Source organism: Variovorax nitratireducens, from assembly GCF_051216545.1.
Lineage (GTDB): Bacteria > Pseudomonadota > Gammaproteobacteria > Burkholderiales > Burkholderiaceae_C > Variovorax.
In genome coordinates, this window is the sequence record NZ_JBPJZO010000003.1 from 281,651 (window position 1) to 338,613 (window position 56,963).

General features: G+C 67.7%; 48 protein-coding genes (2 of these 48 running past the window's edge). 21 read left to right on the forward strand and 27 right to left on the reverse strand.

What is annotated here, in order from left to right; translation table 11 throughout:
• Positions 1 to 298, forward strand: the 3' portion of a protein-coding gene (locus tag ACSFA8_RS10540; RefSeq protein ID WP_435479462.1) for a hypothetical protein. The gene continues 215 nt to the left of window position 1, outside the view; the window shows 298 of its 513 coding nt (coding positions 216-513); its start codon lies beyond the left edge, outside the window; it ends in the stop codon at positions 296 to 298.
• A 134-nt stretch (positions 299 to 432) separates the two neighbouring features.
• Here ACSFA8_RS10540 and ACSFA8_RS10545 read toward each other — a convergent pair whose 3' ends face one another.
• From ACSFA8_RS10545 to ACSFA8_RS10555, 3 genes are all read right to left on the reverse strand, one after another.
• Positions 433 to 597, reverse strand: a complete 165-nt coding sequence (locus ACSFA8_RS10545; protein WP_435479463.1) for a hypothetical protein — start codon at positions 595 to 597, stop codon at positions 433 to 435.
• Between the two features lie 113 nt (positions 598 to 710).
• Positions 711 to 1,859, reverse strand: a complete 1,149-nt coding sequence (locus ACSFA8_RS10550) for a zinc-binding dehydrogenase (protein WP_435479464.1) — start codon at positions 1,857 to 1,859, stop codon at positions 711 to 713.
• Positions 1,856 to 2,866 carry an aldo/keto reductase gene (locus ACSFA8_RS10555; protein ID WP_435479465.1) on the reverse strand — a complete coding sequence of 337 codons (1,011 nt, stop codon included), beginning with the start codon at positions 2,864 to 2,866 and terminating at the stop codon, positions 1,856 to 1,858. The genes ACSFA8_RS10550 and ACSFA8_RS10555 overlap by 4 nt, the downstream gene beginning before the upstream one ends.
• Positions 2,867 to 3,011: 145 nt before the next feature.
• On the opposite strand from ACSFA8_RS10555, the gene ACSFA8_RS10560 reads away from it, so the two are divergent.
• A complete protein-coding gene (locus ACSFA8_RS10560) occupies positions 3,012 to 4,463 on the forward strand; it encodes an MFS transporter (protein ID WP_435479466.1) in 1,452 nt (483 codons plus the stop codon).
• Here the strand turns inward: ACSFA8_RS10560 and ACSFA8_RS10565 are convergent.
• The 5 genes from ACSFA8_RS10565 to ACSFA8_RS10585 form a co-directional block, all read right to left on the reverse strand.
• Positions 4,441 to 5,127 (reverse strand): GntR family transcriptional regulator, encoded by a 687-nt coding sequence (locus ACSFA8_RS10565; protein WP_435479467.1) that lies wholly within the window; start codon positions 5,125 to 5,127, stop codon positions 4,441 to 4,443. The genes ACSFA8_RS10560 and ACSFA8_RS10565 overlap by 23 nt on opposite strands.
• 64 nt (positions 5,128 to 5,191) lie before the next feature.
• Positions 5,192 to 6,646 carry a dihydropyrimidinase gene (gene hydA / locus ACSFA8_RS10570; RefSeq protein WP_435479468.1) on the reverse strand — a complete coding sequence of 485 codons (1,455 nt, stop codon included), beginning with the start codon at positions 6,644 to 6,646 and terminating at the stop codon, positions 5,192 to 5,194.
• Positions 6,647 to 6,659: 13 nt separating this feature from the next.
• The gene (locus ACSFA8_RS10575; RefSeq protein ID WP_435479469.1) at positions 6,660 to 7,373 is read right to left on the reverse strand and encodes an amino acid ABC transporter permease; all 714 of its coding nucleotides are present in this window, start codon (positions 7,371 to 7,373) and stop codon (positions 6,660 to 6,662) included.
• Positions 7,374 to 7,382: 9 nt separating this feature from the next.
• Entirely contained in the window at positions 7,383 to 8,213 is an 831-nt protein-coding gene (locus ACSFA8_RS10580) for an ABC transporter substrate-binding protein (protein WP_435479470.1), read from the reverse strand.
• A gap of 63 nt (positions 8,214 to 8,276) precedes the next feature.
• Complete coding sequence (locus ACSFA8_RS10585; protein ID WP_435479471.1) at positions 8,277 to 9,173, reverse strand: dihydrodipicolinate synthase family protein; 897 nt, start codon at positions 9,171 to 9,173, stop codon at positions 8,277 to 8,279.
• A gap of 64 nt (positions 9,174 to 9,237) precedes the next feature.
• Between ACSFA8_RS10585 and ACSFA8_RS10590 the strand changes: the two genes are divergently transcribed.
• Together ACSFA8_RS10590 and ACSFA8_RS10595 are read left to right on the forward strand one after the other, a co-directional pair.
• Positions 9,238 to 12,201, forward strand: a complete 2,964-nt coding sequence (locus tag ACSFA8_RS10590; RefSeq protein ID WP_435479472.1) for an FAD-dependent oxidoreductase — start codon at positions 9,238 to 9,240, stop codon at positions 12,199 to 12,201.
• A 13-nt stretch (positions 12,202 to 12,214) separates the two neighbouring features.
• Positions 12,215 to 12,949: an amino acid ABC transporter ATP-binding protein gene (locus ACSFA8_RS10595; RefSeq protein ID WP_435479473.1), complete on the forward strand. Its 735-nt coding sequence runs from the start codon at positions 12,215 to 12,217 to the stop codon at positions 12,947 to 12,949.
• Here ACSFA8_RS10595 and ACSFA8_RS10600 read toward each other — a convergent pair.
• Positions 12,946 to 14,151: an MFS transporter gene (locus tag ACSFA8_RS10600; protein ID WP_435479754.1), complete on the reverse strand. Its 1,206-nt coding sequence runs from the start codon at positions 14,149 to 14,151 to the stop codon at positions 12,946 to 12,948. The genes ACSFA8_RS10595 and ACSFA8_RS10600 overlap by 4 nt on opposite strands.
• Positions 14,152 to 14,345: 194 nt before the next feature.
• Here ACSFA8_RS10600 and ACSFA8_RS10605 point away from each other — a divergent pair, with 194 nt between their 5' ends.
• Together ACSFA8_RS10605 and ACSFA8_RS10610 are read left to right on the forward strand one after the other, a co-directional pair.
• Positions 14,346 to 16,190, forward strand: coding sequence for a putative nucleotidyltransferase substrate binding domain-containing protein (locus tag ACSFA8_RS10605; RefSeq protein ID WP_435479474.1), 1,845 nt, complete (start codon positions 14,346 to 14,348; stop codon positions 16,188 to 16,190).
• Entirely contained in the window at positions 16,187 to 16,831 is a 645-nt protein-coding gene (locus ACSFA8_RS10610; protein WP_435479475.1) for a 3'-5' exonuclease, read from the forward strand. Before ACSFA8_RS10605 ends, ACSFA8_RS10610 begins: the two co-directional genes overlap by 4 nt.
• A 3-nt stretch (positions 16,832 to 16,834) precedes the next feature.
• Here the strand turns inward: ACSFA8_RS10610 and ACSFA8_RS10615 are convergent, their stop codons facing one another.
• The 4 genes from ACSFA8_RS10615 to ACSFA8_RS10630 form a co-directional block, all read right to left on the reverse strand.
• Complete coding sequence (locus ACSFA8_RS10615; protein WP_435479476.1) at positions 16,835 to 18,565, reverse strand: cation acetate symporter; 1,731 nt, start codon at positions 18,563 to 18,565, stop codon at positions 16,835 to 16,837.
• On the reverse strand, positions 18,562 to 18,870 hold the full coding sequence (locus ACSFA8_RS10620; protein ID WP_435479477.1) for a DUF485 domain-containing protein: 309 nt from the start codon (positions 18,868 to 18,870) through the stop codon (positions 18,562 to 18,564). The genes ACSFA8_RS10615 and ACSFA8_RS10620 overlap by 4 nt, the downstream gene beginning before the upstream one ends.
• Before the next feature lie 91 nt (positions 18,871 to 18,961).
• Positions 18,962 to 19,708 carry a response regulator transcription factor gene (locus ACSFA8_RS10625; RefSeq protein ID WP_435479478.1) on the reverse strand — a complete coding sequence of 249 codons (747 nt, stop codon included), beginning with the start codon at positions 19,706 to 19,708 and terminating at the stop codon, positions 18,962 to 18,964.
• On the reverse strand, positions 19,705 to 21,651 hold the full coding sequence (locus tag ACSFA8_RS10630; RefSeq protein WP_435479479.1) for a hybrid sensor histidine kinase/response regulator: 1,947 nt from the start codon (positions 21,649 to 21,651) through the stop codon (positions 19,705 to 19,707). Before ACSFA8_RS10630 ends, ACSFA8_RS10625 begins: the two co-directional genes overlap by 4 nt.
• A gap of 132 nt (positions 21,652 to 21,783) precedes the next feature.
• Here ACSFA8_RS10630 and ACSFA8_RS10635 point away from each other — a divergent pair, with 132 nt between their 5' ends.
• Together ACSFA8_RS10635 and acs are read left to right on the forward strand one after the other, a co-directional pair.
• Positions 21,784 to 23,427 (forward strand): acyl-CoA synthetase, encoded by a 1,644-nt coding sequence (locus tag ACSFA8_RS10635; RefSeq protein ID WP_435479480.1) that lies wholly within the window; start codon positions 21,784 to 21,786, stop codon positions 23,425 to 23,427.
• A 23-nt stretch (positions 23,428 to 23,450) separates the two neighbouring features.
• The gene (gene acs, locus ACSFA8_RS10640; RefSeq protein ID WP_435479481.1) at positions 23,451 to 25,433 is read left to right on the forward strand and encodes an acetate--CoA ligase; all 1,983 of its coding nucleotides are present in this window, start codon (positions 23,451 to 23,453) and stop codon (positions 25,431 to 25,433) included.
• A gap of 330 nt (positions 25,434 to 25,763) precedes the next feature.
• On the opposite strand, the gene urtE is transcribed toward acs, so the two are convergent.
• The 7 genes from urtE to ppk2 all read right to left on the reverse strand — a co-directional run bounded on the left by urtE (position 25,764) and on the right by ppk2 (position 33,968).
• Complete coding sequence (urtE, locus tag ACSFA8_RS10645) at positions 25,764 to 26,456, reverse strand: urea ABC transporter ATP-binding subunit UrtE (protein ID WP_435479482.1); 693 nt, start codon at positions 26,454 to 26,456, stop codon at positions 25,764 to 25,766.
• Positions 26,457 to 26,555: 99 nt separating this feature from the next.
• Positions 26,556 to 27,431: an urea ABC transporter ATP-binding protein UrtD gene (gene urtD / locus ACSFA8_RS10650; protein ID WP_286542058.1), complete on the reverse strand. Its 876-nt coding sequence runs from the start codon at positions 27,429 to 27,431 to the stop codon at positions 26,556 to 26,558.
• Positions 27,428 to 28,651, reverse strand: coding sequence for an urea ABC transporter permease subunit UrtC (gene urtC, locus ACSFA8_RS10655; RefSeq protein ID WP_435479483.1), 1,224 nt, complete (start codon positions 28,649 to 28,651; stop codon positions 27,428 to 27,430). Before urtC ends, urtD begins: the two co-directional genes overlap by 4 nt.
• A gap of 121 nt (positions 28,652 to 28,772) precedes the next feature.
• Positions 28,773 to 30,323 carry an urea ABC transporter permease subunit UrtB gene (gene urtB / locus ACSFA8_RS10660; RefSeq protein ID WP_435479755.1) on the reverse strand — a complete coding sequence of 517 codons (1,551 nt, stop codon included), beginning with the start codon at positions 30,321 to 30,323 and terminating at the stop codon, positions 28,773 to 28,775.
• Between the two features lie 224 nt (positions 30,324 to 30,547).
• Positions 30,548 to 31,816, reverse strand: coding sequence for an urea ABC transporter substrate-binding protein (gene urtA, locus ACSFA8_RS10665; protein WP_435479484.1), 1,269 nt, complete (start codon positions 31,814 to 31,816; stop codon positions 30,548 to 30,550).
• 112 nt (positions 31,817 to 31,928) lie between these two features.
• Positions 31,929 to 32,984: an extracellular catalytic domain type 1 short-chain-length polyhydroxyalkanoate depolymerase gene (locus ACSFA8_RS10670; protein WP_435479485.1), complete on the reverse strand. Its 1,056-nt coding sequence runs from the start codon at positions 32,982 to 32,984 to the stop codon at positions 31,929 to 31,931.
• A gap of 69 nt (positions 32,985 to 33,053) precedes the next feature.
• Complete coding sequence (gene ppk2 / locus ACSFA8_RS10675) at positions 33,054 to 33,968, reverse strand: polyphosphate kinase 2 (protein ID WP_435479756.1); 915 nt, start codon at positions 33,966 to 33,968, stop codon at positions 33,054 to 33,056.
• Between the two features lie 209 nt (positions 33,969 to 34,177).
• Here ppk2 and ACSFA8_RS10680 point away from each other — a divergent pair, with 209 nt between their 5' ends.
• From ACSFA8_RS10680 to ACSFA8_RS10710, 7 genes are all read left to right on the forward strand, one after another.
• Positions 34,178 to 35,191 (forward strand): transporter, encoded by a 1,014-nt coding sequence (locus tag ACSFA8_RS10680; RefSeq protein WP_435479757.1) that lies wholly within the window; start codon positions 34,178 to 34,180, stop codon positions 35,189 to 35,191.
• A 99-nt stretch (positions 35,192 to 35,290) separates the two neighbouring features.
• A complete protein-coding gene (locus ACSFA8_RS10685; RefSeq protein WP_435479486.1) occupies positions 35,291 to 36,145 on the forward strand; it encodes a 3',5'-nucleoside bisphosphate phosphatase in 855 nt (284 codons plus the stop codon).
• Positions 36,142 to 37,071: a DMT family transporter gene (locus ACSFA8_RS10690; protein ID WP_435479487.1), complete on the forward strand. Its 930-nt coding sequence runs from the start codon at positions 36,142 to 36,144 to the stop codon at positions 37,069 to 37,071. The genes ACSFA8_RS10685 and ACSFA8_RS10690 overlap by 4 nt, the downstream gene beginning before the upstream one ends.
• A 149-nt stretch (positions 37,072 to 37,220) precedes the next feature.
• Positions 37,221 to 37,856, forward strand: coding sequence for an L-threonylcarbamoyladenylate synthase (locus ACSFA8_RS10695; protein ID WP_435479488.1), 636 nt, complete (start codon positions 37,221 to 37,223; stop codon positions 37,854 to 37,856).
• A gap of 22 nt (positions 37,857 to 37,878) precedes the next feature.
• Positions 37,879 to 38,553 (forward strand): site-2 protease family protein, encoded by a 675-nt coding sequence (locus tag ACSFA8_RS10700; RefSeq protein ID WP_435479489.1) that lies wholly within the window; start codon positions 37,879 to 37,881, stop codon positions 38,551 to 38,553.
• Between the two features lie 9 nt (positions 38,554 to 38,562).
• Positions 38,563 to 39,879, forward strand: coding sequence for a tryptophan--tRNA ligase (locus ACSFA8_RS10705; RefSeq protein WP_435479490.1), 1,317 nt, complete (start codon positions 38,563 to 38,565; stop codon positions 39,877 to 39,879).
• An 83-nt stretch (positions 39,880 to 39,962) separates the two neighbouring features.
• On the forward strand, positions 39,963 to 40,568 hold the full coding sequence (locus ACSFA8_RS10710; RefSeq protein ID WP_435479491.1) for a response regulator transcription factor: 606 nt from the start codon (positions 39,963 to 39,965) through the stop codon (positions 40,566 to 40,568).
• 50 nt (positions 40,569 to 40,618) lie between these two features.
• Here ACSFA8_RS10710 and shkS read toward each other — a convergent pair whose 3' ends face one another.
• The 3 genes from shkS to ACSFA8_RS10725 form a co-directional block, all read right to left on the reverse strand.
• Entirely contained in the window at positions 40,619 to 42,055 is a 1,437-nt protein-coding gene (gene shkS, locus ACSFA8_RS10715) for a surface-behavior sensor histidine kinase ShkS (RefSeq protein ID WP_435479492.1), read from the reverse strand.
• A gap of 167 nt (positions 42,056 to 42,222) precedes the next feature.
• The gene (locus tag ACSFA8_RS10720; RefSeq protein ID WP_435479493.1) at positions 42,223 to 43,407 is read right to left on the reverse strand and encodes a cytochrome c biogenesis protein DipZ; all 1,185 of its coding nucleotides are present in this window, start codon (positions 43,405 to 43,407) and stop codon (positions 42,223 to 42,225) included.
• 16 nt (positions 43,408 to 43,423) lie between these two features.
• Positions 43,424 to 43,942 carry a DUF2147 domain-containing protein gene (locus ACSFA8_RS10725; RefSeq protein WP_435479494.1) on the reverse strand — a complete coding sequence of 173 codons (519 nt, stop codon included), beginning with the start codon at positions 43,940 to 43,942 and terminating at the stop codon, positions 43,424 to 43,426.
• 180 nt (positions 43,943 to 44,122) lie between these two features.
• On the opposite strand from ACSFA8_RS10725, the gene ACSFA8_RS10730 reads away from it, so the two are divergent.
• Both ACSFA8_RS10730 and ACSFA8_RS10735 read left to right on the forward strand, forming a co-directional pair.
• A complete protein-coding gene (locus ACSFA8_RS10730) occupies positions 44,123 to 44,860 on the forward strand; it encodes a response regulator (protein ID WP_435479495.1) in 738 nt (245 codons plus the stop codon).
• Complete coding sequence (locus tag ACSFA8_RS10735; protein ID WP_435479496.1) at positions 44,857 to 46,149, forward strand: ATP-binding protein; 1,293 nt, start codon at positions 44,857 to 44,859, stop codon at positions 46,147 to 46,149. The genes ACSFA8_RS10730 and ACSFA8_RS10735 overlap by 4 nt, the downstream gene beginning before the upstream one ends.
• 28 nt (positions 46,150 to 46,177) lie before the next feature.
• Here the strand turns inward: ACSFA8_RS10735 and ACSFA8_RS10740 are convergent, their stop codons facing one another.
• The 4 genes from ACSFA8_RS10740 to ACSFA8_RS10755 form a co-directional block, all read right to left on the reverse strand.
• Positions 46,178 to 47,374, reverse strand: coding sequence for an acetyl-CoA C-acetyltransferase (locus ACSFA8_RS10740; RefSeq protein WP_435479497.1), 1,197 nt, complete (start codon positions 47,372 to 47,374; stop codon positions 46,178 to 46,180).
• Between the two features lie 41 nt (positions 47,375 to 47,415).
• Positions 47,416 to 48,732, reverse strand: coding sequence for an acetyl-CoA hydrolase/transferase family protein (locus ACSFA8_RS10745; protein WP_435479498.1), 1,317 nt, complete (start codon positions 48,730 to 48,732; stop codon positions 47,416 to 47,418).
• A complete protein-coding gene (locus ACSFA8_RS10750) occupies positions 48,717 to 49,592 on the reverse strand; it encodes an SDR family NAD(P)-dependent oxidoreductase (RefSeq protein ID WP_435479758.1) in 876 nt (291 codons plus the stop codon). Before ACSFA8_RS10750 ends, ACSFA8_RS10745 begins: the two co-directional genes overlap by 16 nt.
• 63 nt (positions 49,593 to 49,655) lie before the next feature.
• Positions 49,656 to 50,819, reverse strand: a complete 1,164-nt coding sequence (locus ACSFA8_RS10755) for an acyl-CoA dehydrogenase family protein (RefSeq protein ID WP_435479499.1) — start codon at positions 50,817 to 50,819, stop codon at positions 49,656 to 49,658.
• 229 nt (positions 50,820 to 51,048) lie between these two features.
• Between ACSFA8_RS10755 and ACSFA8_RS10760 the strand changes: the two genes are divergently transcribed.
• The 4 genes in view from ACSFA8_RS10760 to ACSFA8_RS10775 are tightly spaced (at most 31 nt apart) and all read left to right on the forward strand, a layout consistent with a single transcriptional unit that may run on beyond the window.
• A complete protein-coding gene (locus ACSFA8_RS10760; protein WP_435479500.1) occupies positions 51,049 to 52,041 on the forward strand; it encodes a Bug family tripartite tricarboxylate transporter substrate binding protein in 993 nt (330 codons plus the stop codon).
• Positions 52,042 to 52,072: 31 nt separating this feature from the next.
• Positions 52,073 to 52,999, forward strand: a complete 927-nt coding sequence (locus tag ACSFA8_RS10765; protein ID WP_435479501.1) for an SDR family oxidoreductase — start codon at positions 52,073 to 52,075, stop codon at positions 52,997 to 52,999.
• On the forward strand, positions 52,996 to 53,985 hold the full coding sequence (locus tag ACSFA8_RS10770) for a Bug family tripartite tricarboxylate transporter substrate binding protein (RefSeq protein WP_435479502.1): 990 nt from the start codon (positions 52,996 to 52,998) through the stop codon (positions 53,983 to 53,985). The genes ACSFA8_RS10765 and ACSFA8_RS10770 overlap by 4 nt, the downstream gene beginning before the upstream one ends.
• Positions 53,986 to 53,992: 7 nt before the next feature.
• Positions 53,993 to 56,963 carry the 5' portion of an AMP-binding protein gene (locus tag ACSFA8_RS10775; RefSeq protein WP_435479503.1) on the forward strand. 14 nt of this gene lie beyond the right edge of the window, so 2,971 of the gene's 2,985 nt are visible here — the first part of the coding sequence; it begins with the start codon at positions 53,993 to 53,995; its stop codon lies beyond the right edge, outside the window.

Genomic DNA, 56,963 nt, shown 5'->3' on the forward strand with positions numbered 1-56,963 from the left:
GCTGGTCGTGCTGGCACTGGCGGCCGTCGCTGGCCGCACCGCGCTGTTGGGCCGTGCCTCGAAGTATGTGGAGACCGTGAGCTACTCGCTGACCTTCTTCTTCCACATGATCCCAGGCGTGACCGAAACCTTCACGCGCCTGCCGGCCGGTGCACCGTTGTTCGCGAGCCCCGAGGATCCCGCGCTGCAGAAGGTCGTCGGCGTGCTCTTCGTCGTGTTCCTGATCGGCGCGACACTGCAGGTGCGACGGCTGCGCGCCGGTGGCGCAGGCGCATCGGTTCGCGGCACCACCGCCTGAACTTCGCCGCTTGAAGTTCGCCGCCTGAGGTTCAGCTCACCGGCAGTTGCTCCGGCATCGGCTCGGGCGGCGGCTCCGGTGGCGGGCTCAGCGGTTCGACGGGTTCGGGCGGCGGGCCGGGTTGGGTGGCCATGTCAGTCTTCCGACGGGATGGCCTTGCCCTGTCGGCTGCGCTCGCGCCCCAGGTCTTCCATCATCTTCTCGCCGACCTCGTCCGTGCCATCGGAGGGCACGGATTCTTCCTGCGTGATTTCGGGTTCGTCATCCTGCGACGGCTTGGGCTTGCTTTGGGTGTTCATGGCATCGATGCTCCTTGATTCCTTGATCGCGGCTCAAGCCTGAACCCGGGCGCGACGCGCCCCGCCCGGCCGAGCGCCCGACGCGTTGTCAGCCGATGCCGATGCGCAACCTGCTAACCCAAGCCCTTGTTCGGATTGATCAGGTACTTGGTGCCAGTTGCGCGCTGGTTGTAGACCGCAATGGTGCCGAGGTCGAGCACCTCGGCCAGCGAGATCTCCTTCGAGTAGTGGCTCGCGAAAGTGGTCTTGAGTTCGGCGGCGACGCGCTGCTTGAGCGCCTGCGCGGCCGCCGGGCCGATTTTCTGCAGGAACGGAAACAGCAGCCAGCCGCCCATGCCCCAGGCCATGCCGAAGTTGCGCACGAACTCGGTCGGGCGCGTGTCCAGGCCGCCGTAAAGGTACACCTGCTTGTGCGTGGTCGAGCCGTAGCGGCTGTATTCCTTCGCGGTCTTGTTGAGTGCCGCTTCCATGCAGCCGAGGATCTGGCCGCCGAGCCTGCCGCCGCCGGTGGCGTCGAAGGCGATGGTCGCGCCGGTCGCGACCAGCGCGTCGGTCAGATCCTGCAGGAAGGTGGGCGCGCTCGCGTCGCACACGTACTTCGCGCCCATGGCCTTGAGCAGGTCGACCTGCTCCTGCTTGCGAACGATGTTCACGAGCGCAATGCCGTCCTGCATGCAGATGCGGTTGAGCATCTGGCCGAGGTTCGACGCCGCGGCCGTGTGCACCAGCGCGGTGTGGCCCTCGCGCCGCATGGTCTCGACCATGCCGAGCGCGGTGAGGGGGTTGACGAACGACGACGCGCCATCGGCCGGCGTCGCGCCCTCGGGCAGCACCAGGCACTGCGCCGCCGGCATCGCACGGTACTGCGCGTACATCGCGCCGCCGAGCACGGCCACCGTCTTGCCGCGCAGGGCCTGCGCCGCGGCCGATGATCCAGCCTCGACCACCACACCCGCGCCCTCGTTGCCGACTGGCATCGATTCATCGAGCCGGCCGGCCATGGCTTTCATCGCGCCTTCAGGCACGCGTGCGGTGACCACCGGCCGGTCGGGCGTGCCTGACGCGGCGGCCGTGCCCATGTCGGCCGCACCGAACAGCAGGCCGAGATCGGACGGGTTGAGCGGCGAAGCCTCGACGCGGACGAGCACGTCGTCGGCGCCAAGTTCGGGCAGCGGGACGCTCGCCAGCGACAGCTCCAGCTCGCCGCTCTTTTTGATCAGCGAGCGCAGCTGCAGGCCGGTGCGGGGGTTCGGTGTGTTCATCGCGGTGCGTCTCCCTTGCGGTATTCGGTGGTCAGCTCGTCGAGGCGTTGCTTGAGGTCGGCCGGCAACTGGTAGTCGGCGGCGGCGAGCGTGGCATCGAGCTGTTCGGGCCGGCTGGCGCCGAGCAGTGGCGCGGTGATGAGCGGATTGGCCATCACCCATGCGACAGCCAGTGTCGCGAGCGGCACGCCGGCTTCGCCGGCCAGCTTGTGCAACTGCGACACGGTGGCGAAGCTGCGCTCGTTCCAGTAGCGATCCTGGTACATGCCACCGGCCGTGCCGAGCGTGAAGCGCGTGTTGTCTTCTGGCTTGGCGCCGGGCACGTACTTGCCGGTGAGCAGGCCGCCGGCCAGCGGGTTGTACGGAATCACGCCGAGGCCCTCTTCGCCGGCCAGCGGCAGCAACTCGCGTTCGATCTCGCGGAACAGCAGGCTGTAGCGCGGCTGCACCGACACGAACTGCGTGAGCTTGTGCAGCGCCGCGATGCCGATCGCGCGCGCGAGCCGGTACGACAGGAAGTTGGACACGCCGATGTAGCGCGCACGGCCCGAGCGCACGATCAGGTCGAGCGCCTCGAGGCTTTCGTCGAGCGGCGTGTGCGGGTCGTCGTGGTGCAGTTGGTACAGATCGACATGGTCGGTCTGCAGCCGCTTGAGCGAGGCGTCGATCGCGTCGAGCAAATGCTTGCGCGAGTTGCCCTGATCCCACGGGTTCGGGCCCACCTTGTTGGCCGCCTTGGTGGCGAGGATGAACTGGCTGCGCCGGCTCGGGCCCTGGGCATGCAGCCAGTTGCCGACGATCTCCTCGGTGCGGCCGGTGGTTTCGACCGTGCCGCCCAGCGGATACACGTCCGCCGTGTCGAGGAAATTGATGCCGCCATCGGTCGCGCGGTCGAGGATGCGGAACGACGTGGCCTCGTCGGTCTGCAGCCCGAAGGTCATGGTGCCGAGCGCGAGCCGCGACACTTTGAGGCCGGTGCGGCCGAGGCGGGTGACGGGGATGCTCATGGAATGTCTCGCTCCGTGCGCGATGGTGAGCGGGCCATCATAGTCAGCGCGGGCTGATCGTGCTGGCCGACGCCTCGGCCGGCATTCGGGACTTTGGCCGACAGCGCAGCCGGGCGCTTCGTCCCTACAGTGCAAGGCCCGGCCCATGACCCTGCTCCACACCGACATCCCCGCCCGCCTCGACCGCCTGCCGTGGTCACGCTGGCACTGGCGCGTGGTGATCGCGCTGGGCGTGGCCTGGGTGCTCGACGGCCTGGAGGTCACGCTGGTCGGCTCCATCGGTAGCGTGCTCGAGCGGCCCGACACGCTGGGGCTCTCGGCAACGCAGATCGGCGGCGCGGGCTCGCTCTACATCGGGGGTGCGGTGATCGGCGCGTTGCTGTTCGGCCGCCTGGCCGACCGGCTCGGGCGCAAGAAGCTGTTTCTCGTCACGCTTGCGGTGTACACCGCCGCCACGCTGGCCACGGCGTTCTCGCCCAACTTCGCATTCTTCGCGGTCTGCCGCTTCGTCACGGGGCTGGGCATCGGCGGCGAGTACGCGGCCATCAATTCCGCCATCGACGAACTGGTTCCGGCGCGGGTGCGTGGCCGCGTGAACCTGGCGATCAATGGCAGTTTCTGGATCGGTGCGGCGCTCGGCGCGGGCCTGAGCCTGGTGCTGCTCGATGCGCGCGTGCTCGGCCCGGTGTGGGGCTGGCGCGCGGGCTTCGCACTGGGCGCGGTGTTGGCCATCGCGATCCTGCTGGTGCGGCGCGACGTGCCCGAGAGCCCGCGCTGGCTCATGGCGCACGGCCGCGCCGACGAGGCCAACGCGATCATCGAACGGATCGAAGCCGAGGTGGCTGCGCAGCATGGTCCGCTGGCACCGGTCACTTCACGGTTGAGCTTCGTGCGCCAGGCCGCGCCGACCATGCGCCAGGTGGCGCACGTGCTGCTGCACCAGTACCGCCGCCGCAGCGTCGTGGCCATGGCGCTGATGATCTCGCAGGCCTTCTTCTACAACGCGATCTTCTTCACCTACGCGCTGGTGCTGACACGTTTTCACGGCGTGGCCGAAGGCCGCGTGGCGCTCTACATCTTTCCGTTCGCGCTGGGCAATGTGCTCGGGCCGTTGCTGCTCGGGCCCCTGTTCGACCGGGTCGGCCGGCGCCGCATGATCGGCATCACGTACGTGCTCTCGGGTGTCGGGCTCGCGCTGACCGGCGCGGCCTTCATGGCCGGCTGGCTCGATGCGCTGAGCCAGGCGTTGTGCTGGTCGGCGGTGTTCTTCCTGGCCTCGGCCGCGGCGAGTTCGGCCTATCTCACGGTGAGCGAGGTGTTTCCGCTGGAGATGCGGGCCCTCGCGATTTCGGTGTTCTATGCGGTCGGCACCGGTGCCGGGGGTTTCGCCGCGCCGCTGCTGTTCGGCATGCTGATCGAAACCGGCAGCCGCGGCGCGGTCACGATCGGTTACGCGATCGGCGCCGTGCTGGTGATCGTCGCCGGGCTCATCGCATGGCGCTACGCCATCGACGCCGAGCGCCGCTCGCTGGAAGACATCGCGCCGCCGATGGGCGCGCACCCGGCAGAGCCCGTCAGTCGATCAACGCGCGCTTGACGTCTTCCTGCAGGCTGCGCAAGTGCTCGCGCATGGCCTGCCGCGCGCGTTCCGGATCCCTCGCGCGCAAGGCGGCGATGATGTCGCCGTGCTCGTCGTGGTTCTCGCGCTGCCGATGCAGCGGGCTGTGCAGGCGAAACAGCCGAGCGTTCACGCGCAGTTCCTCCACCAGGCGCGGAAACACCACGTTGCCGCTGGCCGTGGCAATGAACACATGGAACTTGTCGTCGAAATGCCAGTGCTCGGTTTCGTCGTGCTCGCCGGCATTGAGTGCCTCGATCTCGGCCTGCAGCCGGTCGAGATCCGCGGCATCGATGCGGGTTGCGGCCAGCGCGATGGCCTCGCCTTCGATCACCTCGCGCGCGCGCATGCAGTCGAAGTATTCCTTGGTGCCCAGCGCGCGCACGGCGTAGGAGCGCGCGTCGCGCCGCACCAGCAGGCCTTCGCCGGCCAGCCGCACCAGCGCCTCGCGCATCGGCGTGCGCGAGATGCCCAGGTCGACGGCCAGCCGCCCTTCCTGCAACGGACTGCCGGGAAAGATCTTCCGGTCGAGGATGAGCGTGCGCAGCCGCTCGTAGGCCTGCTCGGCCAGGCTGGCCGAGCGCACCTCGAGCGGCGTGATGGTGATGGTGGCGGGTTGCGCCGGGCTGGGAAGGCTTGGCATGCGATGGAGCAAGTGCACGGAAGCGGAAAAGCTTAGCAGCCCGGGAACCGGTAACGGCGCCGCGTCACAACCATTGGTCGAGCGGATTCGAATCGCGCGGCGCACGGGGCCGCAGGCACGGCTGGAACTGGCCGGAGCCGGCCTCGGCCTGGAAGCGCCCTTTATGCCACACCAGGCGCCCGCGCGAGACCGTGGTGGCGGGCCAGGCGCGCAGCTTCATGCCCTCGTAGGGCGTGTAGTCGACCGCGTGGTGCAGCATCTGGTTGGTCAACGTGCGCTCCTCGCCTTCGGCGAACCGGTCCCAGACCACGAAGTCGGCGTCGCCGCCCACCGCGATCGTCCCCTTCTTCGGGTACAGCCCGTAGAGGCGTGCCGGATTGGTGGACGTGAGTTCAACGAAACGGTGGATGTCGATGCGCCCGCCCAGCACGCCTTCGCTCATGAGCAGCGGCAGCCGCGTCTCGACACCCGGGATGCCATTGGGAATGCGGTCGAACGAAGCCTCTTCGCCGGCCACGCGCTTGCCGTGCGGGCCTTCCATGTTGAAGGGCGCGTGGTCGGACGACACGATGGTGAACAGCCCGCTCGACAGGCCGTTCCAGATGAACTGCTGGTTGGCCTTGTCACGCGGCGGCGGACTGCAGACGCAGCGGGCGCCGTGCATCGGATCGTCGGGGTCAATGCCGAGGTCTTCGGCGCTGAGGAACAGGTATTGCGGGCAGGTTTCCGCGTAGACCGGCAGGCCGCGCCCGCGCGCCCAGTGGATCTGCTCCACCGCCTCGCGGCCCGAGACGTGGACGATCAGGATCGGCGTGTCGATCAGCTCGGCCAGCGCGATAGCGCGGTGCGTGGCCTCACGCTCGACCGCCATCGGCCGCGAGCTGCTGTGGTAGCGCGGCGCGGTGAGCCCCGCCTCGAGCAGCTGTTCGGTCAGCCAGGCGATGCAGTCGCTGTTTTCGGCGTGGATCATGGTCATCGCGCCGTGGCGGCGCGCGACCGCCAGCACCTCGATGATCTGCCGATCGCCGAGCTTCAGGTCGTCGTAGGTCATGTAGATCTTGAAGGACGTGTAGCCCTTGTCGATCAGCATTGGCAGCTCGCGCTGGGTGACGTCCTTGGTGGCGTCGGCCACGATCAGGTGGAAGGCGTAGTCGATCACCGCCTTGCCGTCGGCGCGGCGGTGGTAGTCGTCGACCGCCGCCTGGATCGAGGCGCCGCGCTGCTGCACCGCGAACGGCAGCACCGTGGTGGTGCCGCCGCAGGCCGCCGAGCGGGTGCCGGTGAAGAAGTCGTCTGCGTACTTCGAGCCGTCGTTGGTGGGCTGGTCGAAGTGGCAGTGCCCGTCGACGCCGCCCGGCGTCACGAGCCGGCCGGCAGCGTCGAGCGTTTGCGCGGCCTCGCCTTCGAGGCCCTGGGCGATGGCGACGATGCGGCCGTCGCGCACGCCGATGTCGGCGCTGTAGCGGTCGCCGACGGTCGCGATGTCGGCGTTGCGCAGGATCAGGTCGTAGCGGGGCATGGAAATCGTCCTTCTAGCGTTGCTCGAGCGCGAGGTCTTTGGCTGGCGTCACCGTGCTGCTGTAGGCACGGCCGTAGTGGCGTTCGATGCGCCGCTGCACGAAGTCCCAGGCGGTGGTCATCAGCAGGTAGTAGATCGCCGCGACGATGAACAGCTCGAGCACCATGAACTTCTCCTGGATCAGCACCTGGGTGCGGCGCAGCAGTTCCTCCATCGAGATCACCGACGTGATCGAGGTCGTCTTGAGCAGCCCGTTGATGCTGTTGCCTAGCGTGGGAATGATGAGCCGCATGGCCTGCGGCATCACGACGTAGCGCATGGCCTGCGCGCCGCTGAAGCCCACGGCGCGCGCCGCGTTGGTCTGCCCGACCGAAATGCCCTGGATGCCGCCGCGCACGATTTCCGCGAGGTACGCGGCTTCGTTGAGGATCAGCCCGAGCAGCGCCGACTCGACCACCGACAGCTTCAACCCGAGCTGCGGCAGCCCGGTGTAGATGATGATGAGCTGCACCAGCAGCGGCGTGCCGCGGAACACCCAGATGTAGAAGTGCGCAGGCGTCGAGAGCCAGGAGTGCTTCGACAGCCGGGCCAGCGCCAGCGCGCAGCCCAGCACCAGCCCACCGGCGATCGACGCGAGCGTGAGCCAGAGCGTGGTGACCGCCCCCGCCAGGATGTACGGGTTGAACAGATAGTCGGTAAAGCCCGACCAGCTCCAGCCTTGTCCCATGGCAGGCGATCAGCTCGCCGGGCCCTTGACCGTCACGGCGCCGTCGATCGCCTTCACGCCGTACTGGTCGAACAGCTTCTGGAAGCTGCCGTCGGCCTTCATGTCGTTCAGCACCTTGGCCATCGCGGTGGCGAGTTCCTTGTTCTTGGTGGCCAGCGCCACCGGGGTCGGGAAAAGGCCGCTGAGCACGCGGTCGAAGTCGCCGCGCTTCTGGTATTCGGCCGCGGTGGAGTCGATCGACAGCGCCACCTCGACCTGGCCGGCGCGCAGCGACTGGAACGACATCGCGAAGTTCTCGAAGGTGCGGATGTTCATGCCCTTCATGCCCTTGTCGGTGAGCTGCTTGTCGAGCTCGCGCGTCTTGCGCTCCTCAAAGCCGCCGATTTCCACGCCGATGGCCTTGCCCGAGAGGTCTTCGGGCTTGGCGATCTTGAGCGGGTTGCCCTTTGCGGTGCTGATGCTGATGGCCTGGTCTTCGTACTGCAGCATCTGCATGAGCTTGGCGCGCTCTTCGGTGTAGAAGATGCCGGTGTTGATGACGTCCCAGCGGCCGGCCTGCAGGCCCGGGATCATGGCCGAGAACTCGATGCGCACGTACTCGGGCGTGAGGCACAGGCGCTTGGCGATCATCTCGCCGAGCTCCACGCGCATGCCCTTGAGCGCGCCGGTCTGGTCGACGAACTGCATCGGCGGCAGGGTCGGGTTGACCGACATGGTGAGCGTGCCCTTCTTGACCAGTGCCGAATCGGGCACCGGCGACTTGCAGGCCTGGGCGTGGGCGCCGCCGATGCAGATAACAAAGAACGCTGCGGCCGAGGCGATGGCGGGAAGCAATTTCATGGGGAATCCTTCAGAAGGTTGAACGGACGAGGCAAGGGAGAGAACAAAACGGGGGCTGGCGCTTCAGGCCGCGATCGAGTCGAGCAGGCCGAGCTTGTCGAGCGCAACGCGCAGGTCGCGTGCATCGGCTTCGGGCAGCGGCAGCCGCGGGGCACGGGGCTGGCCGACCGGCAGGCCCATCATCCCGAGGCCGTCTTTCGAGGCCGCCACGTAGCGGTGTCCGCCGACCCAGCGCACGATCGGCAGCATCTGCTTGTAGAGCGCCAGCGCAGCGGGCATGTCCTGCTCGTCGGCCACCAGTTCGAACAGGCGCGCCGACATCTTCGGAATCAGGTTGGAGCACACCGCGACCCAGCCTTGCGCGCCGAGCCAGAACGACTCGTAGCCCAGGATGCCGGCGAACACCGTCATGCGGTCGCCGCACAGCTCGATGATGTCGCGCACGCGCGTGACCTCGAGCGTCGACTCCTTGATGTAGCGGCAGTTGTCGATGCGCGACAGGCGCGCCACCAGTTCCGGCTTCAGGTCGACGTTGGCGGTGGCCGGGTTGTTGTAGACCATGATCGGAATGCCGATGGCCTCGCCCACCTTGCGGTAGTGCGCGAACAGTTCGTCGTCGGTGGGCGAGCTGTAGAACGGCGGAATGATCATCACGCCGTCGGCGCCCATGGTCTCGGCCTCGCGGCTCAGGCGCACGCATTCGTCGGTCCATTCGGCGCCGGTGCCGATCAGCACGGGCACGCGTTTTGCAGCAGTGCTGATGCAGGTTTCGATGACCAGTTGCCGTTCTTCCGGCGTCAGCGACAGGAACTCCCCGGTGCTGCCCAGCGGAATCAGGCCGTGGATCCCCTCCTCGATCTGCCAGTCGACCAGCTTCCGGAGCGCCGGCACATCGACGTTCTTGCCGTCTGCCGTCATGGGGGTGATGAGCACCGTGTAGGTGCCGCGAAACGCTGTCATGTCCGTCCTTGGTTCACAAATCGAATGACGATATGAATGTATACGTGTAGTATACGTATACCGAATGCGAAGTCAACGACTTACCCACCCTTCCATCCACGTCGCCGGCCAGCCGATCCGCTTCTGGTACGACAGCCGCCCGATCGACGCTGTCGCCGGTGAAACCATTGCTGCCGCGCTGTCTGCCGCCGGCATCGCCGAGTTGCGGCACACGCGCGGCGGCGCGCGGCGCGGCCTGTACTGCGGCATGGGCGCCTGCTTCGACTGCCTGGTCACCGTCGACGGGCAGGCCAGCCAGCGCGCCTGCATGACCAAGGCGGCGGATGGCCAGCAGGTGCGCTCGACCCTGCCGGCCGGCACGCCGGACGACCCGCTGCGCCCTCTCACGCCCGAGCCCGGCGAACAGCCGGTGGAACTGGCGGTCGACGTGCTGGTCATCGGCGCCGGTCCGGCCGGCCTCTCGGCCGCGTTGGCGGCCCGCCGGGCGGGAGCGCAGGTCACGCTGCTCGACGAGCGGCTGCAAAGCGGCGGCCAGTACTTCAAGCCGCTGGCGCCCTCGCAGCAGGCGGCCACACCGGCCGACCGCCAGTTCGCGCAGGGGCTGGCGCTGGAGCGCGCCGTCCGCGCCGCCGGCGTGGTCGTGCACCAGGGCGCGCAGGTCTGGGCCGCGTTCTCGGCCACCGAAGTCGGCGCGCTGGTCGACGGCCGCGCCACGGTGCTGCGCTGCCGCCAGCTCGTGCTCGCGCCCGGCGCCTACGAGCGGCCGGTGCCCTTCCCGGGCTGGACGCTGCCGGGCGTGATGACCACCGGCGCCGGGCAGACGCTGGCACGTGCCTACCGCGTGGCGCCGGGCCAGCGCATCGTGGTCGCGGGCAACGGCCCGCTGAACCTGCAGCTCGCGGCCGAACTGGTGGCCGGCGGTGCGCAGGTGCTGGCCGTGCTCGAATCGGCGCCGCGCCCCTCGCTGCGCCAGGCGCGCCAACTGCTGCAGGCGGCGCGCACCGCCCCCGACCTGCTGTTGCAGGGCTGGCGCTACCTGCGCGCATTGCGAGCGCACGGCGTGCCGGTGTTGTGGCAGCACGGTGTGACGGCGGTCGAGGGCAAGGAACGGGTCGAACGCGTGCATGTCGCGCCAATCGACGCGAAGGGCCACGCCACCGGCGCGCCGCGCCACTTCGATGCCGACACGCTCTGCGTCGGCTACGGCTTCATTCCGTCGACCGAACTCGCGCGCATGCTCGGCTGCGAGCACCGCGTGAGCGATCGGCATCTGGGCTACCTCGCCACCACCACCCAGGACGACGGTGCCACCAGCCTGCCCGGCGTCTACGTCGTCGGCGACGGCGCCGACCTGGGCGGCTCGCGCGTGGCGCTTGCGCGCGGCACGCTGGCCGGCGCAGCGGCGGCACGCCGGCTCGGCCTGCAGGCACCGGCATCGGCATCGGCATCGGCATCGGACGCAGTGAAGTCAGAGCTCGACCGGGCGCTGTCCTTCCAGCAGGCGCTGTGGGCGATCTACGCACCGCCCCCCGTCGCGTTGAGCCAGGTTCCCGACGACACCGTGCTATGCCGCTGCGAAGAGATCACGTTCGGCTCGGTGCGCGAACAGATCCGGGCCGGCCACGACACGCTGGCCGCACTCAAGCGTAATACGCGGCTGGGCATGGGCCGCTGCCAGGGGCGCTATTGCGCGGTGACGGCTGCGCGGCTCGTCGGCGAGATGACCGGCCGCGTGCCCGATGCCGAGCAGTACTTCGCGCCGCGTCCGCCGGCCAAGCCGGTTCCGGCCGGCGCACTCGGCTTCGAAAAACCCGAGTGGGGTGGCCACAAGCCGGCCATCACGCCGAACCTGGCGCGGCCGGTGGAACACGGCACGCTGGCGCCGATGCAGGCCGACGTGCTGGTGATCGGCGCCGGGGTGCTCGGCGCCTGCCTCGGCTACTACCTCTCGCAGGCCGGGCAGGACGTGATGGTGGTCGACCGCGACGACATCAACCTGCAGGCCTCCGGCGCCAACGCGGGCAGCCTGCATGTGCAACTGCTGTCCTTCGACTTCGGCGAAAAGGCCCAGCAAGGCGGCGGCCCGGCCGCGGCCGCGCTGCCACTCGGGCCGATGTCGGTGCGGCTGTGGCAGGCGATCGAGCGCGACTGCGGCGAAGACCTCGAGATCAAGATCACCGGCGGCCTGATGGTGGCCGACAGCGAAGCAGGCATGCGTTTCATCCACGCCAAGGCCGCACTCGAACGCAGCCATGGCATCGATGCCCAGGTGATCGACGGCGCTGAACTGCGCCGTCTCTCGCCGGCCCTGTCACCCGCGCTGCTCGGCGCCGAGCTGTGCCCGATGGAGGGCAAGATCAACCCGCTGCGCGCCACCTACGCCGTGGCTTCACGCGCGGTGCAGCAGGGCGCGCGCCTGCTGCGCGGCTGCGACGTGCGCGCGATCGAGCGGCTGCGGGGCGACGGCGCCGGCTTCCTCGTGCAGACCTCGCGCGGGCCGATCCGCGCCGGTCGCGTCGTCAACGCCAGTGGTGCCTGGTCGAGCACAGTGGGCGACATGCTCGGCGTGCGCATCCCGGTGAAAGGCGCGCCGCTGCAGATGATCGTGACCGAGCCGGCGCCGCCGCTGGTCGACCATCTGATCGCGCATGCCGACCGGCACCTGAGCCTGAAGCAGGCCGCCAGCGGCGGCCTGATCATCGGCGGCGGCTGGACCGCCGCCTTCCACGAGGGCATGCGCCTTAACCGCGCCGAGCGCGCCAGCATCGAAGGCAGCCTGTGGGTCGCGCGCAAGGTGCTGCCGGCCGTGAGCGGGCTGCACATGGTGCGCTGCTGGGCCGGCATGAACGTCAACATCGACGGCGCGCCGATCCTGGGTGACGTGCCCGGCGTGCCCGGCTTCTACAACGCCGTCACCTCCAACGGCTACACGCTGGCGCCGATCGCGGCGCGGTTGGTGACCGACCTGATCGTGCACGGCCGCACCGACGTCGACCTGGCACCCTTCCGCATCGACCGCTTCCTTTGAAGGAAAAACCGCAATGATCGAGATCGAACAACTGAGCAAGTGGTACGGCGCCTTCCAGGTGCTGAGCGACTGCACGACGCAAATCAAGAAGGGCGAAGTGGTGGTCGTCTGCGGCCCGTCGGGTTCGGGCAAATCGACGCTCATCAAGTGCGTGAATGCACTGGAGCCGTTCCAGAAAGGCCGCATCACGATCGACGGCGTGTCGGTCACCGACCCCAAGGTCAACATCAACACGCTGCGCGCGCGGGTCGGCATGGTGTTCCAGCACTTCGAGCTGTTTCCGCACCTGTCGATCGAACAGAACCTCTCGATCGCGCAGCGCAAGGTGCTCAAGCGTTCGGCCGGCGAGGCGCACGACAAGTCGCTGGCGCTGCTGGAGCGCGTTGGCCTGAAGGCCCATGCGCACAAGTATCCGATCCAGCTCTCGGGCGGTCAGCAGCAGCGCGTCGCGATCGCCCGGGCACTGGCGATGGATCCGGTGGCGATGCTGTTCGACGAGCCGACCTCGGCGCTCGACCCCGAGATGGTCAACGAGGTGCTCGACGTGATGGTGGAGCTCGCGCGCGACGGCATGACGATGATGTGTGTGACGCACGAGATGGGCTTTGCCCGCAAGGTCGCGCACCGGGTGATCTTCATGGACCGCGGCGCGATCGTGGAGGATTGTGCGAAGGAAGAATTCTTCGGCAATCCTTCAGCGCGCTCGGAGCGGGCGCAGCAGTTTCTCTCGAAGATCCTGCAGCACTAGCCCGCGCAAGCCGTGGCCGGCATCCGCCGCGCCTCGGCCCGCGCGCTGGCGAGCGACCAGCCGAACACGCCAAGCCCCGCCACTGCCAGCAGCGCGCCAACCCAGCCGGTCGAGGCCCAGCCCAGGCCCGCCGTGATGGCCACGCCGCCCAGCCATGCACCGAGCGCATTGGCCGTGTTGAAAGCCGAATGGTTGAGCGCGGCCGCCAGCGTCTGGGCGTCGCCGGCCACGTCCATCAGGCGGATCTGCAACGCCGGGCCGATGGCGACGGTGGTGCCGATCAGGAACACGGCGATCGCCGCCGTCACCACATGCTGCGCCGCGAAGGTGAACAGGGTCAGCACCAGCGCCGAATATGCGAGCAGGCCGCCGATGGTGCGCATCAGCGACTTGTCGGCCAGGCGCGAGCCAACCAGGTTGCCCGTCACCATGCCGAGCCCGAACAGCGCGAGCACGAACGGCACGCCGCCCAGCGGCAGGCCGGCCACTTCGGTCAGCGTCGGCTTGATGTAGCTGAACACCGAGAACATGCCGCCGAAGCCGATCGCGCCGATGCCGAGCGTGAACCAGACCTGCTTGCGCTTGAGCGCGCCGAGTTCACGCCACGGACTGGCGCCGGCGGCCGGCGCAATGTCGGGAATATCGCGACGCAGCAGCACCACCGCGGCCAGCGCGATGACGCCGACGAACACGAACGCGGCGCGCCATCCGAACAGCTGGCCGAGCCATGCCGCGATCGGCACCCCGACCAGCGTGGCACCGGTGAGCCCCAGCATCACCAGCCCGACGGCACGCGCGCGCCGGTTCGGCGGCGCGAGTGCCGCCGCGACGAGCGCCGCCACGCCGAAGTAGGTGCCGTGCGGCAAGCCGGTGGCGAAGCGCAGCAGGTTGAGCGAGAGGTATCCGGGCGCCAGCGCGCTGGCGAAATTGCCGGCCGCGAACACCGCCATCAATGCGATCAGCAAGGCGCGGCGATGCCAGCCCGCGGCCAGCACGGCCAGCACCGGTGCGCCGATCACCACGCCCAGCGCATAGGCGCTGATCACATGGCCGGCGGTCGGAATGCTCACGCCGATGTCGTTGGCGACCTCGGGCAGCAAGCCCATGATGACGAACTCGCCGGTGCCGATGGCGAAGCCACCCACGCCGAGCGCCAGCATGGCGCGGCCGAAGTTGACTTGGGGCAGCGCGGCGGCTTCCACGCCGGTCGGCGCGGTGGATGTGACATTCAAACCGGGTTCCTTGGAGCAGCCCGGCGGCGGCGGGCAACGCCCGAGTCTAGGGTAAACCCCATATCCTTGCAGTGGCGGGGGCGGCAACCGGGCCAATGCGAAACAGCTTGTCCGATATCAAGCGCAGCAGGCGGCGACAGCGGACACTTCCCAGGCGACGCGCCATGCCCAACGCCTTCAACTTCCAGGTCTCGCCCTTCGACTGCCTGACGCCCGACGAGCAGCAGCGGGTGCGTGCGGGCGTCGACATCGCCTACTTTCGCGAGGGCGAGATCGTGCTCGATGCCGCCATCGCGCCGACCCACCTGTTCGTGGTGATCAAGGGCTTCGTGCAGCAGTTCGAGCCCGATGGCGGGGAGCCTGTTGCCGGCTTCGGGCCCGACGACACCTTCGATGGCCGCAGCCTGGTGGCAGGCAAGGTCAGCGGCCGTTTCGTCGCAGCCGAGGAACTGGTGGCCTATCAGCTCTCGCGCGAGGTGGTGAACGAACTGATCGCGCGCAACGCGGCCTTCGGCGCGCTGCTGTTCTCCGACCTCTCGAAGAAGCTCGGCGCCATTGCCGGGCGCAGCAGCCAGCATGAACTGCAGTCGTTGGCGCTGGCCCGCGTCGACGCGATCCCGGTGCGGGTGCCGCATTTCGTCGATGCCGGCTGCGACGTGCTTTCTGTGGTGCGCCTGTTCCAGGCCGAGCGCACCTCCAACGTGCTGGTGCGCGACACCGATGCCGAGGGCGCGCCGCGGCTCGGCATCTTCACGGTGACGGCGCTGCAGCGCGCCGTGCTGCATGGCACGCCGCTGGACCGCCTTGCTGTGCGCGAGGTGACCAGTTTCGGCCTGGTCACGGTGAACGCCGGCGACCCGGTCGGCGACGCCCTGACGGTGATGGTGCGACACAAGGTGCACCGGGTGGCCGTGCTGGCCGACGACCACAGCGGCCGCGTGGTGGGCGTGCTGGAGGCGCTCGACCTGTTCAGCTTTCTGTCGAACCATTCCTACCTGATCAACCGCGAGATCGCCGAGGCGCAGGATCTGGCGGCACTGGGCCAGGCCTGCGGGCATGTCACGCGGCTGATCGCCCTGCTGCACCGCGGTGGCACGCGGGTCGGCCAGATCGCGACGCTGGTGCAGGCGCTCAACGCCAAATTGTTCGAACGCACCTGGCAACTGATTGCACCGCCGGAGCTGGTCGCCAACAGCTGCCTGTTCGTGATGGGCAGCGAAGGCCGCGGCGAGCAGTTGCTCAAGACCGACCAGGACAACGGCCTGGTGCTGCGCGACGGCTATGCACCGCCCGCCGACCTCGACGCGATCTGCGCGCGCTTCACCCGCTCGCTCATCGAATTCGGCTATCCCGAATGCCCCGGCGGCATCATGGTGTCGAACCCGCTTTGGCGCGCCGGCCAGCGCGAATTTGCCGAGCGCGCGCGGGGCTGGCTGCTGCAGCCCGACGGCGACCGGCTGATGGCGCTGGCGATCTTTCTCGATGCGCACGCGGTCTGCGGTGACGCGGGCTTGCTGGCCGGCGTGCGCACGAGCCTGTTCGCACTGACCACCGACAACGATGCCATGCTCGCGCACTTCGCCTCCGCGGTCGACGCCTTTGCCGACGACGGCGGCTGGCTGCATCGCCTGCTGACGCGCGGCGAGGGCCCGCGCGGCGCCTTCGACATCAAGAAGCAGGGCCTGTTTCCGCTGGTGCACGGCGTGCGCAGCCTGGCGCTGCGCGCGCAGCTCGGCGAAACCTCCACCGCGGGCCGCCTCGATGCGCTGGTGGCGGCGGGCCAGATCGACCGCGCGCTCGCCACCGACGTGCTGGAGAGCCTCTACTTCTTCATGGGCCTGCGGCTGAAGGCGGGTCTCGCGGAACTCGATGCCGGCCATGCGGCAACCGGCAAGGTCGACCCGGGCCGCCTGAGCAGCCTGGAGCGAGACCTGCTCAAGGACACGCTGGACGTGGTCAAGCGCTTTCGCCGCATGCTGCACCAGCGCTTCCACCTGGACGCACTGTGAGCGCCATCGCGCCCCCGCCCTGGATTGCCGCACTCAAGCGGTGGTGGCTGCTCTACCACCTGGGCGACCCGCGCTTTCGCTTCATGTGGGATGCGCCGCCGCCCGATGAGTGGGTGGCGCTGGACTGCGAGACCACCGGGCTGGACACACGGCGCGACGAGATCGTTGCCATCGCCGCGGTGCGCATTCGCGGCAACCGCATCCTGTGCAGCGAGCGGCTGGAACTGCTGGTGCGGCCGGACCGGCGTGCCGTGTCGGCCGACAGCGTGCGCGTGCACCGCCTGCGGGAACGCGACGTCGCCGAGGGCATCGCTCCCGATGAGGCGATGCACCGGCTGCTGCGCTTCATCGGCAGCCGTCCGTTGGTGGGCTACTACCTGGAGTTCGACGTGGCCATGATCGACCGCGTGCTGTTTCCGCTGCTCGGCATGGGACTGCCGCAGCCGAAGATCGAGGTCTCGGCGCTCTACTACGACCACAAGAACCGCCAGCGTCCGGCGCACGAGCGCGGCGGCGACATCGATCTGCGCTTTGCCACGCTGATGAGCGACCTCGGCCTGCCGCAGCGTCCGGCGCACGATGCGCTGAACGATGCGGTAATGGCAGCGCTGGCCTTCCTGAAGCTGAAAGCGCTGGCCTGAGGCTCAGTGCCCGGACGAACCCGACGCACCGAGGCCGGTCTCCGAGCGCACTTGCTGCGCCGGAAATGCCGCGCGTTCGGCTTGCGCCTGGCGGCTGCGGTCCAGCACCGAGAACAGCCAGATGCCGACGAAGGCGATGGTCATCGAGAACAGGGCCGGCGAGGCATAGGGGAACAGTGCCGAGCCCTTCGGATTGCCGAGCGTTGCTTCCCACACCGACGGCGAAACGATAGTCAGGCCCACCGACGAGATCAGGCCGAGCGTGCCGCCGATCACCGCACCGCGGGTGGTGCAGTCCTTCCACAGCACCGACATGAACAGCACCGGGAAGTTGGCCGAGGCAGCAACTGCGAAGGCCAGCGACACCATGAAGGCGATGTTCTGCTTCTCGAAGATGATGCCGAGTGCCACCGCCACGATGCCCAGCGCGATAGTCGTGACGCGCGACACCTTGAGTTCGGCCGCGCTGTCGGCCTTGCCCTTCTTGATGAGCGTGGCATACAGATCGTGCGACACCGCCGATGCACCCGACAGCGTCAGGCCCGCCACCACCGCGAGGATGGTGGCAAAGGCCACCGCCGAGATGAAGCCGTAGAACACGTTGCCGCCGACCGACTTGGCCACCAGCACCGCCGCCATGTTGGCCGCGCCCGCGCCGCCCTTGATGACGCCCGTGGAGGTGTCGGCAAATTCCGGGTTGGTCAGCACCAGCGTGATGGCGCCGAAGCCGATGATGAAGATCAGCAGGTAGAAGTAGCCGATCCAGGTGGTGGCCCAGAACACCGACGTGCGCGCCTGCTTGGCATCAGGCACGGTGAAGAACCGCATCAGGATGTGTGGAAGACCCGCGGTGCCGAACATCAGCGCCATGCCGAACGAGATGGCCGAGATCGGATCCTTCACGAATCCGCCCGGGCCCATGATGGCCAGGCCGATGTCGGCCGCCTCGGCCGGGCTCTTGCCGGCGTTGGCCGCAATCAGGGTGCGCACCTCGACCGATTTGGCGAACAGCGCCTCGGGGCTGAAGTTGAAGGCCGCCATCACCATCAGCGCCATGAAGGTCACGCCGGCCAGCAGCAGCACCGCCTTGATGATCTGCACCCAGGTGGTGGCCGTCATGCCGCCGAACAGCACATACACCATCATCAGCCCGCCGACGATCACAACCGCCATCCAGTACTCGAGCCCGAAAAGCAGCTTGATCAGTTGCCCCGCGCCCACCATCTGCGCGATCAGGTAGAAGGCCACCACCACCAACGTGCCGGAGGCCGCGAACGCGCGGATCGGGCCGGGCTGGAAGCGATAGCCGGCCACATCGGCAAAGGTGAACTTGCCCAGGTTGCGCAGCCGCTCCGCCATCAGGAAGGTGATGACCGGCCAGCCGACCAGGAAGCCGATCGAGTAGATCAGGCCGTCGTAGCCAGTCGCCATCACCGCGGCAGAAATGCCGAGGAACGACGCGGCCGACATGTAGTCGCCCGCGATCGCCAGGCCGTTCTGGAAGCCGGTGATGCCGCCGCCCGCCGTATAGAAATCCGAAGCCGACTTGGTTCGTGCCGCAGCGCGCTTGGTGATCCACAGCGTGAGCAGCACGAAGCCGGAAAACATGCCGATCGCGATCCAGTTGGTCGGCTGCTTCGCGGCCTGGCCGACATCACCGCCAGCGGCCATGGCCGCACCGGCGGCCAGCAGCATGGCGAGCGCGAAGAATGAGGATGAAAAACGGCGGTTCATTGCGTGGCTTCCTTCAGGATCTCGGCCGTCAGCCGATCGAACTCGCCGTTGGCACGGCGGATGTAGATCGCGGTGATGGCGATGGTGAAGACAATCACGCCGAGCCCGATCGGGATGCCGATCGTGGTGACGCCGCTGCCGATCGGCGTGGCAAGGAACGGCTTGTTGAACGCGATGAGCGCGATGTAGCCGAAATACACGACCATCATCAGTGCCGTGAACAGCCAGCCGTAGGTATTGCGCTTGCGGCGCAGCTCGTGGTACTTGGGATTCGACTGGATCTTGTCGACGATGGGATCGCGCATGGTTGTCTCCTGGGCTTGGGTCGGCGCGATTCTGGAACGCCCGATCCGCCCGTGGGCGACGACGCAATCATTCGTCACATTGCGATTGAAATCACTCCCAGGTGACGTTGGCGGCGAACATGTAGCCCGCGCCGTACACCGTCTTGATGATGGTCGGGTCGTGCGGGTCGTCCTCGATCTTGCGGCGCAGGCGCGAGATGCGTACGTCGATGCTGCGGTCGGTGGGCAGCAGGTCGCGTGCGCCCATCAGCTGCTCGCGCGTGAGGATCTGGTGCGGCCGCTCGACGAAGCAGCGCAGCACCTGGGTCTCGGCGGTGCCCAGCAGATGCTCGGTTCCGTCCGGCGCGCGCAGGATGTTGGCTGCGCAGTCGATGCGCCACCCCAGAAAGGATGCGTAGCGCCGCTGGCGCCCGCCCGTGGCACCGGGCACGGCCATGCGGCGGCGCAGGATGCTGCGCACCCGCGCCACCAGTTCGCGCGACTCGAAGGGCTTGGTCATGTAGTCGTCGCCGCCCAGCTCGAGCCCCATCACGCGGTCGGCCGTGTGGCCGCGGCCGGTGAGGATCAGCACGCCGGCATTCGACTGCGCGGTGATTCGGCGCATGAGGTCGATGCCGTCCATGTCGGGCAGGCCGAGATCGACGATGCACAAGTCGGGCTTTTCGGTCTTCATGCGGCGCAACACGCTGGCGCCCGTCTGGAAGCCTTCGCAGTTGAAGCCGAACTCGGTGAGCGCGGCGAGCACCAGCTTCGACACCGCTGGATCGTCTTCCACCAGGAAGACCAGCGAGGGTGGCGCGCCCTCGTCGGCCATGCCGCGGTGTGCCAGCGTGTTCACCGCCGGCCCGCCTCGATCGCATCTGCCAGCTGCGCGGTCGTGAACGGCTTGGTCAGCAGCGGCACGCCGGGAACATGCAGGTCGCCGGGTGCGTTGCCGCTCATCAGCACCACGGCTTGCGCGCGCCGCTGCGCGCGCGCCGCCCGTGCGACCTCCCGGCCGTCGACGCTGCCCGGCATCACCACGTCGGACAGCAGCAGCGCGATGTTGTCGGTGTGCATGAGCAGTTGCATGGCCTCCGCCCCGTTGTCGGCCTCCAGCACGCTGTAGCCCAGCTCGAGCAGGTTGCGGCGAACCACGCGACGCACCTGGGCATCGTCGTCCACCAGCAGGGCGAGTCCGCGCCGGCCCGCCTCGGCCGGGGCCGCGGCGGGTATCGCCCGCTCGGCCTCGACGCCGCCACTGGCGGGCAGCCAGAGCGAGATGGTGGTGCCGCGACCCGGCTGGCTCTGCACGTCGATGGCGCCGCCCGATTGCTTGATGAAGCCATACACCATGGCCATGCCGAGCCCGGTGCCGCGGCCCGGCTGCTTGGTGGTGAAGAAGGGTTCGAACATGTGCGCCAGCGTGTGCGCATCCATGCCGGCGCCGTTGTCTTCGACGTCGATGCGCACGTGCTCGCCGATGGCCGTCTGCAGCGCCGCAGCGTTGCCGGCGTCCAGCACGACCGGGCGCACGCGCAGCGTGACGCGGCCATCGGGCCGGGAGGCGTCGCGCGCATTCAGGATCATGTTGACCAGGGCCTGCTCGAGCTGGCTCGGGTCGATCCAGGTCCACAGCGGCGTGGCGGCGCCTGCGGCGTCGATCACGAGTTCGAGGTGCTCGGGCAGCGACCGCCGCACCAGCCGCTCCACCGTCTGCAGCAGCGCTACCGCGTCGACCGCGCCGGCCTGCAATGGCTGCTGCCGGGCAAAGTGCATCATGCCCTTCACCAGTTCAGCGCCCCGCCGGGAGGCGTCGAGCGCCGGCTGCACGTATTCGGGCACCAGCGCATCGCCGGGCCGCGCATCCGCCAGCGCCGCGAGGTTGCCGATGACGACGGTGAGGATGTTGTTGAAGTCGTGCGCCAGCCCGCCGGTCAGATGGCCCAGTGCCTCCAGCTTCTGCGTGCGCACGAGGAGTTCCTGCGCACGCTTTTGTTCGGTGATGTCGAAAGTCAGCTCGAAGCAGCCGGCAAACGTGCCGTCGGCCGCTCGCTCGGGAACCATCGATGTGCGCACGGCGCGCCGGTCGCCGGTGCTGGTGACGAGCTCGTATTCGAAGCTCACCGCTTCCCCGGCCATGGCACGCAGCGCATACGGCTTGACCACCTCATACACCGCGTCGCCCAGAAACGACCGTGCGCTGGCGTGTTCGGGCCGCGTGGTATCGACGCGGAACCAGTCGTGGTAGCCCCGGTTGATGTAGCGGTAGACGCGGTGGCGGTCGAAGTAGGCCACCAGCGCCGGGATCGAGTCCATCACCAGCCGCACGCGCTGCTCGCTGCTGGCCAGTTCCGCGGTGCGCACGGCGACGCGGTTTTCGAGGTCGACGCTGTACTCGCGGATCGTGCGCTCGGCCTCGCGTTGCGCCGTCATGTCCGAATAGAGGGTGACGAAGCCATGGCCCGGCAGCGGCTCGCCATGGATGCGCAGCACCCGCCCGTCAGGGCGGACGCGCTCGATGTCGTGAGGCGCGAAGGTGCGGGCCGCGGCCACGCGCTCGGCCACCAGCGCCTCGGGATCGCCCGCACCGTATTCGCCGCGCCGGGCGTTGTAGCGGATGAATGTGTCGAACGGCGTGCCGAGGCAGGCCATGCCTTCCGGGAAATCGAGCAGGCGCACATAGGCGCTGTTCCAGGCCACCAGGCGCAACTCGGCATCGAAGATCGACAGCCCCTGGTCGAGCAGGTCGAGGCCGGCCTGCAGGGTCTGGTAGCGCGCGAGCGGGGCTGCGGAGGGCAAAAGGTGGTGTCCCGGTGAAGTTCTGGAGGTTACAGCCCCCTCGCTGCAATCATTCGTCATTTTTCGATGCGGCTTGTGCAATGTTCATGGCCGATCCTCGGGCTTCGGGAAAACACCGCCCTCGGAGACAAAATGACACGCACCAACCCCTACGCCATGGGGCTCGACAAGAACGCTGCGAATTTCGTGGCGCTTTCGCCGCTTTCGTTCCTCGAGCGCTCCGCCCACGTTTATCCGGATCGCGTGGCGCTGATTTACGGCGCAGTGCGCCGCAATTGGGCCGACACCTACAGCCGGTGCCGCCGGCTGGCCAGCGCGCTGGCAGCGCGCGGCATCGGCCCCGGCGACACGGTGGCCGTCATGCTCCCCAACACCCCCGCCATGTTCGAGGCCCATTTCGGCGTGCCGATGAGCGGCGCCGTGCTGAACACGCTGAACACCCGGCTCGATGCGCCGGCCATCGCCTTCATGCTGCAGCACGGCGAGGCCAAGGTGCTGCTGACCGACCGCGAGTTCGCCGGCGTCGTGGGGCAGGCGCTCTCCACCATGGGTGCGAACCGCCCGCTCGTGATCGAGGTCGAGGACGAGATGGCGCCCCCCGGCGCGCGGCTCGGCGAAATCGACTACGAAAGCCTTCTCGCTGCAGGCGACCCCGACTTCGCCTGGCAGTTGCCGGCCGACGAGTGGGACGCCATCGCGCTGAACTACACCTCCGGCACCACCGGCAACCCCAAGGGCGTGGTGACGCACCACCGCGGCGCCTACCTCAACGCGGCCAGCAACGTGATTGCCTGGAACCTGCCGGACCAGGTGGTGTACCTGTGGACGCTGCCGATGTTCCACTGCAACGGATGGTGCTTCCCGTGGGTTCTTGCACTGGCAGGCGCGACCAGCGTGTGCCTGCGCCGGGTCGACCCGGCGCTGATCTATCCGCTGATCCGCGAGCACCGCGTCACGCACATGTGCGGCGCCCCGATCGTCTACAGCATGATGATCAGCGCCCCGGCCGAACTGCGCGCCGGCATCGACCACGTGGTGCAGGGCCTGGTGGCGGGCGCGGCGCCACCGGCGGCGGTGATCGAGGGCTGCGAAGGCGCCGGCATCGAGATCACCCACGTCTACGGGTTGACCGAGGTGTATGGCCCGTCGGCCATCTGCGCCCGGCAGCCGTCCTGGCAAGGGCTGCCGGTGGAAGAACGGGCCCGGCTCAACGGCCGGCAGGGCGTGTCCTACCCGCTGCAGCAGGCCGTGACCGTGCTCGATGCGCAGACATTGATCCAGGTGCCGGCCGACGGCGAGACCATCGGCGAGATCTTCTTCCGCGGCAACGCGGTGATGAAGGGCTACCTCAAGAACCCGGGCGCCACCGAAGAGGCCTTCGCGGGCGGCTGGTTCCACACCGGCGACCTGGGCGTGCTGCACCCGGACGGCTACGTGAAGATCAAGGATCGCAGCAAGGACGTGATCATCTCGGGCGGCGAGAACATCTCGTCGATCGAGGTGGAGGACGCGCTGCACCACCACCCTGCCGTGCTGAGCGCCGCCGTGGTGGCACAACCCGACGCCAAATGGGGCGAAGTGCCCTGCGCGTTCGTCGAACTCAAGGCCGGCCGCGCGGTCTCGGAAGCCGAACTGGTCGAGTTCTGCCGGCCATTGCTCGCGCGCTTCAAGGTGCCCAGGCGCATCGTGTTCGGCGAGCTGCCGAAAACGTCGACCGGAAAAGTCCAGAAGTTTCTGCTGCGCGACCGCGTGCATTCGGCCAGCGCCATCGATTGACATCACCCCCAGGAGACACCCGCATGACCACCCAACCCGAAGTTTTTACCGCCGCCGCGTACGCGCCGAGCGACGTCACGGTGCGCAATGCGCACGTCTCGGGCCGCGCGGCCTACGACAAGCTGGTGGCCGAGGCCGACGCCGACCACGAGGGCTACTGGGCGCGCCTGGCGCGCGAGTTCATCACCTGGAAGACGCCTTTCACCAGGGTGCTCGACGACAGCAATGCGCCCTTCTTCAAATGGTTTGAAGACGGCACGCTGAACGCGTCGTACAACTGCCTCGACCGCAACGTGGAACGTGGCCTCGGCCACAAGACCGCGATCGTGTTCGAGGCCGACGACGGCGCCGTCACGCGCATCACCTATGTGGAGCTGCTCGAGAGGGTCTGCCGCGCCGCCAACGTGCTGCGCTCGCTCGGCGTGAAGAAGGGCGACCGCGTCGTCATCTACATGTCGATGTCAATCGATGGCGTGGTCGCCATGCAGGCCTGCGCGCGCATCGGCGCCATCCACTCGGTGGTGTTCGGCGGCTTCTCGTCGCAGGCGCTGCGCGACCGCGTCGCCGACACCGGCGCGGTGCTGGTGCTCACGGCCGACCAGCAGGTGCGCGGCGGCAAGCACCTGCCGCTGAAGGCGATCGTCGACGACGCGCTGGCGCTCGGCGGATGCGAGAGCGTGCGCCACGTGCTGGTCACCCGGCGCACCGGCGGCGAGGTGCCGTTCAATGCGCCGCGCGACCTCTGGATGGCCGAACTCGCGGCGGCACAGCCCACCAGCTGCGAACCCGAATGGGTGGGTGCGGAGCATCCGCTGTTCCTGCTCTACACCTCGGGCTCCACCGGCAAGCCGAAGGGCGTGCAGCACTCGACCGGCGGCTACCTGCTGCATGCCGCACTCACCTGCAGCTGGACCTTCGACCTCAAGCCCGAGGACGTGTTCTGGTGCACGGCCGACATCGGCTGGGTCACCGGCCACACCTACATCACCTACGGACCGCTGGCGCTCGGCGCCACCGAAGTGGTGTTCGAGGGCGTGCCCACCTACCCGGACGCCGGCCGCTTCTGGAAGATGATCCAGGATCATCTGGTGACCGTGTTCTACACCGCGCCGACGGCGATCCGCTCGCTCATCAAGGCGGCCGAAAGCACGCCCATGGCCCATCCGCGCAACTACGACCTGTCGAGCCTGCGCATCCTCGGCTCGGTCGGCGAGCCGATCAACCCGGCCGCCTGGGAGTGGTATCACCGCCATATCGGTGGCGGCCGCTGCCCGATCGTCGACACCTTCTGGCAGACCGAAACGGGCGGCCACATGATCACGCCGCTGCCGGGTGTCTCCGACCTTGTGCCGGGCTCCTGCAGCCTGCCCTTCCCGGGCATCAGCGCCGACGTGGTCGACGAAGCCGGCAACCCGATGCCCTGGGGCCAGGGCGGCCTCCTGGTGGTGAAGAAGCCGTGGCCCGCGATGATCCGCACCATCTGGGGCGACCCGGAACGTTTCAAGGCGAGCTATTACCCTGAAGAATTCAAAGGCCGCTACTACCTGGCCGGCGACGGCGCCATCCGCGATGCGAAGACCGGCAACTTCACCATCACCGGCCGCATCGACGATGTGCTGAACGTGAGCGGACACCGCATGGGCACGATGGAGATCGAGTCCGCGCTGGTGTCGCATACCGAACTGGTGGCCGAGGCGGCCGTGGTCGGCCGACCGGACGACACCACCGGCGAAGCGATCTGCGCTTTCGTGGTGCTGAAGCGCGGCCGCCCGACCGGCGAAGAAGCCACCCGGATCGCGAACGAACTGCGCGCCTGGGTGGCCAAGGAGATCGGCCCGATCGCCAAGCCGAAGGACATCCGCTTCGGCGACAACCTGCCCAAGACGCGCAGCGGGAAGATCATGCGGCGCCTGCTGCGCTCGGTGGCCAAGGGCGAGGCGGTGACGCAGGACACGTCGACGCTGGAGAACCCGGCCATCCTCGAACAGCTGGGTTTGGCCCACTGATGCGAGAAGGCGTCTGGGGTAGGCCGCTGGCGGCGGGTGGCCCCTTCCGCGAATGTCCCCCGGGCTTCGCCCTCCTCCTTTATTTCGCTGCAGGGGCCACCCACCACCAGCGGCCAGGGCACGCTCGTGGGGTTCAGCGCGGATCGGCCACGCCGCGTCCAGGATCAGGGCGGTGGGGCACGCTGCGCAGCGAAATAAAGGAGGAGGCCGCAGGCCGGGGGACATTCGCGGAGCAGCGTGCCCCGCCGCCCTGATCCCGCCCCGGAACAACAGCGCCCAGATCCCGCCTGGAACCTCAGCGTCCGGATCCCGCCGCAAGACTCCCAGCGCTCAGATCGCCACAAGCTGGCGCACGCCCTGCGCCTCCATGTCCTTGCCCAGGCCGCGTGCGATGACCTCGCCGCGCTCCATCACCAGGTAGTCGTCGGCCAGTTCCTCCGCAAAGTCGTAGTACTGCTCGCACAGCACGATCGCCATGTCGCCGCGGTCGGCCAGCATGCGGATCACGCGGCCGATGTCCTTGATGATCGATGGCTGGATGCCCTCGGTCGGCTCGTCGAGGATCAGCAGCTTGGGCTTGGGCGCGAGCGCGCGTGCAATCGCGAGCTGCTGCTGCTGGCCGCCCGAAAGATCGCCGCCGCGGCGGTTGATCATTTGCTTGAGCACCGGAAACAGCTCGAACAGCTCGGTCGGGATCGGCGTGCTGCCGCTCTTGTAGGCCAGGCCCATGCGCAGGTTCTCTTCAACCGTGAGCCGCGCGAAGATCTCGCGGCCCTGCGGCACGAAGCCCATGCCGGCGCGGGCGCGCTCGTAGGGCGTGTTCTTCTGGATCGGTTTGCCGTCGAACTCGATGCTGCCGCTCTTGATCGGCACCAGGCCCATCAGCGACTTGAGCAAGGTGGTCTTGCCGACGCCGTTGCGCCCGAGCAGCACCGTGACCGTGCCAAGCGTGGCGGTGAAGCTCACGTCGCGCAGGATGTGCGAGCCGCCGTAGTACTGGTGGATGTTCTTGACTGTCAGCATGACTCGCCCCCAGGCTGCGCTTCGCTACGCCTCCCCCCTACCGGGGGCAACACCAGCGGCCCGGCAAAGCCGGTTCCGCGGTGTTTCGCGAAAAATTGATCAACGACCAAGGTAGACCTCGATCACCCGTTCGTCCGCCTGCACCTCGTCGAGCGTGCCCTGTGCCAGCACCGAGCCGTCGCACAGCACGGTGACGATCTCCGAGATGGTCTTGATGAAGCTCATGTCGTGCTCCACCACCATCAGCGAGTGCTTGCCCTTGAGCGTGAGAAACAGCTCGGCGGTGCGCGCGGTTTCCTCGTCGGTCATGCCGGCCACGGGCTCGTCGAGCAGCAGCAGCTTGGGATCCTGCATCAGCAGCATGCCGATCTCGAGCCACTGCTTCTGGCCATGGCTCAGGTTGCCGGCCATGCGTGTCACGCTGTCGGCCAGGTGGATGGTTTCGATGATCTCGGCCAGACGGTCGCTCTGCGCCGAGTCGAGCCTGAACAGCATCGAGTGCTTCACGCCCTTGTTGGTCTTCAGCGCGAGTTCGAGGTTCTCGAACACGGTCAGTTGCTCGAACACCGTCGGCTTCTGGAACTTGCGGCCGATACCGAGCTGCGCGATGTCGGCCTCCTTGTGGCGCAGCAGGTCGATGGTGCTGCCGAAGTAGACGGTGCCCGAATCGGGCCGCGTCTTGCCGGTGATGATGTCCATCATCGTGGTCTTGCCGGCGCCGTTGGGGCCGATGATGCAGCGCAGCTCGCCGGGTGCGATGTCCAGGCTCAGCTTGTTGATCGCCTTGAAGCCGTCGAAGCTCACGCTCACGTCTTCGAGGTACAGGATGCGGCCGTGCGTGACATCGACCTCGCCCGGCGTGGCGTGGCGGCCGAAGCCGGCGGCGCGGCCACCCGACTCGGTGTTGCCGCCCGGATCGATGCCGCTGTGGCGGGCGACGCGCTGCGCGCCTTCTTCCATCAGGTCGGGGGTCATGCGCGCGCTCCCTTCGGTTCCGCCGCCAGCGGCGCGAGCGCGCTCGGCTCGACGCCTTCGGACGCGGCCAGCGAACGCTGTGCCTCGCGCCGCCCTTCAGTCGGCTGCTTGCTGCCGCCCTTGGCCCGTGCGACCCACTTGCGCACCAGGCCGACGATGCCGTCGGGCAGGAACAGCGTGACGGCAATGAACAACGCGCCGAGAAAGTACAGCCAGTACTCGGGGTAGGCCACCGTGAGCCAGCTCTTCGCGCCGTTGACGATGAAGGCGCCGATGATCGGTCCGATCAGCGTGGCGCGACCGCCGACGGCCGCCCAGATCGCGATCTCGATCGAATTTGCCGCGCTCATCTCGCCGGGGTTGATGATGCCGACTTGGGGGACGTACAAGGCACCGGCCACGCCGCACATGATGGCCGAGATGACCCAGATCGTGAGCTTGTAGGGCAGCGGGTTGTAGCCCGAGAACATGACACGCGTTTCGGCATCGCGGATGGCCTGCAGCACGCGTCCGAACTTGCTGCCGATCAGCCACTTGGCGAACAGGAAGAAGCCGAGCAGCGTCAGGCCGGTCATCACGAACAGCGTCATGCGCATGCTCTGCGTTGCAATCGGGATGCCGAGGATGCGCTTGAAGTCGGTAAAGCCGTTGTTGCCGCCGAAGCCGGTTTCGTTGCGGAAGAACAGCAGCATCGCCGCGAAGGTCATGGCCTGCGTGATGATCGAGAAATACACGCCCTTGATGCGCGAGCGGAAAGCGAAGAAGCCGAACACGAAGGCGATGATGCCGGGCACCACGACGATCAGGATCAACGTCATCACGAAGCTGCCGGAAAACGTCCAGTGCCAGGGCAAGGTCTTCCAGTCGAGGAACACCATGAAGTCCGGCAGGTCGCTCTTGTAGTTGCCGTCGCGGCCGATCTGCCGCATGAGGTACATGCCCATCATGTAGCCGCCGAGCGCGAAGAACATGCCGTGGCCGAGCGACAGGATGCCGGTGTAGCCCCAGATCAGATCCATTGCCAGCGCGCAGATGGCGTAGCACATGATCTTGCCGACCAGCGCCACCGCGTAGTCGCTCATGTAGAACGCGCTGTCGTTCGGCACCATGAGGTTGAGCATCGGCGCCAGCGCGCACACCACGATCAACGCCACGAAGAACGCCGTCCAGCCCTTGCCGCTCAGCAGCGGGCCCTTGGTGGGGAGAATCACAGAGTTCATATCGGCATCGATTCGATTGAATGCATCGGGAACACCGCGGAACCGGCTTCGCCGGGCCGCAGGTGTTGCCCCCTCGAGGGGGTTGGCGAAGCGACACGAAGTGCGCGAAGACTGGGGGTGGTCATGCCTCTGCGCTCCGGCCCTTCATCGCGAAGATGCCTTGCGGCCGCTTCTGGATGAAGATGATGATGAAGATGAGCACGGCGATCTTCGCGAGCACCGCGCCGGCCCAGCCTTCGATGAACTTGTTCAGAATGCCCAGGCCCATGGCCGCGTAGACGGTGCCGGCGAGCTGGCCGACGCCGCCCATCACCACCACCATGAACGAGTCGACGATGTAGCTCTGGCCGAGGTCGGGGCCGACATTGCCGATCTGGCTCAGCGCGCAGCCCGCGAGGCCGGCGATGCCCGAACCGAGCGCGAAGGCGTAGGTGTCGACGCGCGCCGTGTTCACGCCCATGCAGGATGCGATCGGCCTGTTCTGCGTGACGCCGCGCACGAACAGCCCGAGCCGCGTGCGGCCGATCAGCCAGCCCATCGCCAGCAGCACCAGCACCGCGAAGATGATGATGCAGATGCGGTTCCAGGGCAGCGTGACGTTGCTCAGCATGGTGAAGCCGCCGCTCATCCAGCCCGGGTTCTCGACGCCCACGTTCTGCGCGCCGAACAGCGAGCGCACCAGCTGCTGCAGCATCAGGCTGATGCCCCAGGTGGCCAGCAGCGTCTCGAGCGGCCGTCCATAGAGGAAACGGATCACGCCGCGCTCCAGGATCGCGCCGACCAGCGCCGATGCGAGGAACGCGACCGGAATGGCGGCGACCAGATAGAGGCCGAACGCCGACTCCGGCAGGTACTTCTGGAACAGGCCCTGCATCACGTAGGTTGCGTAGGCGCCGATCATCATGAGTTCGCCGTGCGCCATGTTGATCACGCCCATCAGCCCGTAGGTGATGGCCAGCCCCAGCGCGGCGAGCAGCAGCACCGAGCCGAGGCTGATGCCGCTGAACACGGCGTTGATGCGGTCGCCCCAGACCAGCGCGCCGTCGATGCCCGCGATGGCCTTTTGCAGTGCGGCCTTGACGTCGGGTTCGGTCTCTTCGGTCAGGCGCTCGTTCAGCAGCAGCTTGGTGTCGGGGCTCTTGCTCTCGGCCAGGGCGCCGGCTGCGGCGATGCGCTTGGCCTTGTCGGTGCTGTTGAGCAGCGACGCGGCGCGCACCAGTTCGAGCTTGGCCTTGATGTTGGCGTTGGTCTCGACCGACAGCGCTTTCTCGACCATCGGAATGCGGGACTCGTCCGGATCCTTCAGCAGCGCGTTCGCGGCCTCGAGGCGCACCGCCTCGTCCTTGCTGTTGACCAGCTTGAGCACCGACTGCGCGGCATCGAAGGCGCCGCGCATCATGTTGTTGTTGACCACGTCATCGGCGCTGTCCGGCACCTTCAGTTCGGCGCCGGTGACCGGGTCGTAGCCCTTGTTGTCCTTCATCACGAAGACCTTGTCTTCGGTGAACTTGACCGCGTCGTCAGCCATCGCCTGGATGAACGCTGAGGTCTTGTCGTCGGCGGTGGCGACCGCCTTGTTGAGGGCAGCCACGCGCGCCTCGGTGTCGCCCGACGCGATGGCCCTTGCCTCTTCGGCCGTCAGCGCATGAGACTGGCTCGCCAACAGAAGCAATGCGGCGAACGCGGCATAAAGAGTCCGGCGCGGGTGTTTTTTCACATCATCCTCGGCAAAACAAAGGCCCGATCAAGACGAGCAAGGATCGGGCCTGAAAAGATGCCGCAAGCGCATCGCATCCTTTTCGCGGAACACCGCGGAACCGGCTTTGCCGGGCCGCTGGTGTTGCCCCCTGCAAGGGGGTGGGCGAAGCGACACGCAGTGCGCGCAGCCTGGGGGTGTTACATCGATTTCCCGGCAGGCTGATCCGGCTTCTTGTCGTTACCTTCGATGTACGGGCTCCACGGCTTGGCCTTGACCGGGCCCGGCGTCTTCCAGACCACGTTGAACTGGCCGTCGGCCTTGATTTCGCCGATGAACACGCTCTTGTGCAGGTGATGGTTCTTCTCGTCCATCTTCGAGACGATGCCCGACGGCGCAGTGAAGGTCTGGCCGGCCATGGCGGCGATTACCTTGTCGGTGTCGGTGCTCTTGGCCTTCTCGACGGCCTGCTTCCACATGTGGATGCCGATCCAGGTGGCTTCCATCGGGTCGTTGGTGAGCGGCTTGTCCATGTGGCCGGCGATCTTCTTGGCCTTGGCGTACTCGCTCCACTGCTTGATGAAGGCGGTGTTGGTCGGGTTCTTGATCGACATGAAGTAGTTCCATGCGGCCAGGTGGCCCACCAGCGGCTTGGTGTCCACGCCGCGCAGCTCTTCTTCACCCACCGAGAAGGCGACGACCGGCACGTCCTTGGCCTTCAGGCCGGCATTGCCGAGTTCCTTGTAGAAAGGCACGTTGGAGTCGCCGTTGATGGTCGACACCACCGCCGTCTTGCCGCCGGCCGAGAACTTCTTGACGTCGGCAACGATGGTTTGATAGTCGCTGTGGCCGAACGGCGTGTACTTTTCGTCGATGTCGGTGTCCTTCACGCCCTTGCTCTTCAGGTAGGCGCGCAGGATCTTGTTGGTGGTGCGGGGGTAGACGTAGTCGGTGCCGAGCAGCACCCAGCGCTTGGCGCCGCCGCCTTCCTTGCTCATCAGGTAGTCCACCGCGGGAATGGCTTGCTGGTTCGGCGCCGCACCCGTGTAGAACACGTTCTTGGAGAGCTCTTCACCCTCGTACTGCACCGGGTAGAACAGCAGGCCGTTCATTTCCTCGACCACCGGCAGCACCGACTTGCGCGACACCGAAGTCCAGCAGCCGAAGATCACCGAAACCTTGTCCTGGCCCAGCAGCTGCTTGGTCTTCTCGGCGAACAGCGGCCAGTTGGAGGCCGGGTCGACGATCACGGGCTCGAGCTGCTTGCCCATCACGCCGCCCTTCTTGTTGATGTCCTCGATGGCCATCAGCACCGTGTCTTTCAACACGGTTTCGGAGATCGCCATCGTGCCCGACAGCGAGTGCAGCACGCCGACCTTGATGGTGTCGGCGGCGAACGCGGGCGCGCTACCGAGGGCGGCGAGCGCGACGCTGGCGGTGAGCGCCTTGAGTGTGAAACGACGTTGCATGTGCATCCTTCTCCGGTGGTAGTTGATTTCGTTCGACAGCGCCTTCGCTGACGATGCACGGAGTTTGCGGATGACACCGGCCTCAAGGAATACGCCGGGTGGCGTACGGGGGCTACGCCGCGGCGGGCTGCTTGAACTGCCGCGCCACGAACGCCCAGACCAGCTTCGACGCGTCCGGCCCGGCCGCATCGCTGAAGGGGAGCCGCGCTGCGCCGCCGCTCCAGGCATGGCCGAGCTTGGCCACCTGGCACAGGGTGACGCAGACGCGGCCGGCGCGCTTGAAGTCCGTCACGCGCATCGGATGGCGTTTGCCGCGCTGCAGCACGCGCTCCGGGCCCGGCCGGGCGCCGGTGGCGATGGCCCACACCACGGCAGTGCTGCCGGCGTTGCTGGCGGCCACGACGGTATCGGCGTCGCCGTGCAGCACCAGCATTGGCGGCAGCGTGGTGCCGACCGCGGCCGCGCCGAGCGCCTTGCCGACGGCGGTGGCCGGCATCACCGGCACGCGGCGGCCGTGCATGGCACCGACCGCGCTGGCGGTCGATTGCGCCGCGCCCGGCGCCACGCCCGAATGCACGGCCACCGCCCTGAAGCGGTTGGGGTAGCGCGAGGCCAGCAAGGCGGCCATGCCGGCGCCGGCCGAGAGGCCCGCCACGGCGATGCGTTCGCGGTCGACCGGATACAACACGTTGACCTGATCGACCGCCGCGATCAGCGTGGCGGCCTCGCGGTCGGATTTGCCCGAGCGTGTCTGGTACCAGTTCCAGCAGCCTTGGGGGTGGTGCACCCGGTCTTGCTCCGGATACAGCACCAGGAAGCGCTCGCGTGCGGCGATCCGGTTCATGCGCGTGCTGGCGGCGAAGTCGCGGCCGGTCTGGCCGCAGCCGTGCAGCATCACCAACATCGGCAACTTCTCGCCGGGTTGAAGTTGGAGGCCCGGAGGGCGGTAGAGGTGATAGCCGCGCGCACCGCCGGGGCCGAACGCCATGCCACTGATCCAGTCGCCCGCGCCGGGCGGCGGCTTGCGCTTATTCGCTGCGGCGCGTTTCACCTGTTGGGTCACCTGTTTCGCCACGCGCCGGCTGTTGCCGAGCGCGGCTTTGGTGAACGCCTTCAGGCCGCGTTGGTAGGCGCGCGTGAGCGCGGAGGTGGGTGAACGGCGGGGCATGGTGCGGTGGGTGTCGGTAGGCGACCCACACGGTAGCAGCTTCCACGCCGCGAAGGCGTTTGCCGGCGTTCAGTACAGCTCGGGCACGTACATCGTGGTGGGCACCGGCTGGCGCAGGTAGTCGGCATTGCGCACGCGCGGCGGCAGTACCACCGGCGCGTGCGGCACCTCCTGGTAGGGCAGTTGTCCCAGCAGGTGCGTGATGCAGTTGAGCCGCGCCTTCTTCTTGTCGACCGCCTGCACCACCCACCAGGGCGCTTCCGCGATGTGGGTGCGCTCGAGCATGATTTCCTTGGCCTTGGTGTACTCCTCCCAGCGGCGGCGGCTTTCCAGATCCATCGGGCTCAGCTTCCACTGCTTCAGCGGATCGTGGATGCGGCCGAGAAAGCGCATGTGCTGCTCTTCGTCGGTGATGGAGAACCAGTACTTGATGAGCGTGATGCCCGAGCGCACCAGCATGCGCTCGAATTCGGGCGCCGAGCGGAAGAACTCCTCGTATTCGGCATCGCTGCAGAACCCCATGACGCGCTCGACACCGGCGCGGTTGTACCAGCTGCGGTCGAACAGCACCATCTCGCCAGCGGCCGGCAGGTGCGCCACATAGCGCTGGAAGTACCACTGCGTGCGCTCGCGGTCGTTTGGCGCCGGGAGCGCGGCGACACGGGCCACGCGCGGGTTGAGCCGCTGCGTGATGCGCTTGATGACGCCGCCCTTGCCGGCCGCGTCGCGGCCTTCGAACAGGATCACCACCTTCTGCCTGCTGTGCTGCACCCAGTCCTGCAGCTTGACCAGTTCGCCCTGCAGGCGGAACAGTTCCTTGAAGTAGGCTTGCCGTTCGGCCTTGTCGACACCGATCGGGGCGCCGGCTTCGTCGACGTTGCGGTCTTCGATCTCGAGCTCCAGCTCCTCGTCGTAGCTGTCGATCAGGTCGCGCGCGATGCGCTGCATCAGGTCTTCTTGGTCGTGCACGGCGCTGGGCAACATCATGGGAGGCTTTGAAGAAAGAGGAACAAGCCCGGCATGCTGCCGCCCGCGCGTGACTGTTGCGTGACAAGTCCGTCCCGCCGTCATGGCGCTGACACATGGCACGGGGAAGATCGTGTTCTCACTACGCTGTCGCACCTTGTCCACGCCCGCCTAGTGGCTGTTCACCCGATTGTTCTGATTCCCTCACCTTGCCGCTCTCCCCCGATATGGCCGCCGGCTCCTACGGCGGCGACGAAGCCGGCCTGATCTGCGGCTATCTGTTCGACGCAAGTGCTGCCGAACCGGCGCGCGCTGTCGAATCGGCACACGCCGCGGCCTGGCTGGCGACTGCCGGGGAAGCACCGGCCGGCGCCTACCTGTGGCTGCACTTCAACCTCAGCCACGCACAGGCCGAGCGCTGGCTGGTGCGGCACGCGCAGCTTTCCGGCACCTTCTACGAAACGCTGCGCGACGGCCTGCACTCGACCCGCATCGAGCGCGCCGACGATTCGCTGATCGCGGTGATCAACGACCTGCATTTCGAGTTCGGTTTCGAGCCGTCGGACATCTCGACCTTGTGGATCAGCGTCGGCCCGCGCCTGGTGGTCACGGCGCGCACCAAGCCGCTGCGCTCGGTCGACGCGCTGCGCACCGCCGTGAAGGCCGGCGACGCGCCGCGCTCGAGCACCGAACTGCTCGAACACCTGCTGCGCGCCCAGGCCGACGTGCTGGTGGCAATCGTGCGCGACGTGACGGCACGCATCGACGGCATCGAAGACGAACTGCTGGCCGGCCGGCTCGACCACAAGCGCGCCCGGCTCGGCGCGCTGCGGCGGTTGCTGGTGCGGCTGCAGCGGCTGCTTGCACCGGAGCCGGCAGCGCTGTTCCGGCTGCTGCAGCAGCCGCCGGGCTGGATGGCAGGCGCCGACGCGGACGAGCTGCGCGGCTCGACCGAAGAGTTCTCGCTGGTGCTGCGCGACATGCAGGCGCTGCAGGAGCGCATCAAGCTGCTGCAGGAAGAGATCGCGGCCAACGTCAACGAGGACAACAACCGCAGCCTGTTCGTACTGACCGTGGTGACGGTGCTGGCGCTACCGATCAACATCCTGGCCGGCCTTTTCGGCATGAACGTGGGTGGCATTCCGCTGGCCGAGCACCGGCACGGGTTCTGGATCGTGGTGGCCATCATCGCGAGCTTCACCGCCGTCGCCGTCAGGGTGGCGTTCCGCAAGAAGCGCTGAGCACGCCGCGGGCCGGTGCTTTGTTGCTACTGTTTTGATAGCACCTTGCGCAGTCTCCATGCGCCCTGCAAGCCGATTCGATCCGAAATAGAATGGTGCGTGCCATCCATTCTCAACGCCGATCTCCACTGCCACTCCGTGGTGTCCGACGGCACGCTGACGCCCGAGGCGCTGGCCGAGCGCGCGGCTGGCAACGGCGTAGAGCTCTGGGCGCTGACCGACCACGACGAAATCGGCGGCCAGCACCGCGCCGCCGCAGCGGCCCATGCCAACGGCATGAAGTACCTCACCGGCACTGAAATCTCGGTCACCTTCGCCAACGAAACCGTGCACATCGTCGGCCTTGGTTTCGACCCCGACGACGCGGGCATGAAGCAGGGCCTGCTCAAGACGCGCGGCGGCCGCGGCGCGCGCGCGCAGGAAATGTCTGAAGGGCTGGCCAAGGTCGGCATCCATGACGCTTACGAAGGCGCGCTCAGGTTCGTCGGCAACCCCGAGCTGATCTCGCGCACGCATTTCGCGCGCTTCCTGGTCGAGAGCGGCGCATGCAAGGACACGCACGAGGTGTTCCGCAAGTACCTCACCGAAGGCAAGCCGGGTTATGTGCCGCACCGCTGGGCCTCGCTGAAGGACGCGGTGCACTGGATCACCGACGCCAATGGCATCGCGGTGATCGCGCATCCCGGCCGCTACAAGTTCACGGCCAACGAGGAGTACGCGCTGTTCCTCGAGTTCAAGGCGCACGGAGGCCGCGCTATCGAGGTCGTCACCGGCAGCCACGCACCGGCCGAGTACATCGAGTACGCCGACAAGGCCCTCGAGTTCGACTTTGCGGCTTCGCGGGGCAGCGACTTCCACAGCCCCGACGAAAGTCACATGGATCTCGGCAAGCTCCCCTTGCTGCCCGGCAAGCTCACGCCGGTTTGGGAACTGCTCGAAGACAGAATCCTGTGAGCGCGGTACCGGGCGCGACGAAGAGCACGCGGGACATCGCGTCGGAACGCATCCTCGCGGGCATCGGCCTCGTGCTGCTGGCCGTGGCCTGCTTCGCGACGCTGGACACCGCCACCAAGATTTCGGTCACTGCAGTGCCGATCCTCATGGGCGTTTGGTTCCGCTATGCGTTCCAGGCCGTCGCCACCACCGCGGTGCTGCTGCCGCTGTACGGCACCTCGCTGCTGCGCACCGCGCACCCGCGCTACCACGTGCTGCGCGGCGCGCTGCTGCTGGTGACCAGCGTGCTGGCATTCCTCAGCCTGCAGTACATGCCGCTGGCCGAGTTCACCGCCATCGTGCTGATCGCGCCGCTGGTGGTGACGTTGCTGGCCGCCACCACGCTCAAGGAGCACGTGTCGGTGCTGCGCTGGGCGCTGGTGAGCGGGGGCTTTGTCGGCACGCTGGTGATCCTGCGACCCGGTGGCAGCAGCTACAGCTGGGCGATCCTGCTGCCGATCGGGCTGGTCATCACCAATGCCTGCTTCCAGGTGCTCACCAGCAAGCTCGCCCAGACCGAGAACCCGCTGACCATGCACTTCTACACCGGCTGGGTCGGCACGCTGATCGCCTCGTGCGCGCTGCCGTTCGTGTGGTCGGCGCTGCCTGGGTGGCAGTGGTGGGCGCTGCTGTGCCTGATGGGCATGATGGGCACCGTCGGCCATTTCATGCTGATCCTGGCCTACCAGCGTGCGCCCGCCTCGACGCTTACGCCCTACCTCTACTCGCAGATCGCGTTTGCCATGCTCGGCGGCTGGATCATGTTCTTGCACATACCCGACCAGGTGTCTCTGATCGGCATGGGCATGATCGCCGTGTGCGGTGCAGCCGGCGCATGGCTCACCGTGCGCGAGCGCCGCGTCCCGATCGAACCCGCGGAGACATAAGCTCTCCCCCAGTCTTCGCGCACTTCGTGTCGCTTCGCCAACCCCCTCGCCGGGGGCAACACCAGCGGCCCGGCAAAGCCGGTTCCGCGGTGTTCCCCGCATGCCCCGCGCGCCGACAGCGCATTGCAGGTTGAGAATCCGGAAAGTCCATGGCTCAATTTTTTGAAGTTCATCCCGACAACCCGCAACAGCGGCTGCTGAAACAGGCGGCCGCCCTGCTCGCGCGCGGCGAGATCGTCGCGGTGCCGACCGACTCCAGCTACGCGCTGGTCTGCCACCTCGACGACAAGGACGCGGTCGACAAGCTGCGCCGCATCCGCCAGGTCGACGACAAGCACCACCTCACGCTGCTGTGCCGCGACCTGAGCGAGCTGGCCAACTACGCGCGCGTCGACAACAAGCAGTACCGGCTGCTCAAGGCCGCCACGCCCGGCCCCTATACCTTTCTGCTCGAAGCCACCAAGGAAGTGCCGCGTCGCGTGAGCCATCCGCAGCGCAAGACGATCGGCCTGCGCGTGCCCGACTGCAGGGTGCTGTGCGATCTGCTGGCGCTGCACGGCGAGCCATTGCTGGCCACCACGCTGATCCCGCCCGGCGAAACCGAGCCGATGAACGACGCGCAGGCGATCCGCGACCGCTTCGAGAAGCAGATCGGCGCCGTGATCGACGCCGGCGCCTGCCCGTCAGAGCCAACCACCGTGGTCGACCTGACGCCGATGGGCACCGGCGAGGAGCCGGTGCTGGTGCGGCGCGGGCGCGGCGCGCTCGCCGTATTGGGCCTCTGACCGGTCTGAGACAATCGGGCCGGTGGATATCTCCAACCTGATTCAAACCGTCTCGATCTATGCGCTGCCGGTGCTGTTCGCGATCACGATTCACGAGGCCGCGCACGGCTACGTGGCGCGTTATTTCGGCGACGACACAGCCTGGATGCTGGGCCGCGTAACGCTGAATCCGCTCAAGCACATCGACCCCGTCGGGACGATCCTGATGCCGCTGATGCTTTACTTCGCAACCTCCGGCGCGTTCCTGTTCGGCTATGCCAAGCCGGTACCGGTCCATTTCGGCAACCTGCGCAATCCCAAGCGCGACATGATCTGGGTCGCACTCGCCGGGCCGGCCTCGAACTTCGTGCAGGCGATCCTGTGGGCGGTGCTGCTGGTCGTGCTGGCCGGCAGCGGTGTCGAGCGGGAGGACTTCTTCCTGCGCATGGCGCAAGGCGGCGTGCTGGTCAACCTGGTGATGTGGGCCTTCAACCTGTTCCCGCTGCCACCGCTCGATGGCGGTCGCGTACTGGCCGGGCTGCTGCCGCGCGGCAATGCGCAGAACCTGCTGGCACGCGTCGAGCCTTTCGGTTTCTTCATCGTGATGGCGCTGGTGCTGGCCGGCATCGTCAGCACCTACTGGCTGAGCCCGCTGATGGCGGTCGGCTACAGCGTCATCCGCACCGTGATCGGCCCGCTGGCCGCGTTGTTCCGCTAGGTTTTTTTCATGGCTACCCCTACTCCCTCCCCGCTGCGCGTTCTCACCGGCATCACCACGTCGGGCACGCCGCACCTCGGCAACTATGTCGGCTCGATCCGCCACTCGGTGCGGCAGAGCGTGGCGCCGGGGGTCGAGACCTTCTTCTTCCTGGCCGACTACCACGCGCTGATCAAGGTGAACGATCCCGCGCTGGTGCAGCGCTCCACGCTCGAGATCGCCGCCAGCTGGCTGGCCTGCGGACTCGACCCGGAGCGCGTCACCTTCTACCGGCAATCGGACATCCCCGAGATCCCCGAGCTGACCTGGTTCCTGACCTGCGTCACCGGCAAGGGCCTGCTGAACCGCGCCCACGCCTACAAGGCCTCGGTCGACAAGAACGTGGCGAAGGGCGAAGACCCCGACGCTGATGTGAGCGCGGGCCTGTTCATGTACCCGGTGCTCATGGGTGCCGACATCCTGCTGTTCAACGCGCACCAGGTGCCGGTAGGCCGCGACCAGATCCAGCACATCGAGATGGCGCGCGACATGGGCCAGCATTTCAACCATCTGTACGGTGAGCACTTCACGCTGCCCGAGGCGCTGATCGACGACGCCGTGGCCACGCTGCCCGGCCTCGATGGCCGCAAGATGAGCAAGAGCTACGGCAACACGATTCCGCTGTTCGCCCCGCGCGCGCAGTTGCAAAAGCAGATCGCCAGCATCGTCACCGACTCGCGCCCCCCCGGCGAGCCGAAGGACACCGAAGGCTCGGCGCTGTTCCAGATCTACCAGGCTTTTGCGGATGCCGAAGAAACCGCGGCATTGCGCCGCGCGTTTGCCGAAGGCATTGGGTGGGGCGACGCCAAGCAGTTGCTGTTCGAGCGCATCGACCGCGAGATCGCGCCGATGCGCGAGCACTACGAGGCCCTGCTGAAAGACCCGGCCCGGATCGAGCAGACACTGCTGGCCGGTGCAGCCAAGGCGCGCCGCCTGTCGCAGCCCTTCATGGGCCGGCTGCGCCATGCGGTCGGCCTGCGCGACCTCGGCGCGCAGCAGCAAACCGGCGCCCGCAAGGCGGCGAAGGTGGCCCGGCCCAGCTTCAAGCAGTACCGCGAGCCCGATGGCCAGTTCTGCTTCAAGCTGCTCGACGCACGCGGTGAAACGCTGCTGCAGAGTCTGGCGTTTGCCTCGCCGCAGGAAGCGGGACGTGCCATTGCGCTGCTGCAGCAACAGCGCGGTGCGGCTTTGGCCATGCTGGCCGGGCAACTCGAAGTACTGAGCGCCGAACAGTCGCAGGCCGCGGCCGAAGCGCTTGACGCCCTGGCCGAAGGTGTCGCAAAGTAGACCAAAAGAGGTAGTACCCAGAGGCGTGCAAAAACGGTGGTCGCAACGGGCAACAAGTGCCGCACGCACTTACACTTGATCGCATGAGCATTTACGTCATAGACGACCATCCCCTGATGCGCGACGCCATCGTCATGGTGCTGCGGCGCCTGCGTCCCGCCGAGAACATCGTCGAGCTCGAGCGCCTTGACAAGCTGGCCGCTGCGGTCAAGCAGCACGGCAAGCCCGATCTCTTCTGTCTCGATCTGAAACTGCCCGACATCACCGGCGTGTCGGGCGTCGTGTCGGTCAAGCAGATCTATCCGGACGTGCCGATCGCGGTGTATTCGGCCTCGCCGGCCGCCGACATGGAAGAGGCCTGCATCGAAGCCGGTGCCGACATCTACATCGAAAAATCGGCCGGTTCGAGCGAGTTGGCCGCCGCATTGCGCGGACTGTTGATGGCCGACACCGAAGGTGAAGAGCCGGTCGCCGCCAACAACAGCAAGCTGTCGAAGCGCCAGACCCAGCTGATCGCGATGCTCGACAAGGGCATGAGCAACCGCGACATCGCCACCGAACTCGAGATCAGCGAACACACAGTGAAGGTGCACCTGTGGCGCCTGTTCCGCCGCCTTGGCGTCAAGAGCCGCACCCAGGCGCTGCACCACGCACGCAGCCACGGCCTGCTCTCCTCAGGCGCCATGTAACCAGGGCCGCGCAAGCGGCCCTTTTTTTGTTTGCCGCGCTGCGGCTTGTTTCAGCCCACCGAACCCGAGATCCGGCTCTGGGCCTGCGACTCGTCGGCGTCGTGCAGTGCCACGCGAAACACGCTGCCGCGCCCGAGCCGCGAGCGCACGCTGACCGGGTGGCCGAGCGCATGCGAGAGCCGCGCCACGATCGCCAACCCGAGGCCGAAGCCGTCCGACGTGCCGGCATGGTCCGCAACCTTGTAGAACTCCAGGAACACGTCGCGAAGGTGTTCGCGCGCGATGCCGATGCCGGTGTCCCAGACCTCCACCCGCAGCCCGTCCGGCGTTTCGCGTGCCGCCAGCAACACGCCGCCCTCGGTCGTGTACTTGATCGCATTGGCCAACAGATTGCCGATCATGCGGCGCACGCGGATCGGGTCGGTCAGCACCGAGCCGGGCGTGGAATGCACCCGGAAACGCAGCCCCTTCGATTCGGCCACCGGCCGGTATTGCAGTTCGAGGTCGTGCAGCAGCTGCGGCACGTCGACCCGCTCGATGTGCAGCCGCACCTGGCCCGAATCGATTCGCGCCAGGTCGAACAGCGAGTCGAACAGCGCATTGACCGCATGGGTTGCACGGACGATCTTCGGTGCGATCTCCTCCACCAGATCGGGCTCGTTGCGCAGCCAGTCGGCATAGAGCGAGAGCGCCAGCACCGGCTGGCGCATGTCGTGCGCGGCGCTGGCAAGAAAGCGGTTCTTCATGGCCACCGCCGACACCGCCGCCTGGCGCTGCTGGGTGAGGGAGTTGATCAGGATGTGGTTGTGGAACAGCAGCTCGAAGCTGTTGCGCGCGGTCTCGTGGATGCGGCGCCCGGCGCGCAGCAACAGCCCCCAGTGCATCAGCGGCAGCAGCAGGAAGCCATAGCTGAAATGCAGCTCGACAAAGCGCAGCTGCACCATGCGCAGAAACAGCGCCGCCATCATCGTGACGAACAGCGTGTTGACATAGCGGCGCAGCAGCGGCGGATGCAGGGCCAGGCCGTTGAGCGGGAAGGTGGCCACGCCCGCCACCATGAGCCAGCAAACGAACTGGCTGACCACTGGCACCCGCTCGAAGAAGATCAGGATCGACAAACCCCACGAGAACGCGCTGGCACTCCAGAGGTAGCGGTAGCGGTAGACGAAGCTCTCCTGCGCGGCGGCGTCCTTTTCGGAATAGCGCGTGTGGTACAGGCGCTCACCCCAGATGCGGGCACCGGTCGCGCTGACGCCGATGGCAAGCCACGCCAGCAGTTGCCACATCGGCACGCGATCCCAACAAAGGGAGACCAGCACCGGCATCAGCGCCGCGCCGAACAGATGCGAGCCCCGCGCAGATCGCATCAGGCTACGGATCAATTCGCCGCGCACCCATGGCTCGGCCTCGTCCGCCGTGGCCGGCGCCGGCGTGAGGCTGGCAAAGGAAGAGTTGCCCAGCCCGGCGAAGGTTGACCCCCCCCTCATGGCATGACGCCCTTCATATCGACATGGCGCGCGCTCACCGGGGGTTTGGGGTGGTTGATTTCGCGCACAAGGTTCGAACCCGGTTGTTGCCTGATGCGCAACGAAGTGATGAAGAAACGAAGAAACTGCCTATTGCTCGAACACATCGTACCGCAAAGAATTTGCGGTCACCCGCCAGCGGCCAATGCTTTCTGGATCTCCCGTTCGATGTGCGCATAGTCGCCCTCCCCGACGTGCCTGAACACGATGCGGCCCTCACGATCGACCAGGTAGAGGCTCGGCCAGTAGCGCACGCCCCAGGCGGTCCAGGTCTGGTAGCGGTTGTCCTGCGCAACCGGGTAGCCGATGCCGTGCCGCCGGATGGCCGCCCTCACGTTGCCGGCGTCGCGCTCGAAAGCGAACTCCGGCGTGTGCACGCCCACCACCACCAGCCCCTGGTCCCGGTACCGGTCGTGCCAGCGCTGCAAGTGCGGCAGCGTGTTGACGCAGTTGACGCAGGCATAGGTCCAAAAGTCCACAAGCACGACCTTGCCGCGCAGGCCGGCCATGCTGAGCGGCGGCGTGTTGAACCACTGGTCGATGCCGGTCAAGGCGGGCGCCTGCGCGGCGGCCTCGGGTGCCGACGGCGCGGCGACAGCCGACGGCATCGGCAGCGTGCGCGACAGCCATGCCGCCACCTGCGTATCGACCTGCCAGAACATCGCGGCGGCCGTCGCCATCACGAGCACGCCGAACACGCGGCGGATCTGCGTCGCGTGGCGCGCCAGTCCGCGCACGCGCTGGGTGACGGCCTGGCCGCCGTAGGCGATGGCCAGCATCGGCAGCCCGGCGCCCGTGGCGTACACCAGCAGCAGGCCGGCCGCATGCACCGGTTGCTGCTCGCTTGCCACCAGCGCCAGCATCGACGCGAGCACCGGGCCGGCGCAAGGCGTCCACAACAGGCCCAGGCTCATGCCGAGCAGCAGCGCTCCGCCGTGGCTGGCGCCGGCGCGGTCACCAAGCCGCTGGCCCGCCTGGGCCAGCCGCCCGAGCGGCCGCATGGCGCGCTCGAGCAGCGCAGGCCAGGACAGCAGCAGCCCGAACACCATCAGCACAACGATGCTGGCATTGCGCAAAACCTCGGGCGACAGGCCGAGCACGCGTGTGGAAGCGCCGAACAACAGTGCGGCCGATGCGAACGAAAGAACGAACCCGAGCACGATGAACAGCGGCCGCAGCCGCGTCGTGCGCGGCTGGCCGTCGCCGGCCGCGGGCGCGAGCGTGGCGCCGAGCAGCAGTGGCAGCAGCGGGAGGATGCAGGGGCTGGTGACGGTCGCGATACCGGCGCCGAGGGCGAGCAGGAGTTGCAGCATGGGCAAGATCTCCTGATCAGTGGCGAACCGTCGTGTCCGGCGCGTCGGCCGACGCGCGCAGCCAGCGCTGCGTCTTGCCGAACAGCGGCAGCCCGACGTAGGCGTGCAGCAACAACTCTCCAGCCGCGTTGCCGTCCGTGCTCACGCGCATGTTGCAGCGATAGGTCTTGCCGTTCTCGCGGTTGTAAATGTGTCCGGCCCATTCGACCGGCGGCGCACCGGCGTCGCCCAGGGCGACCGGCACGAAGTCCTGCAGGATCTTCATGCCCAGCGCCGGGCGCGTGTCGACGGCTTGCGTCGGCTGCGCGCCCGGGCTCATCGAGCGGTTGCCGAGCACCCGGGTCGCGATGCCGCACAGCGCGGCGCCGCAGGGCGCGATCTCGACTTCCAGGTTGCCGCTCTCGGTGATCCAGCGGCCGCGCGGGTCTGCGGCCGCCTGGGCCTGCGCACCGCAGGCGGCGAGCCAGAGGCAAGCCCCCAGCACGGAGGCGACAACGCGGCGGTGGCGGGTTGGCGTTGACAGGGGCAATGACATGGTGTGCTCCACGGCGAGTGAATGAAGCGCTCATTGCAACGCGGCCGCTCGATTTGGATGTGTCGAACGCGCGTGCCTGCGGTCGCGCTTTGTGTCGGCTGCCGGGCCAGACAAAGAGCGATACAAAACAGCGCCGCGGCGTGCCGCCCGAAGTACCCCGAATGCGACTATGGTCACTCCATGGAGACACCCGACCACGTCCTCATCGTCGACGACGACCGTCAGATCCTCGGACTGCTGCGCCAGTACCTGGAGGAAGGAGGCTTTCGCGTGAGCACGGCAGGCAACGCCACCCAGATGCGCGCGGCGCTGGCCAACGGGCCGGTCGATCTGATCGTGCTCGACCTCATGCTTCCCGGCGAGGACGGCCTGTCGCTGTGCCGCGACCTGCGCGCGCGCGGCGAGACGCCGATTCCGATCCTCATGCTCACGGCCCGCAGTGAAGAGGCCGACCGCATCCTCGGTCTCGAGATGGGGGCTGACGATTACCTGGCCAAGCCCTTCGCCACGCGCGAGCTGCTGGCACGCATCCGTGCGGTGCTGCGCCGCACACGCATGCTGCCGCCGAATCTGCGACCGGCGCAACCCGCGCGCGAACTGCTGTTCGGCGACTGGCGGCTCGACACCACTGCGCGGCACCTTGTCGACGGCCAGGGCACGCTGGTGCCGCTCACCGGGGCTGAATACCGCCTGCTTCTGGTACTGCTCGAACGGCCGCAGTGCGTGCTGCACCGCGACCAGTTGCTCAACCTCACGCAAGGACGCGATGCGGATGCCTTCGACCGCTCCATCGATCTGCTGGTGAGCCGGCTGCGCCGGCGTTTGCGCGACGACTCGCGCGAGCCGCGCTACATCAAGACCGTGCGGGCCGAAGGCTATGTGTTCTGTGCCGAGGTGCACGCGGCGGGCCGCGCGTGAGCCTGCTGCCACGCTCGCTGTTCGGCCGCGTCGCGCTGGTGGTGTTCGCCGGCCTCGCACTGGCGCACGGACTGACCTTCCTGGCGCTGCTGCGCGAGCGCAGCGAGTTGTCGCAATCGATGATGCTGGCCTACGTGGGCCGAGACGTGTCGAGCGCAGTGGCGATCCTCGACCGCGTGCCGCCGGCCGAGCGCGCGGCTTGGCTGCCGCGGCTGGCACGCCAGAACTACAGCTACGCGCTCGACACGGCGTCGCCGGCAGCGCCGGCCGCCGAGCCGTCCGCGCAGGGCCTGGCGCGCATCGTCGCAGCCGAGCTCGGCGCGGCGCGCGTCGGTGCGATCTTGCGCGGTACCGGGTCGGATCTGCTGCTGCCGCTGCGGCTCGAAGATGGCACGCCGTTGATCCTGCGGCTGAGGCCGCCCGCGGCGATGATCTCGACCGAAGCGGTGGTGCTGCTGCTGGTGCAATTGCTGTTCCTCGCCGCGGCGACCTGGTGGGGCGTGCGGCTTGCGGTGCGACCGCTGCAGCGTCTTGCAGATGCGGCCGATGCACTCAAGCCGGGCGGCAATGGCGCCGTGCTGGCGGAGGCTGGCCCCCGCGAGGTCGCGCAGGCGGCGCGCGCGTTCAACGCCATGCAGCAGCGCATCGACGCGCATCTGGCCGAACGGCAGCGGCTTCTCGCCGCCATCTCGCACGATCTGCAGACGCCCATCACGCGCATGAAGCTGCGGGTCGAGCAGGTGCTGGATGCCGATCAGCGCAGCAGGCTGTTGTCCGATCTCGACGGAATGCAACTGCTCGTGGAGGAAGGTTTGGCCTATGCGCGCACGTCACAGGCCGTGCGCGAACCGCTTCGCGCGGTCGATCTCAACGCCTTGCTCGACGGCCTGGTGTGCGATGCGCTGGACGCCGGCCACCAGGCCGAGTTGCTGGGCCGGCACGAGGCCCCTCTGACCACGCGGGTGCAGGCGTTGCGGCGCGCGCTAACCAATCTGCTCGACAACGCGCTGAAGTTCGGCGGGGCCGCGCAGGTGGTGGTCGAAGTGACCGCCCACGAGGTGCATATCTCGGTGCGCGACCGCGGCCCGGGCATTCCGGAAGCCGAGCTGGCGCCAGTGCTGCAGCCGTTCTATCGCGTCGAGTCTTCCAGGAACCGCGAGACCGGCGGCACGGGATTGGGCCTTGCGATCGCGCAGGAACTCGCACTGGCGCTGAACGGCAGGCTCAGCCTGAGCAACCGGGCGGGCGGTGGGCTGGAGGCACGTCTGAGCCTGCCTTCGGGTTTCTGATTCTGGAGACGGCTGGGGGCGGTGACGTTCATACCCGTTCGAACACGGCGGCGATGCCCTGGCCGCCACCAATGCACATGGTCTCGAGCCCGTAGCGCCCGCCACGCCGGCGCAGCTCGTGCAGCAGCGTGCACATCATGCGCACGCCGGTAGCGCCGATCGGATGCCCGAGCGAAATGCCCGAGCCGTTCACATTGAGTCGTGCCTGGTCGTTCCATTTCCAGCCCTTCAGCACCGCCAGCACCTGGCAGGCGAAGGCCTCGTTCAGCTCGATCAGATCCATGTCCTCGAAACCCAGCCCGATGCGCGCGAACAGCTTCTGCACTGCGGGCACGGGGCCGATGCCCATGTGGGAGGGTTCGCAGCCGGCCGCGGCCCAGCCCACGAATCGGCCGATCGGCGCGAGCCCCAATCGCGCGAGCTGGTCCTCGGCGACGACGAGGCAGGCAGCTGCAGCATCGTTCTGCTGGCTGGCGTTGCCTGCGGTCACCGTGCCGCCCTTGATCAGGGGGCGTAGCCTGGCCAGTGTGTCCATCGACGTGTCGGCGCGAAAGCCTTCGTCGCGCGCGAACGTCACGGGGTCGCCCTTGCGCTGCGGCACTTCCACCGGAACGATCTCGTCGGCGAAGCGGCCTGCCTCCCATGCCGCGCTGGCACGCTGGTGGCTCTGCACCGCGTAGGCGTCGGCAGCCTCGCGCGAGATGTCGTGGTCGCGCGCGAGGTTCTCGGCCGTCTCGATCATTCCGGAGATCGGGCCGAAGCGCTCGGCCGGCTGCGAGCGTTCGCGGCCGCGCTCGAGCCGGTCGTGCATGCGCACCGAGCCGGAGCGCGCACCCCAGCGCATGTCGGTCGAGTAGTACTCGATGTTGCTCATGCTCTCGACGCCTCCGGCCAGCACCACGTCAGCCGCGCCGCTCTGCACCATCATCGCGGCGGTGGCGACCGCCTGCAGCCCGCCGCCGCAACGGCGGTCCAGCTGCATGCCAGGCACCTCGACCGGCAGGCCGGCCTGCAGTGCAACCCAGCGCCCGATGCACGGCGTCTCGCTGTTGGCATAGGACTGCGCGAACACTGTGTCGTCGATGCGCAGCGGGTCGATGCCGCTGCGCCCGATGACCTCGCGCACCACGATGGCGGCGAGTTCCTCGACCGGTACCGGCCGCAGGCTGCCGCCGAAGGTGCCGACGGGCGTGCGCAGCGGGTTGACGATGAATGCTTGTCGCATGGGCGTTGTCCTGTTCGGGATGAGGATGGAGAAAAGTCGGCTCAGTGCCGGGCAAGGCTTCGGTTGGCTTCGAAGCCTTCCTGTTCCAGGCGCGCGCGGTGCGACGGGTGCGCGATGTCGAGCATCCGCCGCATGCGGGCGGCGAGCGGCAGCCCGCGCAGGTCTGCCACGCCGTGTTCGGTGACGAACACGCCCGCGTCGCATCGCGGCGTGCTGACGGGGCCGGACAGCGCGGCGACGATGCGGCTGTGCGCGCCCGCCGTCGAGGGCAGCGCCACGATGGGCACGCCGCCGCGGCTGCGCTGTGCGCCTCGCAGGAAGTCGACGGCACCGCCGACGGCGCCGACGTAGGATCCGGCAGCAACCTCGGCGTTGACCTGGCCGGTCAGGTCGACTTCGACTGCGGAGTTGACCGCCACGAAGCGCGGCAGCGAGGTGAGCACCTCCGGGTGGTGCGTGTACTCTGTACCGCGCATCTGCAAGGCCGCGTTGCGGTGAGCGAAGCGATGCAACCGCGCGCTGCCCATCAGCACGCCGGCGATGCTGGTGCCGTGGTCGCGCCCCTTTAGCGCGTTGGTCACCACGCCGGCTTCCATCAGCTCCATGACGGCATCGCCGACAGTGCCCGAGTGCACGCCCAGGTCGCGCCGGCCATGCAGCGCGCCGAGCACGGCCTCGGGAATGGCGCCCAGCCCGCACTGCAGCGTCGCGCCGTCTTCCACCAGGGCGGCAACATGCGCTGCGATGGCCAGTTCCTTCTCGCCCACGGAGGGCGGCGGCGCGGCCTGCGGCGGATAGGACGCATCGACGCGCACGTCGATCTCGTCGGGCTTCAGCAGGCGCTCACCGCAAGTCCACGGCATCTGGTCGTTGACTTCGGCGATCACCACGCGCGCCGTGTCGAGCGCAGCGAGCAGGTATTCGTGCGCCAGCCCTAGGCTGTGCCGACCCTGCGCGTCGGCGGGCGGCACTTGCAGCAGCAGCACGTCGATGCGAAGCGCGCCGCTGCGGATCAACGCTGGCAGGTCGGAGTAGTGGCACGGCAGGATGTCGAGCACACCCGCATCGGCGAGCCGGCGGTTGGTGCCGCTGCCGCAGTAGCCCACGAAGTCGATCGCATCCGCGTGCGCGGTGTCCAGCACGCCCGACAGGCCGATGCCCAGGAAAGCGCGGCTGCGCGCAAAAGCGTGGCGCTGTGCCGCGTAGGCACGAACCAGCGTCACCGGCTCGGCGCTGGACTGGCCCCACAGCAGCGTGTCGCCGGGGCGGATCCAGCGTACGAGGTCGAGCGTGGCTGCGGGCGGCAGCTGCGATGCGCTGCCGGGCCGCGGGGCCTTTGTGCTCAGACCGGATCCCATGTGAAGACGTCCGCCGACCGATCCATCGGCACGAAGGCCGACCGCAGTGCCGGAATGCCGTGTTCGGCCAGACTCTTCGCGGTCCATCCCTCCTGGCGATGAACGGAGCGCACCGGGCGCGGTTGGCTCATGAGGAAGATTTCGTTGTTGCGCACCGTGAACACCTGGGCGTTCACTGCGGCCGCTGCGTCGCTGAGCAGGTAGACGGCCAGCGGTGCGATCTTCGCGGGCGTCATCTGCTTGAATTTTTCTACGCGTGCGACCTGGTCGGGCGTGTCGGTGGGAATCGAACTCGTCATCGCGGTCCAGGCGAAGGGTGCGATGCAGTTGGAGCGCACGTTGAACTTCTGCATGTCCAGCGCGATGCTCTTGGAGAGCGCGACGATGCCCATCTTCGCGGCGTTGTAGTTGGCCTGGCCCAGATTGCCGATCAGCCCGGAGGTCGAGGTCATGTGCACGAACGCGCCACTGCCCTGTTCCTTGAAGTGGTTGGCCGCAGCGCGGCTGATGTAGTAGGTGCCGTAGAGATGCACCTTGATCACGGCGTCCCATTCGTCCGCGCCCATCTTGTGGAAGAAGCGGTCGCGCAGGATGCCCGCGTTGTTGATCACGCCGTCGAGCCGGCCGAAGTGCTCGACGGCCGCATCGACGATGCGCTGGGCCACTGCCGGCTCCGCCACGCTGCCCAGGCTGGCGAGGGCCTCGCCGCCCGCCTCGCGAATTTCCGCGACCACGCCATGGGCCGCATCGCCCATGTCGTTGACCACCACCCGTGCGCCTTCGCGTGCCAGCCCGAGCGCGAGGTCGCGCCCGATTCCCGCGCCGGCGCCGGTGACCAGCACCACCTTGTCCTGCACCATGCTGTTGCCTGTCGTGTTCGTCATGTCCGTGTCCTGCTTCGAATAGGTTGGTTCTGGCGCCGTTCAGAATGAGCGCGGCAGGCCGAGCACGTGCTCGGCCACATAGCTCAGAATGAGATTGGTGGAGATGGGGGCGACCTGGTAGAGCCGCGTTTCGCGGAACTTGCGTTCCACGTCGTATTCGTTGGCGAAACCGAAGCCGCCGTGGAACTGGATGCAGGCGTTGGCCGCCTCCCAGCTGGCCTTGGCCGCCAGGTACTTGGCCATGTTGGCCTCCGCACCGCAGGGCTGGTGGCGGTCGAACAGGTCACAGGCTTTCCAGCGCATCAGGTTCGCTGCCTCGACCTCGATGTAGCTCTCCGCGATCGGGAACTGCACGCCCTGGTTCTGCCCGATCGGGCGGCCGAACACCACGCGTTCGCTGACGTACTTGCTGACCCGGTCGATGAACCAGTAGCCGTCGCCGATGCACTCGGCCGCGATCAGCGTGCGCTCGGCGTTGAGCCCGTCCAGGATGTACTTGAAGCCCTTGCCTTCCTCGCCAATGAGGTTGTCCGCGGGGATCTCAAGGTTCTCGAAGAACAGCTCGTTGGTCTCGTGGTTGACCATGTTGGGAATCGGCCGCACGGTCATGCCGCTCTTCTCGGCCTGGCGCAGGTCGACCATGAAGATCGACATGCCCTCGCTCTTCTTCTTCACCTCTGCCAGCGGGGTGGTGCGCGCGAGCAGGATCATCCAGTCGGAATGCTGCACGCGGCTGATCCAGACCTTCTGCCCGTTGATGACGTAGCGGTCGCTCTTTTTGACTGCAGTGGTCTTGATTTTGGTGGTGTCGGTGCCCGTGCTCGGCTCGGTCACGCCCATGGACTGCAGGCGCCATTCGCCCGAGGCAATCTTCGGCAGGTACAGATCCTTCTGAGCAGGCGAGCCATGGCGCAACAACGTGTTCATGTTGTACATCTGGCCGTGGCAGGCACCGGAGTTGCCGCCGCTGCGGTTGATCTCTTCCATGATCACCGATGCCTCGGCCAGGCCCAGGCCGGAGCCGCCGTACTCCGCGGGGATCAGTGCGGCCATCCACCCGGCTTTGGTCAGCGCGTCGACGAAGGCTTCGGGGTAGGCGCGTTGCTCGTCGATCTTGCGGTGGTACTCGGCCGGGAATTCGGCACACAGGGCGCGCACGGCGTCGCGGATGTCCTGGCAGGCGGTGTCGACGGGAATGGTCATGGCGTGCGATGCGAAGAAAGTGAATGCGGGGATCACGGGAGCGTGCTCCCGACCGCACCTGGAATTGCGTCTCTGATCTGTTCTATGCTTAGATTGTGTCCTGAAAATTGAACTCTTCAAACGCAGTTATACCTAGTGAAAACGATAGATTTCTTTCATAAACTTAGCGGTGTTAAGATTAAATCGCTCGAGGCGGAAGCCCGCTGACGGCGACAAAAAAGGAGACGACATGACAGGAAAGCAATTCATGCGGCGGCTGCTCTTGTGCGCGCCGCTGGCGGTTCCGGGACTCTTGCTCGGCGGCACTGCAATGGCCGCAAGCTACCCGGAACGCCCGATCCGGCTGGTCGTGCCCTACACGGCAGGCGGCATCACCGACGTGCTGGCGCGCGCGCTGGCCGAGCGCATGCGCAAGGATCTGGGGCAGGCTGTGATCGTGGAGAACAAGCCAGGCGGCAACACGGCGCTGGGCGCCCGCGCCGTCGCCTCCGCCGAGCCGGACGGCTACACCGTCCTCTTCGCTACCGGCGCGACCGCGGTACTCAACCCGCTGCTGTACCCCAAGCTTTCGTACAACCCGGAGAAGGAGCTGCTGCCGGTGGCACGCATCGCCGTTACGCCGATGCTCATGGTTGTCGGCAACAGCTCGCCGAACCGCACCCTGCGCGACTTCGTCGCCGAAGCCAAGGCCAACCCGGGCAAGCTCAACTACGCGTCCACGGGCACCGGAAGCTCATTGCATCTGGCAGTCGAAATGCTGCAGAGCGAGACCGGGATTTCGTTGGTACACGTGCCCTACAACGGCAGCGCGCCTGCGCAATCCGCTCTGATGGCCGGCGATGTCCAGTTCTTTGCCGACGCGGCAGGCAGCGCCATGGCGCTGGTTCGGGGCGGCAAGCTGCGCGCACTGGCGGTGACCGGGCGCGAACGTCTGCCGGCGCTTCCGGAGGTTCCGACCGTGGCGGAAAGCGGCCATCCGAACTTTGAGGTCACCACCTGGTTCGGCCTGATGCTGCCGCGCAACACGCCGGCCAGCATTGCGCTGCGGCTCAACGCATCGGTGGCGGAGGCGATTGCCGACAAGAGTTTCCGCGAGCAGTTCGAGGCGCTCGGCCTGGTGGTGCCACCCGCCCTGACACAGACCGAGTTCGTCCAGTACATCGGCAAGGAGCGCGAGCGCTGGGCGCCGCTGATCCGCGCCAAGAACATCGTCCTCGAATAGGACGCCCTTCCACCTGTTCCGGAGCCATCGAATGTTCGAACCCCATCTCCTGCGCGGCAAGCGCATTCTGGTCACCGGCGGCGGTTCCGGTCTTGGCCGCGAGATTGCCGAGCGATACCTGCAACTTGGCGCCGAGGTGCATATCTGCGGGCGCCGCCAGGCGATGCTGGACGCCACGGTCGCCGAACTTGAGGCGCGCCACGGTGGCGTCGTGCGCGCCCATGCGGTAGACATCCGCCAGGCCGATTCGGTCGACGCGATGATCGAGCGCATCTGGGTCGAGCACGGCCCGCTCGACGGCCTTGTCAACAACGCGGCAGGCAACTTTGTCAGCCGTACGCAAGACGTATCGCCGCGCGGTTTCGACGCGGTGGCAAACACCGTGCTTCATGGCACCTACTACGTCACTCACCATGTGGGCCGACGCTGGATTGCAGGCGGGCACAAGGGCTCGGTGATCTCCATCGTCGTGACCTGGGTGCGTACGGGCGCGCCCTTCGTCGTGCCCTCGGCCATGAGCAAGGCCGGCATCGACGTGATGACCAAGTCGCTCGCGATCGAGTGGGGCCGTTACGGCATCCGCCTGAACGCCATTGCGCCCGGCATCTTTCCAACCGAGGGGGCAAACAGCCGGCTCAGCCCCAAGGCGGCCTGGGAAGACGGTGTCGTGCGCAACCCGATGAACCGGCTCGGCCGGATGCCTGAACTGCAGAACCTGGCGGTGTTCCTGATGGCCGACGGCGTCGAGTGGATCAACGGCGAGACCATCGCCATCGACGGCGCCGGCCATCGCCAGAACGGCGCCTCCTTTACCGAGCTCGCAGAACTCGACGACGACGCCTGGCGCGACATGCGCGAGTCGATCCGCAGCCAGGACGAGCGCGACAAATCACTGCGTGCCGAGCCCGTAAAGCATTCCGATTCCCTCTCCCACGCGCACGACCGCGCTTCAAAATGATGCGCAATGCCTTTCTGAAAACCGTCGCCACAGGTGCGGCCTTCGCGCTGACCCTGTGCACCGCAGCGCCTGCACTGGCCGACCCTTTCCCTGAGCGCCCCATCAAGCTGGTGGTTCCCTACAGCCCTGGCGGCATTGCCGACAGCTTGGCGCGACGGCTGGCCGAATCGCTGCGGCAGGATCTGCAGCAGCCCGTCATTGTGGAGAACAAGCCAGGCGCCAACACGGCGATCGGTGCGATCGCGGTCGCCAGCGCACCGGCCGACGGCTACACCTTGCTCATGGCAACGGCGGCGACGGTGGTGCTGAACCCGATGCTGATCGCCAAGCTGCGCTACCAGCCCGAGAAGGACTTCACGGGCGTGGCCAACGTTGCTCTCACGCCGCTGGTACTGTCCGTCAACCCCGCTGGCCCGATCCACAGCATGGCGGATCTGGTGCGCCTGGCCAAGGCGGAACCGGGCAAGCTGGCTTTCGCGTCGACCGGCACTGGCAGCAGCACACATCTGGCCGCCGAGATGCTGCAGTCGGAGGCCGGCATCACGATGAACCACGTACCCTACAACGGCAGCGCGCCGGCGCTGAATGCGGTGATGGCAGGCGACGTGCAGCTGTCGGTGGATGCGGTGGCCAGCGCCATGGCACTGGTCAAGGGCGACAAGCTGCGGCCGATTGCCGTCACCACGCGCGAGCGGGTCGGCGTGCTGCCGCAGGTGCCGACGGTCGCAGAGAGCGGGCTGCCGAATTACAACGTCTCCACCTGGTACGGCATCGTGGCGCCCGCCGCCACGCCGACCGCGGTGCTGCAGCGGCTCAACGAAGCCATCGTCAAGACAACAAAAGACAAGGCCTTCCGCGCCCAGTTCGAGGCGCTCGGTCTTGTGATGGCCCCGCCGCTCAAGCCAGCGGAGTTCGACGCCTTCATCGGCCGGGAGCGCGCCCTGTGGGATCCGCTGATCAAGACCAAGAACATTCGCATCGAGTAAGGCATTCATGAGAATCGATCGGATCGTGGAAGAGGTGGTTGCGCACGGCCGTGGCGCCGAGGTGGCCCTGGCGCTGGAGGACGGCCGCACGCTCTCCTATGCGGCGCTGGCCGCGCGCATCGACGCGGCGGCGCAGGCCTTGTCCGGCGCAGGGCTGGCACGGGGCCAGCGCATGGTGCTGATCGGCGAGAACAGCGAGGACATGGTGGTCGCCCTGCTCGGCGCGATCCGCGCGGGCGGCTGGGCGGTGCCGCTGAATGCCCGCATGTCGGCCGCCGAGGTGGATGCGATCTGCGCGCACTGCGAGCCGCGCCTGGTCTACTTCGCGGCTGCCGCCTCGCCCGATGCGCTCGCGCATGCCGAGCGCCGGGGCGCGCACGTCGCGCTCCACGGCGTTGCCGGTGGCCGGATGCAAGCCTGCGAGGGCGCGGGCACTGCGGCGGACGGCAGCGACGACGGCTCGCCGAACGATGTCGCGCTGATGATCTACACCTCGGGCAGTACCGGCATGCCCAAGGGCGTCATGCTGACCCACGCCAACCTCGATTTCGTCACCCGCGTCTCCAGACAGCAACAGGTGCTGCTGCCGGAGGACGTGGTCTTCCATGCACTGCCGATCTCGCATTCCTTCGGACTGATCACCGCGCTGCTGTGCGGGCTTCGCGCGGGCGCCACCTTCCAACTGATCGGGCGCTTCTCGGCCGAGAAGCTGGGCGATGCCATCGCCAGTGGCGCCATCACCGTCTTCCAGGGCGTCCCTGCCATGTATGCGCGGCTGCACGAGTGGGCGCAGCAGCAGGGCCGCACGCTGGTGCCAAACCGGCTGCGCATGGCCTACATCGGCGGCTCGCTGATCGATGCCACTCGCAAGGCGCAGACCGAGGCGCTGCTCGGCCTGCGCCTGCACCACGGCTACGGCCTGACCGAGTCGGCCCCGGCGGCCACGCGTACCTTCGGCCATCCCCCGCCGAAGGACGTGACGGCCGGCTGGCCGATCCCGGGCGTGGAGGTGGTGCTGATGGACGAGGCCCGCACGCAGGTCGCCAGTGGCGAGCGCGGCGAAGTCTGCATCCGCGGGCCCAATGTGATGAAAGGCTACTTCCGCGATCCCGCGCAGACCCGCGCGGCGGTCGATGCGCAGGGCTGGCTGCACACCGGCGACATCGGCATCTTCGGCCCCGAGGGCGATCTCTCGATCGTCGGGCGCAGCAAGGAAATGATCATCCGCGGCGGCTTCAACGTGTACCCGGCCGAGGTCGAGAAGGTGATCGCCGAATTCCCCGACGTCGCGCAGTGCGCCGTGGTCGGGCGCAGCGTGCCGGGCGACGAGGAGATCGTCGCCTACATCGAGCCGCTGCAGGGCCGCACCGTCGATACGGCAAGGCTGCGCGCCTTTCTGCGCGAGCGGCTCGCGCCCTACAAGGTGCCGGCCGAGATCCACGCGATGGCGCAGCTGCCGGCCACCAGCACGGGCAAGCTGCTCAAGGCGAAATTGAAGGCGCTGGCCCATGCCGCGCCGGCGCCCGCGCGTGCCTCGCTCGACAGGTTGCTGGCGCCGCGTTCGGTGGCCGTGGTGGGCGCGTCCGACAACCCGAACAAGGTCGGCGGCCGGCCGATCAAGTACCTGCAGGAGCAGGGCTTCGCCGGCCGCATCTATCCGGTCAATCCGCGCGCCGACCGCGTGCAGGGCTTGCCAGCGTACGCGGCGCTCGACCAGTTGCCGGAAGTGCCCGATGCCGTGATTCTGTGCATCGGGGCGGAGCAGGCCGAGCAGCAGGTCGCCGAGTGCGCGCGGCTTGGGGTCGGCCATGCGCTGCTGTTCGCCTCGGGCTATGCCGAGCTCGGCGCCGAAGGCCGAACCCGGCAGGAGCGGCTGGCGGCGATCTGCCGCGCCGGCGGCGTCCGCCTGGTGGGGCCGAACAGCATCGGCGTCGCCAGCTTCGACAGCGGCGCGGTGTTGTCCTTCGCCTCGATCTACACCGACCACGTGCCGCAGGACGGCCCGGTGGCGATCGTCTCGCAAAGCGGCGCCTTCGGCGTATCGGCCTATGCGCTGCTGCGCGATGCCGGCTGGGGCGTGCGTTGCGTGGCGGCCACCGGCAACGAGGCCGACGTCGACACGGCCGACTTCATCGAGGCGCTGGTGCAACGGCCCGGCGTGCGCCTGGTGCTGCTCTATCTCGAGAACGTGCCGGATCCGGCACGCATGGCGGCGGCGCTCGACATGGCCCGGCAGCGCGGCGTGGCGGTGCTCGCGGTGCGGTCCGGGCGTTCGGCGCACGGCAACCGTTCCGCCGACCTGCACACCGGCTCCGCGGGCTCGGCGCGCGCAGAGTTCGACGCGCTGTTCGACACGCATGGCTGCCGCACCGTGCCGGGCCTGGTGGAGTTGGTGGCCAGTGTGCCGCTCTACCTCGCGCCGGCATCCGCCGCGAGGCCTGCAGGCGGCGTGCCGCGGCTGGCACTGGTCAGCAATTCCGGGGCCTCCTGCGTGTTGGCGGCCGACGAGGCGCAAGCGCACGGCCTGCCGCTGGCACGACTGTCCGCCGCATCCGAGCAGCAGCTCGCCGATCTGCTGCCGGACTTCTCGCTGAACCGCAATCCCGTGGATCTGACTGCCATGCTGCTGGCCGATCCCGCGCTGCTGGGCGCGGTGATGCAGGTGGTGCTGCAGGACGAGGCGGTGGACGCCGCCACCCTGGGCCTGCTGGCGGTCGGCGGGCCGAGCTACGACGTGCCGCGCTTCGTGCGCGAGTGCCGCGCCGCGATGGAGGCGTCGGCCAAGCCGGTGGCGGTCTACAGCCCGCATGCACATGTGCGCGAGGCCTTCGCGCGCGGCGGCTTCGCGGTCTTCCCCGGCGAAGCGCAGGCGATCGGGGCGCTGCAAGGCTTTGCAGCGCATCGCGCCGCGCTGGCCGCCGCGGCAGTCCCGACGGCGTCGCTGCCCTCTTCTTCAACTGCGCTCGAACTTCCGGAGT

Coding starts and splice junctions, on each gene's coding strand:
- ACSFA8_RS10745 (WP_435479498.1), bottom strand. CDS start 48,732: ATGGGATCCGGTCTGAGCACAAAGGCCCCGCGGCCCGGCAGCGCATCG.
- ACSFA8_RS10585 (WP_435479471.1), bottom strand. CDS start 9,173: ATGACAGCGTTTCGCGGCACCTACACGGTGCTCATCACCCCCATGACG.
- ACSFA8_RS10635 (WP_435479480.1), top strand. CDS start 21,784: ATGACACGCACCAACCCCTACGCCATGGGGCTCGACAAGAACGCTGCG.
- ACSFA8_RS10740 (WP_435479497.1), bottom strand. CDS start 47,374: ATGCGACAAGCATTCATCGTCAACCCGCTGCGCACGCCCGTCGGCACC.
- ACSFA8_RS10605 (WP_435479474.1), top strand. CDS start 14,346: ATGCCCAACGCCTTCAACTTCCAGGTCTCGCCCTTCGACTGCCTGACG.
- ACSFA8_RS10620 (WP_435479477.1), bottom strand. CDS start 18,870: ATGCGCGATCCCATCGTCGACAAGATCCAGTCGAATCCCAAGTACCAC.
- urtD (WP_286542058.1), bottom strand. CDS start 27,431: ATGACCCCCGACCTGATGGAAGAAGGCGCGCAGCGCGTCGCCCGCCAC.
- acs (WP_435479481.1), top strand. CDS start 23,451: ATGACCACCCAACCCGAAGTTTTTACCGCCGCCGCGTACGCGCCGAGC.
- ACSFA8_RS10595 (WP_435479473.1), top strand. CDS start 12,215: ATGATCGAGATCGAACAACTGAGCAAGTGGTACGGCGCCTTCCAGGTG.
- ACSFA8_RS10615 (WP_435479476.1), bottom strand. CDS start 18,565: ATGAACCGCCGTTTTTCATCCTCATTCTTCGCGCTCGCCATGCTGCTG.
- ACSFA8_RS10755 (WP_435479499.1), bottom strand. CDS start 50,819: ATGACCATTCCCGTCGACACCGCCTGCCAGGACATCCGCGACGCCGTG.
- ppk2 (WP_435479756.1), bottom strand. CDS start 33,968: ATGTTGCCCAGCGCCGTGCACGACCAAGAAGACCTGATGCAGCGCATC.
- ACSFA8_RS10575 (WP_435479469.1), bottom strand. CDS start 7,373: ATGGGACAAGGCTGGAGCTGGTCGGGCTTTACCGACTATCTGTTCAAC.
- ACSFA8_RS10545 (WP_435479463.1), bottom strand. CDS start 597: ATGAACACCCAAAGCAAGCCCAAGCCGTCGCAGGATGACGAACCCGAA.
- ACSFA8_RS10680 (WP_435479757.1), top strand. CDS start 34,178: ATGGCCGCCGGCTCCTACGGCGGCGACGAAGCCGGCCTGATCTGCGGC.
- ACSFA8_RS10560 (WP_435479466.1), top strand. CDS start 3,012: ATGACCCTGCTCCACACCGACATCCCCGCCCGCCTCGACCGCCTGCCG.
- ACSFA8_RS10770 (WP_435479502.1), top strand. CDS start 52,996: ATGATGCGCAATGCCTTTCTGAAAACCGTCGCCACAGGTGCGGCCTTC.
- urtE (WP_435479482.1), bottom strand. CDS start 26,456: ATGCTGACAGTCAAGAACATCCACCAGTACTACGGCGGCTCGCACATC.
- ACSFA8_RS10670 (WP_435479485.1), bottom strand. CDS start 32,984: ATGCCCCGCCGTTCACCCACCTCCGCGCTCACGCGCGCCTACCAACGC.
- ACSFA8_RS10555 (WP_435479465.1), bottom strand. CDS start 2,866: ATGAGCATCCCCGTCACCCGCCTCGGCCGCACCGGCCTCAAAGTGTCG.
- urtC (WP_435479483.1), bottom strand. CDS start 28,651: ATGAACTCTGTGATTCTCCCCACCAAGGGCCCGCTGCTGAGCGGCAAG.
- ACSFA8_RS10580 (WP_435479470.1), bottom strand. CDS start 8,213: ATGAAATTGCTTCCCGCCATCGCCTCGGCCGCAGCGTTCTTTGTTATC.
- ACSFA8_RS10730 (WP_435479495.1), top strand. CDS start 44,123: ATGGAGACACCCGACCACGTCCTCATCGTCGACGACGACCGTCAGATC.
- ACSFA8_RS10565 (WP_435479467.1), bottom strand. CDS start 5,127: ATGCCAAGCCTTCCCAGCCCGGCGCAACCCGCCACCATCACCATCACG.
- ACSFA8_RS10695 (WP_435479488.1), top strand. CDS start 37,221: ATGGCTCAATTTTTTGAAGTTCATCCCGACAACCCGCAACAGCGGCTG.
- ACSFA8_RS10720 (WP_435479493.1), bottom strand. CDS start 43,407: ATGCTGCAACTCCTGCTCGCCCTCGGCGCCGGTATCGCGACCGTCACC.
- urtA (WP_435479484.1), bottom strand. CDS start 31,816: ATGCAACGTCGTTTCACACTCAAGGCGCTCACCGCCAGCGTCGCGCTC.
- ACSFA8_RS10710 (WP_435479491.1), top strand. CDS start 39,963: ATGAGCATTTACGTCATAGACGACCATCCCCTGATGCGCGACGCCATC.
- ACSFA8_RS10705 (WP_435479490.1), top strand. CDS start 38,563: ATGGCTACCCCTACTCCCTCCCCGCTGCGCGTTCTCACCGGCATCACC.
- hydA (WP_435479468.1), bottom strand. CDS start 6,646: ATGCCCCGCTACGACCTGATCCTGCGCAACGCCGACATCGCGACCGTC.
- ACSFA8_RS10590 (WP_435479472.1), top strand. CDS start 9,238: ATGCGAAGTCAACGACTTACCCACCCTTCCATCCACGTCGCCGGCCAG.
- ACSFA8_RS10550 (WP_435479464.1), bottom strand. CDS start 1,859: ATGAACACACCGAACCCCCGCACCGGCCTGCAGCTGCGCTCGCTGATC.
- ACSFA8_RS10725 (WP_435479494.1), bottom strand. CDS start 43,942: ATGTCATTGCCCCTGTCAACGCCAACCCGCCACCGCCGCGTTGTCGCC.
- shkS (WP_435479492.1), bottom strand. CDS start 42,055: ATGAGGGGGGGGTCAACCTTCGCCGGGCTGGGCAACTCTTCCTTTGCC.
- ACSFA8_RS10760 (WP_435479500.1), top strand. CDS start 51,049: ATGACAGGAAAGCAATTCATGCGGCGGCTGCTCTTGTGCGCGCCGCTG.
- ACSFA8_RS10765 (WP_435479501.1), top strand. CDS start 52,073: ATGTTCGAACCCCATCTCCTGCGCGGCAAGCGCATTCTGGTCACCGGC.
- ACSFA8_RS10750 (WP_435479758.1), bottom strand. CDS start 49,592: ATGGTGCAGGACAAGGTGGTGCTGGTCACCGGCGCCGGCGCGGGAATC.